General features: G+C 71.3%; 56 protein-coding genes, 1 pseudogene and 1 riboswitch (2 of these 58 running past the window's edge). Of the genes and pseudogenes, 38 read left to right on the forward strand and 19 right to left on the reverse strand.

Annotation, left to right across the window (positions count from 1 at the left end):
• On the forward strand, positions 1-554 hold the 3' portion of the coding sequence (locus tag IPK81_17810) for a DUF1194 domain-containing protein (protein ID QQS11420.1). It extends 172 nt beyond the left edge of the window; the window shows 554 of its 726 coding nt (coding positions 173-726); its start codon lies off the left edge, out of view; the stop codon is at positions 552-554.
• Here the strand turns inward: IPK81_17810 and IPK81_17815 are convergent.
• Complete coding sequence (locus IPK81_17815) at positions 541-1,959, reverse strand: hypothetical protein (GenBank protein QQS11421.1); 1,419 nt, start codon at positions 1,957-1,959, stop codon at positions 541-543. The two genes, IPK81_17810 and IPK81_17815, sit on opposite strands and share 14 nt — an antisense overlap.
• A 134-nt stretch (positions 1,960-2,093) precedes the next feature.
• Between IPK81_17815 and IPK81_17820 the strand changes: the two genes are divergently transcribed.
• From IPK81_17820 to IPK81_17840, 5 genes are all read left to right on the forward strand, one after another.
• On the forward strand, positions 2,094-2,831 hold the full coding sequence (locus tag IPK81_17820) for an aldolase (protein ID QQS11422.1): 738 nt from the start codon (positions 2,094-2,096) through the stop codon (positions 2,829-2,831).
• Positions 2,832-2,915: 84 nt separating this feature from the next.
• Entirely contained in the window at positions 2,916-3,461 is a 546-nt protein-coding gene (locus IPK81_17825; protein QQS11423.1) for a hypothetical protein, read from the forward strand.
• A 71-nt stretch (positions 3,462-3,532) separates the two neighbouring features.
• A complete protein-coding gene (locus IPK81_17830) occupies positions 3,533-4,090 on the forward strand; it encodes a carboxymuconolactone decarboxylase family protein (GenBank protein QQS11424.1) in 558 nt (185 codons plus the stop codon).
• 73 nt (positions 4,091-4,163) lie between these two features.
• Entirely contained in the window at positions 4,164-5,405 is a 1,242-nt protein-coding gene (locus tag IPK81_17835) for a DUF3419 family protein (protein ID QQS11425.1), read from the forward strand.
• A 32-nt stretch (positions 5,406-5,437) separates the two neighbouring features.
• Positions 5,438-6,073 carry a class I SAM-dependent methyltransferase gene (locus tag IPK81_17840; GenBank protein QQS15163.1) on the forward strand — a complete coding sequence of 212 codons (636 nt, stop codon included), beginning with the start codon at positions 5,438-5,440 and terminating at the stop codon, positions 6,071-6,073.
• Positions 6,074-6,094: 21 nt separating this feature from the next.
• On the opposite strand, the gene IPK81_17845 is transcribed toward IPK81_17840, so the two are convergent.
• Both IPK81_17845 and IPK81_17850 read right to left on the reverse strand, forming a co-directional pair.
• Positions 6,095-6,871, reverse strand: coding sequence for a cyclase family protein (locus tag IPK81_17845; protein QQS11426.1), 777 nt, complete (start codon positions 6,869-6,871; stop codon positions 6,095-6,097).
• A gap of 86 nt (positions 6,872-6,957) precedes the next feature.
• Positions 6,958-7,821 (reverse strand): EamA family transporter, encoded by an 864-nt coding sequence (locus IPK81_17850; GenBank protein ID QQS15164.1) that lies wholly within the window; start codon positions 7,819-7,821, stop codon positions 6,958-6,960.
• Between the two features lie 244 nt (positions 7,822-8,065).
• Between IPK81_17850 and IPK81_17855 the strand changes: the two genes are divergently transcribed.
• From IPK81_17855 to mutT, 3 genes are all read left to right on the forward strand, one after another.
• Positions 8,066-9,034, forward strand: a complete 969-nt coding sequence (locus IPK81_17855; protein QQS11427.1) for a peptidylprolyl isomerase — start codon at positions 8,066-8,068, stop codon at positions 9,032-9,034.
• 182 nt (positions 9,035-9,216) lie between these two features.
• Entirely contained in the window at positions 9,217-10,455 is a 1,239-nt protein-coding gene (gene argJ, locus IPK81_17860) for a bifunctional glutamate N-acetyltransferase/amino-acid acetyltransferase ArgJ (protein QQS11428.1), read from the forward strand.
• A gap of 25 nt (positions 10,456-10,480) precedes the next feature.
• Positions 10,481-10,939, forward strand: a complete 459-nt coding sequence (gene mutT / locus IPK81_17865; protein QQS11429.1) for an 8-oxo-dGTP diphosphatase MutT — start codon at positions 10,481-10,483, stop codon at positions 10,937-10,939.
• Between the two features lie 10 nt (positions 10,940-10,949).
• Here mutT and IPK81_17870 read toward each other — a convergent pair whose 3' ends face one another.
• Together IPK81_17870 and IPK81_17875 are read right to left on the reverse strand one after the other, a co-directional pair.
• Positions 10,950-12,122, reverse strand: coding sequence for an alpha-hydroxy-acid oxidizing protein (locus IPK81_17870; GenBank protein QQS11430.1), 1,173 nt, complete (start codon positions 12,120-12,122; stop codon positions 10,950-10,952).
• Positions 12,123-12,155: 33 nt separating this feature from the next.
• On the reverse strand, positions 12,156-13,772 hold the full coding sequence (locus IPK81_17875) for a choline dehydrogenase (protein ID QQS11431.1): 1,617 nt from the start codon (positions 13,770-13,772) through the stop codon (positions 12,156-12,158).
• Between the two features lie 177 nt (positions 13,773-13,949).
• Positions 13,950-14,025, forward strand: a riboswitch (SAM riboswitch).
• An 83-nt stretch (positions 14,026-14,108) separates the two neighbouring features.
• On the opposite strand from IPK81_17875, the gene metZ reads away from it, so the two are divergent.
• The 3 genes from metZ (at position 14,109) to IPK81_17890 (ending at position 16,316) form a co-directional block, all read left to right on the forward strand.
• On the forward strand, positions 14,109-15,329 hold the full coding sequence (gene metZ / locus IPK81_17880) for an O-succinylhomoserine sulfhydrylase (protein ID QQS11432.1): 1,221 nt from the start codon (positions 14,109-14,111) through the stop codon (positions 15,327-15,329).
• An 82-nt stretch (positions 15,330-15,411) separates the two neighbouring features.
• On the forward strand, positions 15,412-15,672 hold the full coding sequence (locus tag IPK81_17885) for a hypothetical protein (protein QQS11433.1): 261 nt from the start codon (positions 15,412-15,414) through the stop codon (positions 15,670-15,672).
• A gap of 26 nt (positions 15,673-15,698) precedes the next feature.
• Positions 15,699-16,316: a TenA family protein gene (locus IPK81_17890; protein QQS15165.1), complete on the forward strand. Its 618-nt coding sequence runs from the start codon at positions 15,699-15,701 to the stop codon at positions 16,314-16,316.
• A 13-nt stretch (positions 16,317-16,329) separates the two neighbouring features.
• On the opposite strand, the gene IPK81_17895 is transcribed toward IPK81_17890, so the two are convergent.
• Both IPK81_17895 and IPK81_17900 read right to left on the reverse strand, forming a co-directional pair.
• Positions 16,330-17,304: a hypothetical protein gene (locus IPK81_17895; protein QQS11434.1), complete on the reverse strand. Its 975-nt coding sequence runs from the start codon at positions 17,302-17,304 to the stop codon at positions 16,330-16,332.
• 10 nt (positions 17,305-17,314) lie between these two features.
• The gene (locus IPK81_17900; GenBank protein ID QQS11435.1) at positions 17,315-18,388 is read right to left on the reverse strand and encodes a phosphotransferase family protein; all 1,074 of its coding nucleotides are present in this window, start codon (positions 18,386-18,388) and stop codon (positions 17,315-17,317) included.
• Positions 18,389-18,522: 134 nt separating this feature from the next.
• Between IPK81_17900 and IPK81_17905 the strand changes: the two genes are divergently transcribed.
• The 5 genes from IPK81_17905 (at position 18,523) to argE (IPK81_17925) (ending at position 22,649) form a co-directional block, all read left to right on the forward strand.
• Positions 18,523-19,002 carry a PaaI family thioesterase gene (locus IPK81_17905; protein QQS11436.1) on the forward strand — a complete coding sequence of 160 codons (480 nt, stop codon included), beginning with the start codon at positions 18,523-18,525 and terminating at the stop codon, positions 19,000-19,002.
• 136 nt (positions 19,003-19,138) lie between these two features.
• Positions 19,139-19,531 carry a Co2+/Mg2+ efflux protein ApaG gene (apaG, locus tag IPK81_17910; GenBank protein ID QQS11437.1) on the forward strand — a complete coding sequence of 131 codons (393 nt, stop codon included), beginning with the start codon at positions 19,139-19,141 and terminating at the stop codon, positions 19,529-19,531.
• 22 nt (positions 19,532-19,553) lie between these two features.
• Positions 19,554-20,195 (forward strand): GTP cyclohydrolase I FolE, encoded by a 642-nt coding sequence (folE, locus tag IPK81_17915; GenBank protein ID QQS11438.1) that lies wholly within the window; start codon positions 19,554-19,556, stop codon positions 20,193-20,195.
• Between the two features lie 123 nt (positions 20,196-20,318).
• Positions 20,319-21,458, forward strand: coding sequence for an acetylornithine deacetylase (argE, locus tag IPK81_17920; protein QQS15166.1), 1,140 nt, complete (start codon positions 20,319-20,321; stop codon positions 21,456-21,458).
• A 54-nt stretch (positions 21,459-21,512) separates the two neighbouring features.
• Entirely contained in the window at positions 21,513-22,649 is a 1,137-nt protein-coding gene (argE, locus tag IPK81_17925) for an acetylornithine deacetylase (protein ID QQS15167.1), read from the forward strand.
• A 24-nt stretch (positions 22,650-22,673) separates the two neighbouring features.
• Here argE (IPK81_17925) and IPK81_17930 read toward each other — a convergent pair whose 3' ends face one another.
• Complete coding sequence (locus IPK81_17930) at positions 22,674-23,117, reverse strand: cupin domain-containing protein (GenBank protein ID QQS11439.1); 444 nt, start codon at positions 23,115-23,117, stop codon at positions 22,674-22,676.
• A 112-nt stretch (positions 23,118-23,229) separates the two neighbouring features.
• On the opposite strand from IPK81_17930, the gene IPK81_17935 reads away from it, so the two are divergent.
• The gene (locus IPK81_17935; protein ID QQS11440.1) at positions 23,230-24,117 is read left to right on the forward strand and encodes a LysR family transcriptional regulator; all 888 of its coding nucleotides are present in this window, start codon (positions 23,230-23,232) and stop codon (positions 24,115-24,117) included.
• Here the strand turns inward: IPK81_17935 and IPK81_17940 are convergent.
• The 3 genes and pseudogenes from IPK81_17940 to IPK81_17950 all read right to left on the reverse strand — a co-directional run bounded on the left by IPK81_17940 (position 24,107) and on the right by IPK81_17950 (position 27,176).
• A pseudogene (locus tag IPK81_17940) lies at positions 24,107-25,062 on the reverse strand (Hsp33 family molecular chaperone HslO). The gene IPK81_17935 and the pseudogene IPK81_17940 overlap by 11 nt on opposite strands.
• 1 nt (position 25,063) lies before the next feature.
• The gene (gene argF / locus IPK81_17945; GenBank protein QQS11441.1) at positions 25,064-25,990 is read right to left on the reverse strand and encodes an ornithine carbamoyltransferase; all 927 of its coding nucleotides are present in this window, start codon (positions 25,988-25,990) and stop codon (positions 25,064-25,066) included.
• On the reverse strand, positions 25,983-27,176 hold the full coding sequence (locus tag IPK81_17950) for an aspartate aminotransferase family protein (GenBank protein QQS11442.1): 1,194 nt from the start codon (positions 27,174-27,176) through the stop codon (positions 25,983-25,985). Before IPK81_17950 ends, argF begins: the two co-directional genes overlap by 8 nt.
• A 206-nt stretch (positions 27,177-27,382) precedes the next feature.
• On the opposite strand from IPK81_17950, the gene IPK81_17955 reads away from it, so the two are divergent.
• The 5 genes from IPK81_17955 (at position 27,383) to IPK81_17975 (ending at position 32,921) form a co-directional block, all read left to right on the forward strand.
• A complete protein-coding gene (locus IPK81_17955; protein QQS11443.1) occupies positions 27,383-28,456 on the forward strand; it encodes a mitochondrial fission ELM1 family protein in 1,074 nt (357 codons plus the stop codon).
• 155 nt (positions 28,457-28,611) lie between these two features.
• Positions 28,612-30,360, forward strand: coding sequence for a fatty acyl-AMP ligase (locus tag IPK81_17960; GenBank protein QQS11444.1), 1,749 nt, complete (start codon positions 28,612-28,614; stop codon positions 30,358-30,360).
• A complete protein-coding gene (locus IPK81_17965) occupies positions 30,357-31,292 on the forward strand; it encodes an NAD(P)-dependent oxidoreductase (GenBank protein ID QQS11445.1) in 936 nt (311 codons plus the stop codon). Before IPK81_17960 ends, IPK81_17965 begins: the two co-directional genes overlap by 4 nt.
• Before the next feature lie 139 nt (positions 31,293-31,431).
• Positions 31,432-31,695 (forward strand): acyl carrier protein, encoded by a 264-nt coding sequence (locus IPK81_17970; protein ID QQS11446.1) that lies wholly within the window; start codon positions 31,432-31,434, stop codon positions 31,693-31,695.
• Positions 31,696-31,697: 2 nt separating this feature from the next.
• Positions 31,698-32,921, forward strand: a complete 1,224-nt coding sequence (locus IPK81_17975; GenBank protein QQS11447.1) for an aminotransferase class I/II-fold pyridoxal phosphate-dependent enzyme — start codon at positions 31,698-31,700, stop codon at positions 32,919-32,921.
• Between the two features lie 84 nt (positions 32,922-33,005).
• Here the strand turns inward: IPK81_17975 and IPK81_17980 are convergent, their stop codons facing one another.
• The 5 genes from IPK81_17980 to IPK81_18000 form a co-directional block, all read right to left on the reverse strand.
• A complete protein-coding gene (locus IPK81_17980) occupies positions 33,006-33,566 on the reverse strand; it encodes an NAD(P)H-dependent oxidoreductase (protein QQS11448.1) in 561 nt (186 codons plus the stop codon).
• Between the two features lie 151 nt (positions 33,567-33,717).
• Positions 33,718-34,614: a 4-hydroxy-tetrahydrodipicolinate synthase gene (locus IPK81_17985; protein ID QQS11449.1), complete on the reverse strand. Its 897-nt coding sequence runs from the start codon at positions 34,612-34,614 to the stop codon at positions 33,718-33,720.
• A gap of 209 nt (positions 34,615-34,823) precedes the next feature.
• A complete protein-coding gene (locus IPK81_17990; protein QQS11450.1) occupies positions 34,824-35,006 on the reverse strand; it encodes a hypothetical protein in 183 nt (60 codons plus the stop codon).
• Positions 35,003-35,827 carry a hypothetical protein gene (locus IPK81_17995; protein ID QQS11451.1) on the reverse strand — a complete coding sequence of 275 codons (825 nt, stop codon included), beginning with the start codon at positions 35,825-35,827 and terminating at the stop codon, positions 35,003-35,005. The genes IPK81_17990 and IPK81_17995 overlap by 4 nt, the downstream gene beginning before the upstream one ends.
• Positions 35,824-37,002 (reverse strand): CDP-alcohol phosphatidyltransferase family protein, encoded by a 1,179-nt coding sequence (locus tag IPK81_18000; protein ID QQS11452.1) that lies wholly within the window; start codon positions 37,000-37,002, stop codon positions 35,824-35,826. The genes IPK81_17995 and IPK81_18000 overlap by 4 nt, the downstream gene beginning before the upstream one ends.
• A gap of 130 nt (positions 37,003-37,132) precedes the next feature.
• On the opposite strand from IPK81_18000, the gene IPK81_18005 reads away from it, so the two are divergent.
• The 11 genes from IPK81_18005 (at position 37,133) to IPK81_18055 (ending at position 47,256) form a co-directional block, all read left to right on the forward strand.
• Complete coding sequence (locus tag IPK81_18005) at positions 37,133-38,077, forward strand: metallophosphoesterase (GenBank protein QQS11453.1); 945 nt, start codon at positions 37,133-37,135, stop codon at positions 38,075-38,077.
• A gap of 85 nt (positions 38,078-38,162) precedes the next feature.
• Positions 38,163-38,588 (forward strand): HIT family protein, encoded by a 426-nt coding sequence (locus IPK81_18010; GenBank protein ID QQS15168.1) that lies wholly within the window; start codon positions 38,163-38,165, stop codon positions 38,586-38,588.
• Between the two features lie 7 nt (positions 38,589-38,595).
• The gene (gene lptF / locus IPK81_18015; protein QQS11454.1) at positions 38,596-39,903 is read left to right on the forward strand and encodes an LPS export ABC transporter permease LptF; all 1,308 of its coding nucleotides are present in this window, start codon (positions 38,596-38,598) and stop codon (positions 39,901-39,903) included.
• Between the two features lie 11 nt (positions 39,904-39,914).
• Positions 39,915-40,997: an LPS export ABC transporter permease LptG gene (gene lptG / locus IPK81_18020; GenBank protein ID QQS11455.1), complete on the forward strand. Its 1,083-nt coding sequence runs from the start codon at positions 39,915-39,917 to the stop codon at positions 40,995-40,997.
• Positions 40,998-41,080: 83 nt separating this feature from the next.
• Positions 41,081-42,394 (forward strand): CDP-alcohol phosphatidyltransferase family protein, encoded by a 1,314-nt coding sequence (locus tag IPK81_18025; protein ID QQS11456.1) that lies wholly within the window; start codon positions 41,081-41,083, stop codon positions 42,392-42,394.
• Positions 42,395-42,435: 41 nt separating this feature from the next.
• On the forward strand, positions 42,436-42,867 hold the full coding sequence (locus tag IPK81_18030; protein QQS11457.1) for a hypothetical protein: 432 nt from the start codon (positions 42,436-42,438) through the stop codon (positions 42,865-42,867).
• A gap of 204 nt (positions 42,868-43,071) precedes the next feature.
• The gene (locus IPK81_18035; GenBank protein ID QQS15169.1) at positions 43,072-43,899 is read left to right on the forward strand and encodes a sterol desaturase family protein; all 828 of its coding nucleotides are present in this window, start codon (positions 43,072-43,074) and stop codon (positions 43,897-43,899) included.
• 5 nt (positions 43,900-43,904) lie between these two features.
• Positions 43,905-45,050, forward strand: a complete 1,146-nt coding sequence (locus IPK81_18040) for a dATP pyrophosphohydrolase (protein QQS11458.1) — start codon at positions 43,905-43,907, stop codon at positions 45,048-45,050.
• A 73-nt stretch (positions 45,051-45,123) separates the two neighbouring features.
• Complete coding sequence (locus tag IPK81_18045) at positions 45,124-45,912, forward strand: nucleotidyltransferase family protein (GenBank protein QQS11459.1); 789 nt, start codon at positions 45,124-45,126, stop codon at positions 45,910-45,912.
• Between the two features lie 59 nt (positions 45,913-45,971).
• Complete coding sequence (locus IPK81_18050; protein ID QQS11460.1) at positions 45,972-46,754, forward strand: aldolase; 783 nt, start codon at positions 45,972-45,974, stop codon at positions 46,752-46,754.
• A 13-nt stretch (positions 46,755-46,767) separates the two neighbouring features.
• The gene (locus tag IPK81_18055) at positions 46,768-47,256 is read left to right on the forward strand and encodes a GNAT family N-acetyltransferase (GenBank protein ID QQS11461.1); all 489 of its coding nucleotides are present in this window, start codon (positions 46,768-46,770) and stop codon (positions 47,254-47,256) included.
• Positions 47,257-47,277: 21 nt separating this feature from the next.
• Here IPK81_18055 and IPK81_18060 read toward each other — a convergent pair whose 3' ends face one another.
• A complete protein-coding gene (locus IPK81_18060) occupies positions 47,278-48,021 on the reverse strand; it encodes a phosphocholine cytidylyltransferase family protein (protein QQS11462.1) in 744 nt (247 codons plus the stop codon).
• A gap of 193 nt (positions 48,022-48,214) precedes the next feature.
• Here IPK81_18060 and IPK81_18065 point away from each other — a divergent pair, with 193 nt between their 5' ends.
• From IPK81_18065 to IPK81_18075, 3 genes are all read left to right on the forward strand, one after another.
• Entirely contained in the window at positions 48,215-49,492 is a 1,278-nt protein-coding gene (locus tag IPK81_18065) for an MFS transporter (GenBank protein ID QQS11463.1), read from the forward strand.
• Positions 49,493-49,938: 446 nt separating this feature from the next.
• Entirely contained in the window at positions 49,939-51,069 is a 1,131-nt protein-coding gene (locus IPK81_18070; GenBank protein ID QQS11464.1) for a type III PLP-dependent enzyme, read from the forward strand.
• Positions 51,070-51,172: 103 nt separating this feature from the next.
• Positions 51,173-52,636 (forward strand): homospermidine synthase, encoded by a 1,464-nt coding sequence (locus tag IPK81_18075; protein QQS11465.1) that lies wholly within the window; start codon positions 51,173-51,175, stop codon positions 52,634-52,636.
• 15 nt (positions 52,637-52,651) lie between these two features.
• Here the strand turns inward: IPK81_18075 and IPK81_18080 are convergent, their stop codons facing one another.
• On the reverse strand, positions 52,652-53,329 hold the full coding sequence (locus IPK81_18080) for a nitroreductase (GenBank protein ID QQS11466.1): 678 nt from the start codon (positions 53,327-53,329) through the stop codon (positions 52,652-52,654).
• 108 nt (positions 53,330-53,437) lie between these two features.
• Complete coding sequence (locus IPK81_18085; protein ID QQS11467.1) at positions 53,438-54,193, reverse strand: sulfite exporter TauE/SafE family protein; 756 nt, start codon at positions 54,191-54,193, stop codon at positions 53,438-53,440.
• A 190-nt stretch (positions 54,194-54,383) separates the two neighbouring features.
• Here IPK81_18085 and IPK81_18090 point away from each other — a divergent pair, with 190 nt between their 5' ends.
• Positions 54,384-54,802: the 5' portion of a sigma-70 family RNA polymerase sigma factor gene (locus IPK81_18090; protein QQS11468.1), read on the forward strand. It continues 85 nt past the right edge of the window; only the first 419 of its 504 coding nucleotides appear in the window; the start codon lies at positions 54,384-54,386; its stop codon lies beyond the right edge, outside the window.

The raw sequence follows: 54,802 nt of genomic DNA on the forward strand, positions 1-54,802 counted from the left end.
TCACCGATCCCCGCATCGTCGACGCCATCTCGTCCGGGCCGCTGCGGCGGATCGGCGTCTGCTACGTCGAATGGGCCGGCGCCCAGATGCAACGCACGCCGCTCGACTGGACGCTGGCGGATGGGCCCAAGGCCTGCGCCGAAATCGCGGCCCGCATCGCCGCGCTTCCCTACGACGCCCATCGGTGGACCGGCGTCGGCGCCGCGATGCTCTACGCCGCGGCCCGTCTCGAGGCGTCGCCGTTCCGGTCGAAGCGCATGGTGATCGACGTCTCCGGCGACGGCCGCAACAACAACGGTCCGGCCGCCGATCTCGTCCGCGACCAGCTCGTGGCGCGCGGTATCACGATCAACGGCCTGCCGATCATGGGCGACGCGCCGAATTTCGGCAGCCCGCCGGACCGCGACCTCGACCGCTGGTACGAGGAGAACGTGATCGGCGGACCGGGCGCCTTCGTGATCGCGGCCCAGGGCTTCGGCGACTTCGCGCGCGCCGTGCGCCAGAAGCTGACCCGGGAGATCTCCGCGCTTCCCGCCGGCCTCAGCCACGCATGATGGCGGCCAGCCGCTCGAGCGGCCGGCGGTCGCGCAGGAGGGCCAGCGGCATGGCGAAATGGCCGGGCCCGAGGTCGAACATGTTTCCAGCCGGCAGGCGCCAGCGCGCGGTGAGCTCCTTGCCGGTGGCGTAGGGCAGCAGCGCGTCGCCAGTGCCGAGCACGGAGACGATCCGCTCCGGCGCGATCGACGGCGCCGTGCCGGGGTTGGCCAGCGGCGCCACGCGCGCCAGCGCCGCGGCGTCCCATCCCGCCGCCGCCAGCCGGCGGTCGAGGCCGAGCGCGCGCACCAGGCTGCCGCGCGACACGACCTCCTCCATCCGCGCGGAATGGCTCACCAGAAGGATCGCGTCCGGCCGCGCCGCCGCCGGCCAGCCGCCGCAATAGGTGGCGATCTGCTGCGCGACGAACGACGTCATCGAGATGCCGCCGACCGCGACCGGCCCGCCATACGCCGCGCGGCACCACGCGACCACCGCCGCCGTCTCGCGCGTCTGCGCGGCGATCAGGTCGAGCGCGCCGAGCGGCGCGGTGGCGAAGAACGGCTCGCCGCCGTAACGGTCGGGCGCGGCGCGCAGGCCGTGGTAGGGCGACACCATCTCGACCACGCGGAAGCCGGCCGACGAGAGCACGGCGCTGCCGTCGATCGCGCGCACCATCAGGTCGCTTTCGACGCACAGCCCGCTGCCCGATACGATGGTCGGGACACCGGCCATGTCGAGCGGCTCGACGATGCGGGCGTAGGCGGTTTCCGAGCCCGGGGTCCGTTCGAGTTCGCGCGCCGGCGAGCGGAAGCGCAGCCACGTTTCCCGCAATCCGTCGCGCTCGAACGACGCCGACCGCGCGATCGACGGCGCCACGTCGCCGGCCGCGAACAGGTCGGCTGGCCGGTCGAGATACGCGCCATAGATCGCGTCGACCGCGTCGGGCGACGGCAGGTCCCAGCGCGCCAGCGGCACGCGCAAAGCCTGCCGGACCGACCATAACGGACCGCGGGTCGCCAGATGGGCGGTCGCCGCCACGCGCCGCCGGAGATCGAGCGCGGCCAATGCCGCGGATGAGGGCGGGGAATCGCCGAACGCCGCGTCCTCCCACGCCATGCGCGCCGCCGCCGCCCGGGTGCGTGCGCGCTCGTGGCGCGCCAGGACACCCGTGATGAGTCGGCTCGGGGTGCGCGTGAACCGCAATTCGGCGCCGGACGCATCGATGAACCGGTCGGCGTCGCCTTCGGCGGCGTTGGCCGCGGCCCAGAGCCGGGATAACGGAAAGTACCAGCGGCGCAACGCCGCCAGACCGACCGGATCGATCCACGGGCGCGCGATGACCGCGCCGACGGGCGATCGCGCCGCACGGGTCAGCCAGCCGCTGGCGTTTCTTGCGCCGAGGGAACTCAGGATGGCCGTCATCTGCCCTCGCACGTTCCGGCGGCATCACTGATCGTCAACATGCGGCAGTTGGTGGCCATATCCTCATTTTCAAGAGGATATCGCCGCCGCATCTTCGATTATACTGGATCCTGACGCCCCCGCCGGAGACCCAGATGCCGACCCTCGATCCCGTCGCCCAAGCCCGCACCGATCTCGCCGCCGCGCTCCGCTGGGCGGCGCGCCATGGGCTGAACGAGGGCGTCTGCAACCATTTCAGCATGGTCGTGCCCGGCCGCGAGGACGCGTTCCTGATCAACCCGCAGGGGCTGCACTGGTCCGAGATCACGCCCGCCGACATCGTGATGACCGACGTGTCGGGACAGATCATCGAGGGCCGCCACCCGGTCGAACCGACAGCGTTCTACATCCACGGACGCGTCCATCTCGGCAACCCGAAGGCCAAGGTCGTGCTGCACACGCACATGCCCTACGCGACGGCGCTCACGACCCTGTCGGCTGGCCGCCTGGAGATGTGCACGCAGAACGCGTTCCGCTACTTCGGCCGGATCGCCTACGACGAATCCTACAACGGCCTCGTCCTCGACAACGACGAGGGCGACCGCATCTGCCGAGCGATGGGCGACAAGCCGGTGATGTTCCTGCGCAACCACGGCATCATCGTCGCCGGCGAGACCGTCGCGATGGCGTACGACGAGCTCTACTACCTCGAGCGCGCCGCCATGGTGCAGGTGCTGGCGATGCAGACCGGCCGTCCGCTGGAGATCGTGCCGACCCAGGTCGTCGAGCGCACCGTCCGCCAGATGGCGGGCGAGAGCCAGCAGGCGTTCCTGCATTTCGAGGCCCTCAAGCGCATGCTCGACCGCGACGAGGCGGGCTGGCGCGAGGGCTGAGCGCGCGCCGGCGCTTGATCCGCCGCAAGGCGGGCCGCGCCGGGAGCGGGCATCCACGACGACGCCGCCAAAGGGGACGACCGCATGCGCCAGCTCGCCGCCGCCATCACCGGACTTTGCCTATGCCTCGTGCCGCCCGCCGCCATGGCGCAGACGGCGCAGTCCTTCGAGATCCAGGCCAAGCGGCCGTTGCCGAAGGGCAAGTACGCCGTCGCGCTTGAGGTCGATAGCGAACTCGGACGCGAGCTACGCCGCGCCGTCATGGACCGCCTCGCCGCGCGCGGCAACGAGGTCGGGTTCAGCGGCGGCCATGTCATGCGTCTGAGGGTCGATCTGAGCCGCGGTTTCGTGTCCGGCCCCGGCGCCCCACCTCCGGGCGGCGGTGGCGGTCTGCCGCCGATACCGGACCGGCCGGCGGGTGATCTGCGCACCCGGCCCGACTCGGCCACGGAGACGCTGAGGCTGACGCTGACGATGGCCGAGGCGGGCACCGGCGAAGTGCTGTGGGTGGCCTACGCCTCCTGCGCGTTCGGCGGCGGCCGCGCGCTGGACGCGGGCCGGAGCATGATCGGCGCGATCTTCGCCAGTCCCGACCGCTCGCGCCGCGGCGAGGCCGATTGTCCGCTATGACGCCGGCGTAGGTCGACAGACGCCGCCGCGGCGCGCGATAAATCCGCCTCCATGTGGAGGAGACAAACGGAATGACCGCCCCGACCCGCCTCGCGCCGCTCGACATCGCCAAGCTGACGCCCGACCAGCGCAAGGTCGCCGACGCCATCATCGGCGGCCCGCGCGGCGGCCTGCGCGGGCCGTTCGAGCCGTGGCTGCGTAGTCCCGATCTCGCCGACCGGGCGCAGAAGCTCGGCGAGTACTGCCGCTTCAACAACTCGCTGCCCAAGGATCTGAGCGAGCTGGGCATCCTGCTGGTCGGCCGGCACTTCAAGGCGCAGTTCGAGTTCTACGCGCACGCGCGGCTGGCCAGGGAGGCCGGTCTCGCCGAGGACGTCGTCGAGGCCGTGCGCACCTGGCGCACGCCGCCGTTCAAGCGCGATGTCGAGAGCGTCGTCTACGATTTCGTGCTCGAGTACCTCAACACCAACCGCGTGTCGGAGCCGAACTTCAAGCGCGCCATCGCCGCGTTCGGCGAGCGCGGCGTGGTCGATCTGGTCGGCGTCTGCGGCTACTACATGCTGGTGTCGATGACGCTCAACGTCTTCCAGATCAACGTGCCGCCGGGCGAGCCGGAGCCGCTGGCTTGACGGCGGCGCCCTTTCGTCATCGGACCGAAACGGTGCGCTGCTAGCCTCTCCGCGCGAGCCGCGGAGGATGTGGATGGTGGCGGGTGTGTCGGCGGCGGGACCGGATCGGCTGCGCGAGGCGATCCGGCGCAACGCGACGTGGTCGGTCGACGGCGCGCTTGAGCGGTTGTTCGCGTGGATGTTCAGCGGCCTCGTCTACCCGCAGATCTGGGAGGATCCCGAGATCGATCTCGAGGCGCTCGAGATCAAACCGGGCCATCACGTCGTCGCCATCGCCTCCGGCGGCTGCAACCTGATGTCGTATCTGACGGCCGATCCCGCGAGGATCACCGCGGTCGATCTAAACCGCGCCCACGTCGCGCTCGCGCGGCTCAAGCTGGCGGCCGCGCGCCATCTGCCGGATTGGCCGTCGTTCTTCCGCTTCTTCGGCGCCGCCGACCGCGCGTCGAACGTCGGCGCTTACGCGGCGCTCCTGGCGCCGCACCTGGACGCCGACACGCGAGCGTACTGGGAGGGGCGTGGAGCGCTGGGACTGGGGCGCCGGCGCATCTCGTCCTTCGCGAGGGGCTTCTACCGCCACGGCCTGCTGGGCCGCTTCATCGCGGTCGGGCACGCGGTCGCGCGCGTCTACGGCGTCGATCCGCGTGACGCGCTGCGGGCGCGGTCGATGGCGGAGCAACGGCGGTACTTCGACACCGCGCTGGCGCCGCTGTTCGACAAGCGGCTGATCCGGTGGGCGACCGGTAGACGTATCTCGCTCTACGGCCTCGGCATCCCCCCAGCCCAGTACGCGGCACTCGCATCCGCTGGCGGCGGGGACGTCGCCGCCGTGCTGCGGGGTCGGCTCGAACGGCTCGCGTGCGGCTTCAGTCTCGATTCGAACTATTTCGCATGGCAGGCGTTCGGGCGTCGCTACGCCGCCGACGGCGACGGGCCGTTGCCCCCCTACTTGCGCCGCGAGAACTTCGACGCGGTCCGCGCCCGCGCCGACCGCGTCGACGTTTCGAACGAATCGTTGACGGAGCATCTCGCTCGTCGTCCGGCGGCGTCGTTCGACCGCTACGTGCTGCTCGACGCGCAGGATTGGATGACCGACGGCCAGCTCGACGCGCTCTGGCGCGAGATCACGCGGACCGCGCGGTCCGGCGCGCGGGTGGTGTTCCGCACGGCCGCCGAGCCGACGCTGCTGCCGGGGCGCCTCGATCCCGCGATCCTGGCGCGGTGGCGCTACCACGCCGAGCGGTCGCGCGACCTCGGCGGGCGGGACCGCTCGGCGATATACGGCGGTGTTCATCTGTACGAACGCGCGGCGTGAGCGGACGGGTGACGATCGCGGCCGACGCCTTGATGGACCGGCTGTACCGGCGTCAGAGGCACGTCTACGACGCGACGCGGAAGTACTACCTTCTCGGCCGCGACCGGACGATCGCCGGACTGCGGCCGCGCGACGGCGACATGATGCTCGAGCTCGCCTGCGGCACTGGACGCAATCTGATAGCCGCCGCGCGGCGCTATCCGCGGGCGCGGCTTTTCGGACTAGATCTGTCGCGCGAGATGCTGGCGACGGCGGCCGCGCGGATCGCGGACCGCGGCCTCGCCACCCGCGTGCGCGTAGCCCAAGCCGACGCCACGGCGTTCGATCCGCGCCGATTGTTCGGCCAGCCAAAGTTCGACCGAATCCTCATCTCCTACAGCCTGTCGATGATTCCGGTTTGGGACGACGCGCTGGCCGCGGCCGCCGACCACCTCGCGCCCGGCGGCGAGCTCCATATCGTCGACTTCGGTCGCCAGGATCGATTGCCTGCCTGGTTCCGGGCGGCGTTGTGGCGCTGGTTGGCGCTGTTCCACGTCGCACCGCGCGACGATCTCGACGCCGCGCTGGCGGCGGTGGCGATGGCGACCGGCGGCACCATCCATTGCGAGCGGCCATATCGCGGCTACGCCCAGCGCCTGGTCCTGCGGCTGCCGCGGCCGGCGGGCTGAAGGCGCGGCGGCGGCCGCCCGTCACGAATCGATGATCGCCACGGCGCGCGTCCAGCCGGCCGACGCGCCGCGGATCTTGTGCGGGAAGCACGAGACCATGAACCCGTCCGGCGGCAGCGCCTCGAGATTGTGCAGCTTCTCGATGTGGCAGTAGCCGATGTGGCGGCCGGCCTTGTGGCCCTCCCAGATGATCGAGGGGTCCTTGGTCTCGGCGTAGCGCTGGGCCGTGAAGTAGAAGGGCGCGTCCCAGCTCCACGCGTCCGTGCCTGTCAGGCGCACGCCCTTCTCCAGCAGGTACATCGTGGCGTCGTAGCCCATGCCGCAGCCGGCGTTGACGTAGTCGTTCCGTCCGTAGCGCCCGCCGGCGGCGGTGTTGACGACGACGATCTCCAGCGGCTTGAGCTCGTGGCCGATGCGGGCGAGCTCGCCCTCGACGTCCGCCGCCGTCAGCACGTAGCCGTCGGGCTTGGCGCGGAAGTCGAGTTTCACGCCGGGCTGGAAGCACCACTCCAGCGGCACCTCGTCGATCGTGATGGCGCGCTCGCCCTTGTTCATCGTCGGATGGAAGTGGTAGGGCGCGTCGAGATGGGTGCCGTTGTGCGTGCTGAGCCGCACCGTCTCGACCGCCCAGCCGGCGCCGTCGGGCATGTCCTCCGGCTTCAGACCCGGGAAGAAGCGCGCGATCTGGCCGACCGACTCCTCGTGCTTCGTGTATTCGATCTTCGGGCCGAACGGCACGGGATCGGAGACCACGTCGTTCTCGAGGTAGATCGACAGGTCGATGAAGCGGCGCGGCATGGGCGTCTCCGGCGGGATGCGTCGGCCAGAGCGTGGCAAATCCGCGCCGGCCACGCGAGCGCTTTCCGGCGCGCGAGTGGAGCCGCCTATCCCGCCGGCGCGATCGCCACGATGGCGCAGGCCGCCAGCGCCAGACCGGCGAGCTGGACGGTCCGCAGGCGTTCGCGCAGCACGGCGACGGCCAGCAGCACCGTGCTCGCCGGATACAGCGACGTGAGGGTCGCCACGACGGCGAGGTCGCCGTGGCGGCTGGCGACGAGATACAGCGCGTTGGCGGTGGCATCGAGCAGCCCGGAACCGACCGCCGCCGCCCACAGAGCCGCGTCCGGCGCCGGCGCCCGCCGCCATCGCCCGATCGTCGCGACGGCCGCCACCGCGAACAGCGTCGAGGAGACCGCGCGCCCGGCGACCAGCGGCCACAGCCCCGAGCCGGGGGCGGTGTGCTTGAGCAGAACGTAGAAGACGCCGATTCCGAGTCCGGCGCCGATCGCCAGCGCGAACGCTTTGCGCGCCGCGCCGCCATCGGCGTCCGTCGCCGCGCGGTCGGGTTCGTGGCTGACCAGCGCGACGGCGGCCGCGGCGAGTGCGATGCCGATGGTCGCGACGATCCCGGGATGGCCGGACGTCGCGAACGAGTACAGCACCGGCACCGACAAGGCGCACAGCGCCGTCACCGGCGCCACCACGCTCATCCGGCCGGTCGCGAGCGCCTGGTAGAGGAGGGTGATGCCGACGGCGGTCGACAGGCCGCTGGCGGCGCCCCAGAGAAGGTCGGTCCGCGCGACGGATTCGTACGGTAGCGCCGGCGCCAGGACCGCCAGCGCCAGCAATCCGGCGATCTGGCCGGCGCCAACGACGAACAACGCCGAGGCCCGACGCGTCGCCAGCCCGCCGACGAAATCGCCCGCCCCGTAGACGGCGGCGGCCAGAAGGGCGAGGACGGTGCCGATCACACGCCCGCTCCGGCGGATGGCGCGGCGCGGCGGTGGCAGGGGGCGGGGTCGGACGGCGGCATGGCTTCCGCTAGACCGAAGCGGCCCGCCCGCCAAGCGGCGCGCGTCGTCGGAAGATCGCCGTCGGGACACCGGTTGTGGGCGCTCCCTCACTTGCTCCCGCGTCGCGGCTGTGCTTAGTGCCGCTGCCAAGGTGGCCGTCGCAGCGGCCGGCCGCGAATTCCCCTCCAGGAGCACTTCGATGATCCGTTCCCCGCGCGGTTTCCGCGTCGCCGTTTGGCTCGGGCTGGCCGCCGCGCTCGCCGCCGGACCCGTCCTGGCGCAGACTCCGCCGGCCGGAAAGCCGCCGGCCGCGACTCCCCCGGCGGCCACGCCGCCCGCCGCGACGCCGCCGGCCGACGCGGTCGTGGCGGTCGTCAATGGCCAGCCGATCAAGCTGTCCGACGTCCAGGCCGCCCAGGCCCAGCTGCCGCCGCAGTACCGGCAGCTTCCGCTCCAGGCCGTGTTCCCGGCGCTTCTCGACCAGATGGTCGACGCGAAGCTCCAGGTCGCCGAGGCGCGCAAGGCCAAGGTGCAGGACTCGGACGTCTACAAGAAGCGCCTCGCGACCCTCGAGGACCGCCTTCTGCAGGACCAGTGGCTGACCCAGGAGATGGAGAAGCGGGTCACGCCGCAGGCGCTGAAGGACCGCTACGCCAAGAAGGTCAAGGAGCTGCCGCCGGAGGAGGAGGTCAAGGCCCGCCACATCCTCATCGCCGACGAGGCGGCCGCCAAGGCGATCGTCGAGGAGCTCAAGAAGGGCGGCGACTTCGAGAAGATCGCCAAGGAGAAGTCGATCGACAAGGCGTCCGGCGCCCAGGGCGGCGATCTCGGCTGGTTCAAGAAGGGCGACATGGTCAAGGAGTTCGCCGAGGCGGCATTCCTGCTCAAGAAGGGCGAGACCGTGCCGGCGCCGGTGAAGAGCCAGTTCGGCTTCCACATCATCCGTCTGGAGGACCGCCGCGCGGCGCAGCCGCCGACCGAGGCGGAGATGGAGGAGGAGCTGCGCAACGAGCTGACGCGCGAGACCTACGCCCAGATGATGGAGGGCGTGCGCAAGGCCGCGAAGATCGAGAAGTTCAACATGGACGGCTCGAAGATCGTCGAGACCCCGACGCCGCCCCCGGGGGCGCCGGCCGGCGCGCCGTCGGGCGCCCCCGCCAAGAAGTGACGTGCCGCCGCCCGGGCCGTTCCGGGCGTCGGTTCCGGTCCGCTCCGGCGGGCAGGACGAAAGGCGCGACTCGCGGCGCGCCTGTGGTATAGGTTCCCAGCGGTTCCCGGCGCGTCCTCCACCGACGCGCCGTTCGCCGTTTTTCCGGACGCGCGATCCGCGACAACCCGCCCCGAGGCGACATGAGCGCTGCTCCTTCCGTTTCCCCCCTCGCGCCGAAATCGACGCCCACCCTTCCGCGGATCGCCGGCGTCAAGCTCGGCGCGCTGGAGGCCGGCATCCGGTACAAGGGCCGCAAGGACGTCATGCTGGCGATGCTGCCGGCCGGCGCGATCATCGCGGGGGTCCTCACCAAGTCGAAGACCGCGTCGGCGCCGGTCGAGTGGTGCCGCAAGAACCTGTCGCGCGGCAAGGTGCGCGCGATCCTGGTCAACGCCGGCAACGCCAACGCCTTCACCGGCAAGGCCGGCGACAAATCGGTCGAGGAGGCGACGCGCGCCATCGCCCAGGCGATCGGCTGCCCGCGCAACGAGGTGTTCATGGCCTCGACCGGCGTGATCGGCCAGCCGCTCGACCCGGCGCCGTTCGTCGCGCACGCCGGCGCCCTCATCAAGGCGGCGCGCGAGGACGGCTGGGCCGAGGCGGCGGGCTCGATCATGACCACCGACACCTTCCCGAAGGTGGCGACGCGCACCTGCCGGATCGGCGACGGCACCGTGACGATCAACGGCTTCGCCAAGGGCTCGGGCATGATCGCGCCCGACATGGCGACGATGCTCGGCTTCGCCTTCACGGACGCCAAGATTCCGCCGCAGGTGCTGCAGAAGCTGCTGTCCGACGCGACCGAGAAATCGTTCAACTGCGTCACCGTCGACGGCGACACCTCGACCAGCGACACCTTCCTGCTGGCCTCGACGGCGGCGGCCCGCCATCCGCGCATCGAGGAGGCGGACGATCCGGCGCTGGTCGATTTCCGCCGCGCGCTCGACGAGCTGATGATCGAGCTGGCGCAGCTCGTGGCGCGCGACGGCGAGGGCGCGTCGAAGTTCGTGACCATCAACGTCACCGGCGCCACCAGCAACGGCGCCGCCCGCAAGATCGGCCTGTCGGTGGCGAACTCCCCGTTGGTCAAGACCGCGATCGCCGGCGAGGACGCCAACTGGGGCCGCATCGTCATGGCGGTGGGCAAGTCGGGCGAGAAGGCCGACCGCGACAAGCTTCGCATCTCCATCGGCGGCGTCAGGATCACGGACGGCGGCCAGGCCGTGCCGAACTACGACGAGGGTCCGGTCGAGAAGCACATCAAGGGCCGAGAGGTCGTGATCGACATCGATCTCGGGCTGGGCCGCGGCAAGTGCACGGTGTGGACCTGCGATCTGACGCACGGCTACATCGACATCAACGGTAGCTACCGTAGCTGACGGCGCGGCGGCGCGCCGACACGCGATGACCGGCGCGGACGATCCGTTCGAGGCCTGTCCCGGCGACGACGCGGCGCCGGGCCCGCGCCGGGTCGTGCTGGTCGCCGCCGTGGCGTTGATCGACGCCGACGGCCGGATCCTGATCGCGCGGCGACCGCCCGGAAAGGCGATGGCCGGGCTGTGGGAGTTCCCCGGCGGCAAGGTCGATCCCGGCGAGACGCCGGAGCGGGCGCTGGTGCGCGAACTGGGCGAGGAGCTGGGCATCGAGACGCGCGGCAGCTGTCTGGCGCCGATCGCCTTCGCCTCGCACGCCTACCCCGATTTCCACCTGCTGATGCCGCTCTACGCCTGCCGCAAGTGGCGCGGCACGCCGGCGCCGCGCGAGGGCCAGACGCTCAAGTGGGTGCGCGTCGCGGAGCTGCGCGACCACCCCATGCCGCCGGCCGACATCCCGCTCATCGCCCAGCTGCGCGACCTGCTGTAGCCGCCGGCGGTCAGGGCCGACGGTTGCGCCGCAGGTCGTCGCGGTCCTCCCACATCAGGAAGTCCGGGCCGAGGCTGGCGATGTCCGGCGCGCCCATCTGCGCCATCGCGATGTCGACCTCGCGGCGCATGATGCCCAGCGCGCGGGCGGCGCCGGCCGTGCCGCCGGCGGCGGCGCCGTACAGCGTCGGACGGCCGAGGAACACGAACTTGGCGCCGAGGCAGAGCGCCGCCAGCGCGTCGGCGCCGCGGCGCACCCCGCTGTCGAGCATCAGCGTCGTCTTGTCGCCGACCGCGTCGCGGATCGCGGGAAGGACCTCGACCGGCGCCGGCGCGCGGTCGAGCTGCCGCGCGCCGTGGTTCGACACCATGATGCCGTCGACGCCCGACAGCGCCGCGCGCCGCGCGTCGTCGGGATGCATGATCCCCTTGAGCACGAAATTGCGCGGCCACAGGCGGCGGAAATTCTCGATGTCCTTCCAGGTCAGAACCGCCGGCGTCTGCTTCGACGCGAAGTCGGCGACCTCGTCGGCGCTGGCGCCCTTGGGCGCGTAGGGTTGCCAGTTGGAGAACATCGGCGTGCCGTGGCGAAGGAACTCGAGCATCCACGCGGGATGGCGCAGAGCCTCCAGTTTGGTGCCGAGCGACAATTTGAGCGGCCGGCCGAAGCCGTTGCGCGCGTTGCGCTCGCGGTTGGACGACACCGGGACGTCGACCGTCACCACCAGCGTCGACAGCCCGGCCGCGTCGGCGCGGCGGATCATGTCCTCGGAGATCGATTTGTCCTTGGCGGTGTAGAGCTGGTACCAGCCGTGCTCCGGGGCCAGCTTGCCGAGGTCCTCGATCGATGCGGTGCTGCTGCCCGACATGATGAACGGCACGTTGGCGTCGCGCGCCGCCTCGGCCAGCATCAGGTCGGCGCCGCGGCGGAACAGGCCGGCCAGACCGGTCGGCGCGATGCCGTAGGGACCCGAGTAGGCGCGGCCGAACAGCGTCGTGGTCTGGTCGCGGGTCGAGACGTCGACCAGGTATTTCGGCACCAGGCGCAGCGCCTCGAAGGCCGCGACGTTGGTGTCGAGGCCGATCTCGTCCTCGACGCCGCCCTCGATGAAGTCGTAGCAGATCTTGGGCAGGCGCCGCCGCGCCAGCTTGCGCAGGTCCTCGAAGTTCACCACGCCGTCCATGGCCGCCGCCTCCCCTATGTCGTTCCGCCGCCCCTACGCGGCGGCCTTGACGCCGGCCTTGGCGTCCTCGCGGATCATGTCGGCGGCCTTCTCGCCGATCATGATCACCGGCGCGTTGGTGTTGCCGGAGACCAGCGTCGGCATGATCGAGGCGTCGGCGACGCGCAGGCCGGCGATGCCGCGCACCCGCAGGCGGTCGTCGACCACCGCCATCGGATCGGAGCCCATCTTGCAGGTGCCGATCGGGTGGAACACCGTCTGGCCGTTGATGCGCGCGAAATCCAGCCATTGCGCGTCCGTCTGGACCTCCGGACCGGGCCGCAGCTCGTGGGCGCGGTACTTCTCCATGGCCGGGTTCTCGATCACGCGCCGCGCGATCTTCATGCCGTCGACCAGGCACCGCCGGTCGACCTCCTCGGCGAGGAAGTTCGGCCGGATCGCCGGCGCCGCCAGCGGGTCGCCGGACTTGATGTGGATCGTGCCCTTCGATTCGGGACGCAGCTGGCAGATCGCCACCGTCATGCCGGGCTGCGTGTCGAGCTTGCGGTCGGCGGCGTTGGCGTAGCTGGCGTGCGCGAAGTGGTACTGGATGTCGGGCCCGGCGACCTCGGGGCGCGTCTTGACGAAGCCGTGCACGATGCCGGCGGTCAGCGTGAGGATGCCGCGGCCGCGCATGTAGTACTTCGCCAGCTCCTTGAGGAAGGCGATGCCGCGGGTCTGCTCGTTGAGCGTGATCGGCAGCTTCACGCGCCACGCCATGCGCGTGGCGTAGTGGTCGCGGTAGTTCTCGCCGACGCCGGCGAGCTCGTGGGCGATGGGGATGCCGAACGACTTGAGCAGCTCCGGCCGGCCGATGCCCGACAGCTCCAGGAGCTGCGGCGACTGGATCGCGCCGGCGGTCAGCACGACCTCGCCGTCGCAGCGCGCCTCCACCGTGCGGCCGTTCTGGACGTAGGCGACGCCGACGCAGCGCCTGCCGTCGAGCAGCAGCTTGGTGGCCTGCGCGTTCGTCTCGACGCGCAGGTTCGGCCGGCTCCGCGCCGGATCGAGGAAGGCGCGCGCCGTCGACCAGCGCTTCCCGTCCTTCTGCGTGACCTGGTAGTAGCCGAAACCCTCCTGGTTCCCGTCGTTGTAGTCGGCGCACCGCGGATAGCCCTCGGCGACGCCGGCGTCGATGAAGGCGTCCAGGATCTCGTGGCGCTCGTACATGTCGGCGACGTTCAGTTCGCCGCCCTTGCCGCGCGACTCGTCGCCGCCGCGCTCGAAATTCTCCGACCGTTTGAAGTAGGGCAGCACCGATTCGTAGGACCAGCCGCGGTTGCCGAGCTGCGACCAGGTGTCGTAGTCGAGCGGCTGGCCGCGCACGTAGAGCATGCCGTTGATCGAGCTGGAGCCGCCGAGCGTGCGGCCGCGTGGAATCGGGATGGTACGGCCCTTGACGTTGTCCTCGGGCTCGGTCGCGAAGTTCCAGTTGTAGGTCTTGTCGTTGAGCAGCTTCGAGAAGCCGGCCGGGATCGAGATCCAGAACCCGTCGTCCTTGCGGCCGGCCTCGAGCAGCAGCACGCGGCACTTCGGATCGGCGCTCAGACGGTTGGCGACGACGCAGCCCGCCGATCCCGCGCCGACGATGATGTAGTCGTACTCCGCCATGCCCTGCCTCCCGAATCCGGCGTCGCGTCTTCGCGCCTTGCCCCACCCGTACCGCATCCCGCCGGCGTCGCGAAAGTCCCGCCGCGGCATGGCTCGGTTACCGGCGGCGCGATGCCGTCCCCCGCGGCGGCTGGACCGCCGTTATTCCCTTGATCTCGGCGGCGCATGCGTCTATTGGGCTCTCTCCGAGGGATTTGAGCCGACCGGCTTGCGGCCTCGTTAAAAACCGCTAAAAGGTCGGGCGCTTCCGAAAAAAGCCCCGCCCGCGCCGGTCGGGGCTTTGTTGTCGCGGTCGTCCATCGACGGGGCGTGCCGCGCGGCTCGACGGAGGCGAAGATGGACGGCGGATTCAAGGGACGGCGGATCGAGGCGCGGCAGGACGCCGACGTGGGCGCGTGGCGGCCGCAGACGCGGGCGGTGCGCGGCGGATTGCGGCGCTCCGATTTCGACGAGACGTCCGAAGCGCTGTTCCTGACCTCGGGCTACGTCTATGGCAGCGCCGAGGAGGCCGAGGCGGCGTTCTCAGGCGGCCACGACCGCTTCCAGTACTCCCGTTTCGGCAACCCGACCGTGTCGACCTTCGAGGACCGGCTGGCGGCGCTGGAGGGCGCCGAGGCGTGTCGCGCCACGTCGACCGGCATGAGCGCTGTCTACTTCGCCCTGCTGGCGCTGCTGCGCGCCGGCGACCGCCTCGTGGCGGCGCGCCAGCTCTTCGGATCCTGCCACTACATCGTCGCCGAGCTGCTGCCGCGGTTCGGCGTCGAGACCGAGCTGGTCGACGGCCGCGATCTCGACGCCTGGAGGCTGGCGCTGTCGCGGCCGGCCAAGGCCGTTCTGTTCGAGACCCCGTCCAATCCGATGCTCGACATCGTCGACATCCGCGCCGTGACCGAGCTGGCGCACGCCGCCGGCGCCCGGGTCGTGCTCGACAACGCGTTCGCGACGCCGGTGCTGCAGCGGCCGATGGAATGGGGCGTCGACATCGTCGTGCACTCCGCCACCAAATACATCGACGGCCAGGGCCGCGCGCTGGGCGGCGCCATCCTCGGCCCGAAATCCTACATCGTCGACGAGCTGCAGCCGATCACGCGCAACACCGGGCCGTCGATGTCGCCGTTCAACGCCTGGATCATGCTCAAGGGCCTCGAGACGCTGTCGCTGCGGATCGAACGGCACTGCGCCAGCGCCGCGCGCGTCGCCGACGAGCTCGCCGGGCATCCCGCCGTGGCCCGCGTGCTCTACCCCGGCCGCAAGGACCACCCGCAGCACGCGCTGGCGACGGCGCAGATGTCGGCGCCGGGCGGCATCGTCGCCTTCGAGCTCAAGGCCGGCAAATGGGCCGCTTTCGAGACGCTGAACCGCCTGCGGCTTATCGACATCTCCAACAATCTCGGCGACTCCAAGAGCCTGGTCACGCACCCTGCGACGACGACGCACAAGCGTATCGGCGAGGCCGAGCGCGCCAAGCTCGGCATCACCGACGGCCTCGTGCGGCTGTCGGTGGGGCTGGAGGACGTTCAGGACATCGTCGACGACCTGGTGCGCGCGCTGGGGTAGCGGCGCCGCGACTTGTGATTGGCTCCGCGGCGCGGCCTGTGTTGCGCTGCGGGCAGCCATCGTGTCCGGAGTGCGCCACGCCATGTTCCGCTTCCTCGTCCCCCTCGGCCTGTTGATGGCCATGTCGCCGGCCGCGCGCGCTCAGGAGCAGGCGCCCGGCGCCGACCGTTACCGCTGCGAGCGCCTCTACGCGTTGCTCGAGCGCTACGCGCGTTCCGGCGAGGGCCAGTCGACGGTGACGCTCGACGCGCGAACGGCGCTCCAGCAGTGCCGCGCCGGCGACACCGCGCGCGGTATCCCCGTGATCGAGAAGGCGTTGCGCGCCCAGGGCTTCAAACCGTGACGGCGGCTCCACCGGATCGCGCGCGGCTGGCGCGCGTCTTGTGGGAGTCGAACGGCGGCATCGCCGCGCGCGTGCTGGCCCATCCGTTCGTGCGCGGGCTGGGCGACGGCTCGCTGCCGATTCCGGCGTTCCAGCGCTACGTGGCGCAGGACGCCTATTTCCTCGAGGCCTTCGCGCGCGCCTACGCGTTCTGTCTGGCGCATTCCCGCGAGCGTGCCGATCTCGACGCCTTCGCGACGCTGATCGGCGGTGTCGTCGACGAGCTGCGGCTGCACGGCGCCTACGCCGCGCGCTGGAGCGTCGATCTCGCCGATGTCACGCCGGCGCCGGCGACGCTCGCCTACACGTCCTTCCTGATCGGCCACGCCCGCGGCGGCGCGCTCGACGTGACGATCGCCGCGATGACGCCGTGCATGCGCCTCTACGCCTTCCTCGGCGGGGCGCTGGCGCGCGGCGACGTGGCGCCGCTCTACGCCGAGTGGGTGCGGACGTACGCCGATCCCGGCTTCGAGGCGCTGGCGGCCACGCTGGAGGCGCTGCTCGACCGCCACGCGGCCGACACGCCCGCGGTACGCGCCGCCTACCGCCGCGCGATGGAGCTGGAGTTCGATTTCTTCGACGCCGCGTCTCGGCAACGCGCCTGAGCGCGTCGCGGCGTCAGCCGGCCGCGAGCGCCGCGACCTGCGCGCGCACAATCGCCTCGATGTCGGGCGCCGGAATGCGGGCCAGCTCGGCCAGCCCGCGGCCGCGCGCCACGCGCTCGACGATGGCGAGCCCCAGCAGGTACCCGCTGCGGGCCGGGATGTCGCCGCGGTAGCCGTAGGACAGGTACCGGGCGCGCGTCTGACCGTCGGTGGCGTGCAGGACCGGCGGTAGCTCCGCCGCCACGCGGCGCAGCAGGTCCGGGGGCGCCTCGGCGAGGCCGCGGTCGCCGAGCAGCGCCTGGAGGCGCGAGGCGGCGGGATTGAGCGCCGCGCTCGCGTGCACCGCGAGGCCCTCCTTCCAGATGCCGAGCCACAGCGTGTCGCCGCCCTGCAGGATGAGGCTCGGATTGACCTGATGATGGTAGAGGTGGAAGCGCTCGTGGTCGAACAGCGCGCCGAGATCCGCGCCCGGCCCGTGGAACCGCGCGACCCCGTCGAGGCCGATGAACAGCGACGGCCGGCCGCGCCACAGCCGCACGGCGGCGTCGAAGTTCAGGAACGAGACGAGGATCGCGACCGGCGTGTCGGTGGCGGCGTCCGGAAGGTGCCGCGCGAAGCGCTCGATCTGGGCGCGCCAGGCGCCGGGCACCGATGCCGACAGGCGCCGCGCCTCGTCGGCCAGGCCGTCGAACACCGGCAGCCACCGCCCGAGATTGATGCGGCCGATGCCGGTGCCGCGGTACACCTCGAGATGCGGCTGGAAGTAGTCGGCGATCAGCGCGCCGGCCCGCGCTTCGACGCTCGCGCCTTTGCCGGAATCGTAGACGCGCCAGAAAGCGGGCATCAGATCGGTCACGCCGCCGGGCTGCGCGGCGGCGCGGCGCGCGCCGACGGCGGACACCATCGGCAGGGCGCCGGCGACCGCGAGAAGACCGCGGCGGCCGAGCGAAGATGTCCGATCGATCGCGGCGCTCCGGGACGCGGTCATCCGCTGGCGCTCACGCCCCGGCCAGCATCCGTTCCACCGCCTGCCAGCCGAGCACCGCGCGGATGCGCACCCGCTCGGCTTGGTCCTCGTTGCGCGAGCCGGTGTCGTAGACGCCGTCGAGCGCGCGCTTGTACACGCCCTGGCCGATCGCGGCGACGCGGAAAAGGTTGTAGGCCATGTAGAAATCCCAGTGCGGCAGGGAGTCGACGTTCATGCGCCGGCAATAGGCGCGGACGAACTCCGCCTCGGTCGGAATGCCGGTGCCGGCGAGGTCGAGGCCGAGGAGGCCGCGGCCCTTCGGATCCGGCGGCGTCCGCCAGCTCAGGCACTGGTAGGCGAAGTCGGCCAGCGGATCGCCGAGCGTCGCCAGTTCCCAGTCCAGCAGCGCCAGCAGCCGCGGCTCGCGCGCGTCGAAGATCGCGTTGTCCATGCGGTAGTCGCCGTGCACGATCGCCGTGCGCGCGTCCTTCGGCACGTTGCCGGGAAGCCACTCGATCAACCGGTCCATCTCCGGGATGTCGTGGGTCTGCGAGGCGCGGTACTGCTTGCTCCAGCGGTCGACCTGGCGGGCGACGTAGTTGCCGGGGCGGGCGAAATCCTCCAGCCCGACGGCGCGCGGATCGACGTCGTGCAGCGCCGCCTGCGCGCGGTTGAGCTCGTCCCAGATCGACGCGCGCTCGGCCGGCGCCATGCCGGGCAACGACTGGTTCCACAGCACGCGGCCGTCGACGAAGCGCATCACGTAGAACGCGCTGCCGATCACGTCGTCGTCGCGGCACAGCGCCAGGGCCTCCGGCACCGGCACGCCGGTGCCCTTGAGCGCGGAGATGACTCGGTACTCGCGGTCGACCTGGTGGGCCGACGGCAGGAGCTTGCCGTAGGGTTTGCGCCGCAGGGCGTAGCGCGCGCCGCCGGCGCCGACGAGGTAGGTCGGGTTGGACGTGCCACCGTTCATCCGCTCGACCCGGTCGATCGGGCCGTGGAAGCCGTCGACGTGCTCGCGCAGGAAGCGCTCGAGGCCGGAGAGGTCGCGCCCGTCGGCCGTCAGACCGGAGGCGGAGCCGAGATTGGCTGTGTCGCTCATGGCGCGAGCCTAGCCGCTGGCGCCGCGCCGCGCGAGGCGCCCGCGCGGGCGTTCCGCGTGGCGGCGGTTGGCCGTCGGCCGCCGGGCGTGGGACACTGCCGGCAATCCATCCACCTTCGGTCGGAGAGCTCGGAATGTCGTCGGAGACGAAGCGCGAATACGGCGTGATCGACCCCGCCCAGGCGCGGACCATGAGCGGCGTCGATTTCCTGCGCGGCTGGATCGAGGGCCGCTTTCCGGCACCGCCGATCGGCAAGTTCATGAACGGCGGCCTCGTCGAGGCGGAGTCCGGCCGCGTCGTGTTCGAGGGCACGCCCGGCGCCGACCACTACAATCCGCTCGGCGGCGTGCATGGCGGCTACGCCGCGACGCTTCTGGATTCTTGCATGGGCTGCGCCGTGCATTCGGCGCTGGCGGCGGGGCAGGGCTACACCACGCTCGAGCTCAAGGTGAACTACGTGCGTCCGATGTCCGACCGCACCGGTCTCGTGCGCGCCGAGGGCCGGCTGATCCATCTCGGCGGACGCGTCGCCACCGCCGAGGGACGCGTCAACGACGCCGCCGGCAAGCTGATCGCGCACGGCTCGACCACCTGCCTGGTGTTTCCGATCTGACCCCGGTATCCACCGCGAGCCTTGAACGGCGGACCGCCGCCCCCACCTATTGCGTTTGCGCCGGGCCGGCGTCCCACCGCTCGTCTGGTCGCGGGCGGGACGCGACGCTAAACTCGACCTATCAGCCGAGAGCGACATGTACACCGAGGAAACCCGATCCATCCGCGTGACCGTGCGGCCAACCTACCTCGCCGACCAGTCCGATCCGGACGCCGGTCGCTGGGTGTGGGCCTACCAGGTGCGCATCGAGAACGTCGGCGAGGACACCGTCCAGCTCGTCAGCCGCCACTGGAAGATCACCAACGCGCGCGGCAAGCTCGAGGAGGTGCGCGGGCCCGGCGTGATCGGCAAGACGCCGGTGATCCAGCCGAACGAGTCGTTCGAATACACCAGCGGCTGTCCGCTCGACACGCCGTCCGGTTTCATGACCGGCACGTACCAGATGGTCTCGGATGGCGGCGACCGTTTCGACATCCGGATCCCGACCTTCTCCCTCGACCTGCCCGAGCCCCGCCGGTCGGTGAACTGAGCCGGCGCGAAAGGACTGCGTGATGAACAAGGTGATCAAGCGGCCGGGCTTCTCGGCCATCGCCACTGTCGGCTCCCACGCCAAGCCGACCCGCGCCGAGGCCGAGGACGCGGTGCGCACGCTGCTGCGCTGGGCCGGCGACGATCCGGCGCGCGAGGGCCTGGTCGGCACGCCGGACCGTGTCGTGCGCGCCTACGAGGAGTTCTTCGCCGGCTACGCCGAGGATCCGCGCGAGATCCTGGCGCGTACTTTCGAGGAGACCGACGGTTACGACGAGATGGTCGTGCTGCGCGACATCCGGCTGGAGTCGCACTGCGAGCACCACATGGTGCCGATCATCGGCAAGGCGCATGTCGGCTACCTTCCGAACAAGCGCGTGGTCGGCATCAGCAAGCTTGCGCGGATCGTCGAGATCTACGCCAAGCGGCTGCAGATCCAGGAGAAGATGACGGCGCAGATCGCCAACTGCATCCAGGAGGTGCTGGAGCCGCGCGGCGTCGCCGTCGTGATCGAGGCGGCGCACGAGTGCATGACCACCCGCGGCATCCGCAAGCCGGGTGTCACCATGGTCACCAGCCGCATGCTCGGCTCGTTCCGCGAGGACCCGTCGACGCGCCGTGAGTTCCTCGCCATGATCGGCAAGGGCGCGGGCGGCTACGCCTGACGCCGCCTCCGCGCCGCGCCTCCGGGCGCGGCGCCGTCGATCGAAGAGCCTTCGCGGGGCCGTCGCGCGTACCGCCAGTGTTGGAGTCCCGGGATGAGCGGTGAAATCGTCGATTCGGTCGAGATGCTGCGGCGTCTCGTGGCCTTCGACACGACCTCGCGCGAGTCGAACCTCGCGCTGATCGACTACGTGCGCGGCTATCTGAAGGGCCACGGCGTCGACTCGACGCTGGTGCCGAACGCCGAGGGCACCAAGGCCAACCTCTACGCCACGGTCGGGCCGATGGTCGAGGGCGGCGTCGTGCTGTCGGGCCACACCGACGTCGTGCCGGTCGACGGCCAGCCATGGGACACCGATCCGTGGACGCTGACGGCCAAGGGCGACAAGCTGCACGCCCGCGGCACCTGCGACATGAAGGCCTTCTCCGCCGTCGGCCTGGCGATGGTGCCGCATTTCCTCAAGGCGGGGCTGAAGGTGCCCGTCCATTTCGCGTTGAGCTACGACGAGGAGGTCGGTTGCCTCGGCGCCCACTCGCTGGCGGAGCGCTTCGCGGCCGACATCCCGCGGCCGCGCGTCGTCGTGATCGGCGAGCCGACGATGATGACGGTGGTCCACGCCCACAAGGGCACGCGCGTCTACACGACGACCTTCACCGGCTTCGAGGCGCATTCCTCGATGACCCATCTCGGCGTGTCGGCGATCCATTTCGCCGGCGAGTTCATCGCCTTCCTCAACCGGCTCCAGGACGAGATGGAGGCGGCCGCGCCGAAGGACAGCGAGTTCACGCCGCCGATGTGTACGGTCAATGTCGGCCTGATTCACGGCGGCACCGCCGGCAACATCCTGGCGCGCGAATGCGTGGTGCAGTGGAACTACCGGCCGCTGCCGACCGACGACGCGACCGAGGTCGAGCGCAAGGCGCTGGCCTACCTCGACGGCGAGCTGCTGCCGGCGATGCGCCGGCGCCATCCGGCCGCCGGCATCGTCACGGAATTCCGTTCGGCGACGCCGGCCTTCTCGCCCGACGGCAACGACGAGGCCAAGGCGCTGGCGCGCGCGTGGAGCGGCTCCAACGTCGTCGGCAGCGTGCCCTACGGCACCGAGGCGGGCATCTTCCGCCAGACGCTGGGCGTGCCCACCGTCGTGTGCGGTCCCGGCGACATCGCGCAGGCGCACCAGCCCAACGAGTTCCTGCTGCGCTCGCAGATCGACGCCTGCGAGTCCTTCATGCGGCGCATGGTCGAGTGGGCGCGGACGCGGTAGCGCCGCGCACGGGGGAGCGGGAGCATGGGCGGATATCCGTTGAACTCGGCCGACATGCTGGCGCGGCTGGTCGGCTTCGACACGACCTCGGCCAAGTCCAACCGCGCCCTGATCGACTGGGTGCGTGGCTACTTCGCCGGACATGGAGTCGAGTCCACTCTGGTGCCGAACGCCGAGGGCACCAAGGCGAGCCTCTACGCCAGCATCGGCCCGAAGGTCGAGGGCGGCGTCGTGCTGTCGGGCCACACCGACGTGGTGCCGGTCGACGGCCAGCCATGGGACACCGATCCCTGGACGTTGACCGACAAGGGCGGCCGCCTCTACGGCCGCGGAAGCTGCGACATGAAGGGCTTCGTGGCCTGCGCGCTCGCCGCCGTGCCGAGGCTGCGGGCCGCCAGGCTGAAGGCGCCGGTGCATTTCGCCTTCAGCTACGACGAGGAGGTCGGCTGCCTCGGCGCGCATTCGCTGGCCGAGCGCCTGATGGGCGACGTGCCCCGGCCGCGCGCCGTCGTCATCGGCGAGCCGACGATGATGGGCACGGTGAAGGGCCACAAGGGCCAGAACAGCTACGGCGTCGTCATCACCGGCTTCGAGGCGCATTCCTCGATGACCCATCTCGGCGTCTCGGCCATCCACTTCGCCGGCGAGCTGATCCATTTCATCAACGGGCTGCAGGAGGAGTTCGCGCGCCGCGCCGATCCCGCCAACGGCTACATGCCGCCCTACGGCACCTTCAACGTCGGCACGCTCGACGGCGGCACCGCCGGCAACATCCTGGCGCGCGAGTGCGCGCTGGTGTGGGAGTACCGCCAGGTCCCCGGCGAGGACGGGGACGAGGCGCGCCGGCGCCTGCAGGCGCATATCGACGAGGTCCTGCTGCCGGCGATGCGCCGCAAGCACCCCGCCGCGGACATCGCGATGACGCCGCGCTTCGTGGTGCCGGCGTTCAAGGGCGAGGAGAACGGCGAGGCCGAGACGCTGGCGCGCGCGTGGAGCGGCTCGAACGCCTCGACCATGGTGGCCTACGCCACCGAGGCCGGCATCTTCCAGGGCACCGGCGTGTCGACCATCGTCTGCGGTCCCGGCGACATCGCCCAGGCGCACCAGCCCAACGAGTTCGTGCTGCGCTCGCAGTTGGATTCCTGCGACGCCTTCCTCGCCCGCATGATCGCGTGGGCGGAGCGGGGCTGATCGTCCCCGCGCCGCCCCGGCGCGTCACGCCATCCGCACGCCGTACTGGCCGCAGATGTCGCCGATCTCCGGCGGCGTCAGGCCGCCCGGCGCGGCACGGCCGGCGCGGTCGAGGTGGCGGAACATCTCCGCGGCTTGCAGGCCGGGCCGCGCGATCACCAGCACGCGCACCGGCGAAGAGGTGTCGTTGCGGAAACCATGGACCGATCCGCGGGGCAGGTGCGCGCAGCTCCCGGCGCCGGCCACGACGCTTCCCGCCGGCCCGAGCAGCGTGAGGGCGCCGTCGACGACCATCAGCGTCTCGTCGTCGTCGTCGTGCGCGTGCGGCGGCACGAAGTAGCCGGGCGGCACCGAATGATCGGCGACGAACACGCCGTCGCCTCCGGGGTCGGTCTTCACGATCATCGCCGCGCCGAGCACGTCCAGCCGCTCGCCGTCGGCCGGTCCGGCCAGTCTCATCTTCGTCATCGTCCGTCTCCTGGTTCCGCGCCCGCCGCGCCGGAACATCGATAGGCGCGGTCGCGCCGCGCGGCGAGACGGTGGCTCTGGACACATCGTTCGCCATGGCGAACAATACGGCATGGACAGTTTCGCGGGTTTCGAGGCGTTCGCGCGGGTCGTAGAGACGGGCAGTTTCACCGCCGCGGCGGCGTCGCTGGGGTCGGCCAAATCCTCGGTCAGCGAGGCCGTGCGGGCGCTCGAGGAGCGGCTGGGCGCGCGCCTGCTCGACCGCACGACGCGGCGCGTGCGCGTGACCGAAGCCGGCGCCGCCCTCTACGCGCGCTGCCGCCGCCTGCTCGACGACGCCGCCGCCGCGCGCGCCGAGGCCCGCGCCAGCGCCACCGCGCTCGCCGGCCGGCTGCGCGTATCGGCGCCGCAGGGTTTCGCCCAGCGTTTCCTGGTGCCGGCGCTGCCCGCCTTCATGGCGCGGCATCCCGCCGTGACGTTCGACATCTCCGAGAGCGTCGAGCCGGTGGATCTGCTCGCCGCCGGCCTCGATCTCGCGTTCCGGGTCAGCGAGTCGCCGGCGCCGAACCTGATCGTGCGCCGCCTCGGCACGGCGCGCGTCGTCGTGGTCGCGGCGCCGGGCTACCTGGCGGCGCGCGGCGCGCCGGAGCGGCCCGCCGACGTCGCGCGCCACCGCTGCGTCGGGTTCTCGCCGCTGGCCTGGCGCGACACGTGGCGGCTCGGTGCCGAGGTCGTGGCGGTGGCGCCGCGCTTGTTGACCAACAGCGGCGAATCGCTGCGGGCCGCCGCCTTGGCGGGGCTCGGCCTGGTGGCCCTGCCGGAGTGGATGGCGGCCGACGCGCTGGCGGCGGGCAGCCTGACGCAGGTGCTGACGGACCATCCCGCGCCGGCGACCGGCATCTTCGCCGTCTATCCCGGCAGCCGGCTGATCTCGCCGGTCGTGCGCGCCTACGTCGACCACACCGTGCGCGAGATGCGTGCGCGCGGCCTCAGGCCGTGAGCGCGGCGATCGCCGCGTCGTCGTAGTCGTAGCGCGCCGAGCAGAACTCGCAGGTCACGACGACCTTGCCGCTGTCGTCGCGCAGGGTCGGCAACTCGTCGCGCGGGATCGCGCGCAGCACGCGGTCGATGCGCGCGCGCGAGCAGCGGCACTCGTCGCGCAGCCGCGGCGCTCGAAGGCGCGCGCGCCGTCCTCGTGGAACAGCCGCCAGATGAGCCGCTCCGACGGCAGCGCCGGATCGAGCGCCTCGGCGGCGCGGGCGCTGCCCAGCAGGATCAACGCCCGCCGCCAGCGCTCCTCGCGCTCCTCGGCGTCGAGCTCCTCGACCAGCTGGCGCGACGGCAGCGCCTGCAACAGCAACGCGCCGGCGCGCCAGCGCCCGTCGACGCGGCCGGAGGCCAGCAGGATGCCGGCGCCGAACTGCTCGGACTGCCGGAAATAGTGGTGCGCGCAATCCGCCAGCGTGGCGCCCTCGAGCGCCACGACGCCCTGATAGCGCTCGGTGTCGGCGCCCTGGTCGACGGTGAAGGCCATGTGGCCGGCGCCGATCAGGCGCGTGACCGGGTTGTCGGGAAGGCCCGAGACGGGGTCGAGCCGCACGCCGGCGCAGGCCGCTTCGAGCCTGGCGGCGTCGTATTCAGCGTAGCCGCGCAACGCGCCGGCCGAGGTCAGGTCGACCACGAGCAGGCGGACGGCGCCGTCGCCGCGCAGCTGCAAGGTGAAGATGCCGTCGTACTTCAGCGACGAGGCCAGCGCCGCGCCCAGCGCCAGCGCCTCGGCCAGCAGGCCGGCGACGGCGTGCGGATAGGCGTGGCGGGCGATGATGGCGTCGGCGACCGCGCCCAGCCGGATGGCGCGGCCGCGCGCGCCCAGCGCGTCGAGCTGGAACGGCAGCACGGCGTCGTCGCCGTCCGCGGACGGCGGCGACTCCGGCCCGGCGTTCATGTCAGACGCTTCCCAGGCACCAGGCGAGGATGCCCTTCTGCGCGTGCAGGCGGTTCTCGGCCTCGTCCCACACGACCGATTGCGGCCCGTCGATCACCGAGGCGGTGACCTCCTCGCCGCGGTGCGCCGGCAGGCAGTGCATGAAGATCGCGTCACCCTTGGCGAGCTTCATCATGCGGTCGTCGACCTGGTAGCCGCGAAGCATGTTGTGGCGCCGCGCGAAGCCGGCGGCGTCCTCGTCGCCCATCGACACCCAGGTGTCGGTCACCACGCAGTCGGCGCCGGTGACGGCGGCGACGGGATCGTGGCTGATGGTCACGCGCGCGCCGCGCCGCTTGGCCCATTCGACCACGTCGGCCGGCGGGCTCAGCTCGGGCGGGCAGGCGATGCGCAGCTCGAAGTCGAACTGCGCCGCCGCATGGATCCAGCTCGTCGCCATGTTGTTGCCGTCGCCCGACCAGGCGACGACCTTGCCCTTGATCGAGCCGCGATGCTCCTCGAAGGTCATCACGTCGGCCATGAGCTGGCAGGGATGCGTCTTGTCGGTGAGGCCGTTGATCACCGGCACGGTGGCGAAGCGCGCCATCTCGTGGAGCTTCTCCTCCGAGGTGGTGCGCATCATGATGACGTCGACATAGCGCGACAGCACCTGGGCGGTGTCGGCGATGGTCTCGCCGCGCCCGAGCTGCGTGTCGGTCGTGCCCAGCATGATGGTGTGGCCGCCGAGGTCGCGCATGCCGACCTCGAACGACACGCGCGTGCGGGTCGACGGCTTCTCGAAGATCATCGCCAAGGTCTTGCCGGCCAGCGGCCGGTCGTGGCCGGCGCCGGCGCGGTCGCGCTTGTAGGACAGGCCCTGGTCGAGGATCCGGCGCAGCAGCGCCGGATCGAGCTGGTCGAGGTCTAGGAAGTGCCTGGGGTCAGCCATGGCCGGCCCCGGCCTTCGCCGCCAACGCCGCGCAGGCGTCGTCGATCATGGCGATGCCGTGGTCGATGTCGGCGGCCGGCGCGATCAGCGACGGATAGGTGCGCACGACGTTGTCGCCCGCGCCCACCGTCAGCATGCCGCGCTCGAACAGCGCGTTGACGAGATCGCCGCTGGGCGTCACGCAGCGCAGGCCGCTGATGAATCCCATGCCGCGCACCTCGGCCAGCACCTTGGGATGCTTCGCCACGAGGCCCTCGAGCTTGCCTCGGAAATACGCGGCGCGCTTCTGGACCCCCTCGAAGAATCCCGGCTCGAGCATGACGTCGAGCACGGCGTTGCCGCAGGCCGTGGCCAGCGGGTTGCCGCCGTAGGTCGAGCCGTGGGTGCCGAACACCATGCCGGCGGCGGCCTTCTCGGTCGCCATGAAGGCCCCGAGCGGGAAGCCGTTGGCGATGCCCTTGGCGACGGCCATCACGTCCGGCTCCACGTCGAACCACTCGTAGGCCCACATCTTCCCGGTGCGGCCGAAGCCGCACTGGATCTCGTCGAAGAACAGCAGCAGGCCGAACTCGTCGCAGATCCGGCGCAGCTCGCGCAGGAAATCGCCGGTTCCCGTACGCACCCCGCCTTCGCCCTGCACGGGCTCGACCAGGATCGCCGCCGTCTCGTCGTCGATCGCGTCGCGCACGACGTTGGTGTTGTTCAACGGCACGTGCACGAAGCCCGGCGCCGCCGGGCCGAAGCCCTGCAGGTACTTCTCGTTGCCGGTGGCCGCCAGCGCCGCCCCGGTGCGGCCGTGGAACGCCTGCTGGAAGCAGACGATCTTGTAGCGGCCGGGATTGCCATTCACGTACTGGTACTTGCGGCACAGTTTGATGCCGCCCTCGATCGCCTCGGCGCCGGAGTTCGAGAAGAACATCGTGTCCGCGAACGAGTTCTCGACCAGCCGCTGGGCTAGCCGCTCGCCATGCGCGATCCGGTACAGGTTGGAGGTGTGCCAGAGCGCCGCCGCCTGCTCCTGAAGCGTCTTCACGAGGTGCGGATGGCAGTGGCCGAGATTGTTCACGGCGATGCCCGACGTCCAATCGAGGAATCGTCGGCCGTCCGTCGCGTAGAGGTAGGAGCCCTCCCCGCGCGCGAACGCGACATCCTTCCGATCGTAGGTCGGCATCACGGCCGTAATCACGTCTCGATCCTCCACTGGCTGGCTTCTGGCGCGGTGCGCGCCAAAAAAACGCGCGGCGCGCCGGACCTCGGAACCGCCCGAGAGCCGGAAAACGCCGCACGGCGCACTATCCGGATGGGTCCATGCTCTGTCAACGACGCAAGGCGGCGCCCGCAGGCCGCGTGGCGCCGGTGGAGCCGGGCGCCACGGTCGGCTAGAAGCCGGGGATGAACGACGCTTCGGACCGGCCGCGATCCGTCTGGCTGCTGCTCGGCGACAAGGGTGGTGACAGCGCCCAGCTGCGCACCCTAGTCCGCGCGCTCGGCTGGCCGGCGCTCGAAAAGCCGTTGCGTTTCAACGCGATGTACCGGCTGCCCAACCGCTTGCTCGGCCCGTCGCTGGCCAGTCTGCGCGCCGCCGACCGCGCGTCGCTGACGCCGCCATGGCCCGAGCTGGTGATGTGCGCCGGGCGGCGGGCGACGCCGGTGGCGCGCTGGATCAAGGAGCGCAGCGGTGGCCGGACGCGGCTTGTCAGCCTCGGGCGGCCGTGGGGACCGCTGGACGCGTTCGATCTGGTCGTCGCCATGCCCCAATATGGCGTGCCGCCGCGCGGCAACGTCCTCCAGGCCGGGCTGCCGTTCAACCGGCTCGACCCGGCGGCCATAGCCCTTGCCGCCAACGCATGGCGCGGACGCGCCGCGGCGCTTCCGGCGCCGTATCTGACGTTGCTGATCGGCGGTCGCGCGCGGCCGTTGCGCTTCGACGCCGCGGTCGGCAGCGATATCGGCCGCGGCGTGGATGCCCTGGCCCGCGAACTCGGCGCCAGCGTCCTGGCGGTCACCAGCCGACGGACCCCCGCCGACGCGGCCGAGGCGCTGCTGGCCGAGATCCGCGCGCCACTGCTGGCCCATCGATGGCACGCCGGCGACACGTCCAACGCCTACGCCGGTCTCATTGGCCTGGCCGACAGGCTGGTGGTCACCGGCGACAGCGCGTCGATGCTGGCCGAGGCCTGCCGCAGCGGCAAACCGGTGACCGTCGCGCCGGTGCCGCTCGACGGGTCGTGGCGCGAGCGCTTGCCGCGGCGCGCGCTGTCTGCGCCGCCGGCCGCTCTGGTCGGCGCCTTGCACGCCGGCGGCTGGATCGTGCTGCCGCGGAATATCGCCGCCGTCTGGCGGCCCTTGGCCGATGCCGGCCACATCCACGTGCTGGGCACGCCAATGGCGTCCACGACGACGCCACCGGACGACCTGTCAGCGGCGGTCGCCCGCGTCCGCGCGCTGTTCCCATCCGACGGCTGAGCGGGCCGCGCGCCGGCGGGCGGACCGGGGGGCGCTTGTGACCGCCGGCGGCTTTTGCTAAACGACCGGCCCGTTTTGGGCCGCGCCGGAGGCGCCTCCCGCCGCGCCAACTGACCGCGCCCGGACCGCCGGCCGCCCCCTCGCGACATCGAGACATGGAACCAACGCCCACGCGCAACACCAGCCTGCCGTTCCGGCGGGGCGGTTTCGGCTGCCTCGTCGAGGCGCTGGACTACGCGGCCCGGGGCGATACCGGCGTCAGCTTCTTCGACGCGCGCGGCCGGCTGACGGCGCCGCTGCCGTGGCGCGAGGTGCGTGCCCGCGCGCAGGTCTTCGCGCGGCGGCTGATCGGCGCCGATTTCGCACGTGGCGAGCGGTTTCTGATCATCGCCGACACCTGGCCGGGGTTTCCGGTGGCGTTCTTCGGCGCGCAATACGCCGGATTGCTGCCCGTTCCGGTGTCGTTGCCGGCCGGGCTCGGCGCCAAGGACGCCTATATCGACCAGCTCCGGCGCCAACTCGCCGCGTCGGGCGCGGCAGCGGCGCTGGCGCCGGACGAACTCGCCGGCTACCTCGCGGTCGCCGCAGCGGACGGGCCGGCGCGGCTGCACGGACCGATGTCGGCGTTCGAGGCGCTGCCCGAGGCCGCGGCCGGCCTCCGGCCGCTCGGACCGGGTGAGCGGTGCTACCTCCAGTTCTCGTCCGGCAGCACGCGGTTCCCGCTCGGCGTCGACATCCGCCAGGACCAGTTGATGGCCAACATCGACGCCATGCTCGGGCCCGGCGGTCTCGACACGCGCGCCGACGACCACGCCGTGGGCTGGCTGCCGTGGTACCACGACATGGGGTTGATCGGGTTCCTGCTGTCGGCGCTGTGCGGCCAGAACGGCGTCGACGTGATGGCGCCGCGCGATTTCGCGCGCCGGCCGCTGACGTGGGTGTCGTTGATGTCGCAGCGCGGCGCCACGGTCACCTATAGCCCGAGCTTCGGCTACGACCTCGCGGCGCGGCGCCTTCAGGCGCGGTCGCTCGACGGCCTCGACCTGTCGCGCCTGCGCGTCGCGGGCATCGGCGGCGACATGATCCAGGCGCCGGTGCTGCGCCGCTTCGCCGAGGCGTTCGCGCCCGTCGGCTTCGATCCGAACGCGTTCCTGCCCAGCTACGGCATGGCAGAGATGTGCCTCGGCCTGTCTTTCGCGCCAGTCGGCGCCGGCTTTTCGGTCGATCACGTCGCGCGCGCGCGGCTGGCATCGCACGTCGCCGAGCCCGCCGCCGGTCCCGAGGCGCGAGAATTCGTGGTCTGCGGCCGCCCGTTGCCGGGCCACATCGTCGAGATCCGCGATCCGCACGGCGCCGTCGTCGGCGCCGGCGGTGTCGGCCGCATCTTCGTGCGCGGCCCCAGCGTCATGCCCGGCTACTTCGGCGCGCCCGAGGCCAGCGCCGAGGCGCTGCGCGACGGCTGGCTCGACACCGGCGATCTCGGCTACTGGCGCGACGGGCAGCTCGTCGTCACCGGCCGCGCCAAGGACCTGATCATCGTCAACGGCCGCAACATCTGGCCGCAGGACATCGAGTGGGCCGTCGAGGCGCTGCCGAAACTGCGCCGCGGCGACGCCTGCGCCTTCTCGATCGACGGCGACGACGGCGCCGAGAAGGTCGTCGTGCTGGTGCAGTCGCGGCCGGTGGATCCCGAGGAACGCGCCGCGCTCGAGGGCGCCGTAGCCCAGGTCGTCAAGGAGACGACCGGCGTCGACGGCGTGATCGACCTCGTGTCGCCCTCGGTGGGCCTGCCCTTGACCTCCTCCGGCAAGCTCAGCCGCTCGCGCGCCAAGGCCGATTGGCTGGCCGGCGCCTACGGCCGCGACGCGCGCGAGACGCCAACGGCGGCGCCCGCCACCCCATGACCCGGACGGTCGCGGTCACCGGCGCGACCGGCTTCATCGGCCAGCATCTCGTGGCGGCGCTCGCGGCGCGCGGCTGGCGGCTGCGCCTACTGGTGCGGGCGTTGCCGCCGGCCTTGCCCCGCGGCGCGCCCGTCGAACTCGTCGTCGGAGACATCGGCGACCACCCGTCGATGGCCCGCCTGGCCGACGGCGTCGACGCGGTGGTCCATCTCGCCGGGGCCATCAAGGCGCTCGACCGCGCCGCCTTCGAACGCGCCAACCGAGATCCGGTGGCGGGCCTGCTGGCGGCCGCCGCGCCCGGCCGGCCGCATCTCGTCCTGCTGTCGTCGCTGGCGGCGCGCGAGCCCGGCCTATCCGACTACGCCGCCAGCAAGCGCGCCGGCGAGGACGCGCTCGCTTCCGCCGGCTACGCCGGCCGCTGGACCGCCATCCGGGCACCGGCGGTCTACGGTCCCGGCGACCGGGAGACGCTGGCGTTCTTCCGGATGGTCCAGCGCGGGTTCGCGCCTGTGCCGGCCGGGAGCGAAGGGCGACTGTCGCTGATCCACGTGGCCGATCTTTGCGCCGCCATCGTCGCCACGCTTGACCACCCGCCGGCCGACGGCGTGTACGAAATCGACGACGGCGCGCCGGCCGGTCACACGCTGCGCGAGCTCGCCGCCGCGGCCGGCGCCGCCCTTCGGCAGCGGCCGGTCGTGGTTCCGGTCCCGCGGCCGCTCATGGCGGGCGTCGCCGCGGTGCAGCAGATCGTCGCACGGACGCGCAGGCACCCCGCCATCCTCGGCCCCGGCAAGGTGCGTGAGATTTTCCATTCCGACTGGGTGGCGACCGACCACCGGTTGGCGGCGGCATTGGCTTTCCGGCCGCGTTACGATCTCGCGACGGGATTCGCCGACACGGTCGACTGGTACGTGCGGAAGAAGTGGCTGTAGGACATCCGTAACACGCCGTAACAAATTGTTAATGGCTTGATTCGGCTCGATTTCGTCCAATGCGGTCACTCCTCCTCGGGGCTCGACCGCCATGCCCGCCGCGCACAAATTCAAAGTCTACGACTCAACGGAACCCGCCATGAACGATGCCGGCGCCCCGGCGCGCGAGCAAGCCATCGCCGAGATCGTCAAGCGTCTGGAGCCGTTCCGCATCGACGCGCGGCCGATCACCGGCGCGACCGTGATCACGAAGGACCTCAACATCGACTCGTTGGCCGTGATGGACATGGTCATGGAGCTCGAGGACCGGTTCGACGTCTCCATCCCCCTCAACGACGTCGCCGAGATCCACACGGTGGACGAACTGGCCGACGCGATAACGAAGAAGATCTCGGAGCGCTGACCATGGGAATCTTCGACCGCCACAAGCAGCTCCTCGACACCTACCGCGGCGTCCGCGCCAGCGGTCTGGACCCGCTGACGGTGACCATGGAGCGGGTGCTGTCGCCGACCGAGGCGCTGATCGAGGGCCGCCGCACCCTGCTGGTCGGCACCAACAACTATTTCGGCCTGACCTTCGACCCGGCCTGCGTCGAGGCCGCCGTCGCGGCGACCCGCGCCGAGGGCACCGGCACCACCGGCTCGCGCATCGCCAACGGCAGCTACAGCCAGCACGCCGCGCTGGAGGCCGAGCTGGCCGATTTCTACGGCATGAAGCACTGCATGGTCGCCACCACCGGCTACCAGGTGAACCTCGGCGTGATCTCGACCCTGGTGGGCGAGGGCGACTACCTCGTGATCGACGCCGACAGCCACGCCTCGATCTACGACGCCTGCAAGCAGACCCAGGCCACGATCATCCGCTTCAAGCACAACGACCCGTCCAGCCTCGAGGCGCGCCTGCGCCGGCTGGAGAAGGAGCCGGGCAACAAGCTGGTCGTCGTCGAGGGCATCTACTCGATGCTGGGCGACACCGCCCCGCTCAAGGCGTTCGTCGAGGTCACCAAGCGCTATGGCGGCTACATCCTGGTCGACGAGGCCCATTCGCTGGGCGCGCTTGGCGAAGGCGGCCGCGGACTCGTCGAGGAGGCGGGCGTCCTCGACCAGGTCGATTTCATCGTCGGCACCTTCTCCAAGACGCTGGGCGCCATCGGCGGCTTCTGCGTCTCCAGCCACGACGGTTTCGAGGTGCTGCGGGTCGCGACCCGGGCCTACATGTTCACGGCCTCGCTGCCGCCCTCGATCATCGCCTCGGTGCGCGCCGCGCTGAAGATCGTGCGCGAGCGTCCCGAGCTGCGCACGCGGCTGTGGGACAACGTCGCCACGCTGTACGACGGCCTGTCGGCCGCCGGCTTCACACTGGGCCCGCAGCACGGTCCCGTCGTCGCGGTCCAGCTTCCGGACATCGAGACCACGGTCGCGGTGTGGCGCGCGCTGCTCGACGCCGGCGTGTACGTGAACGTCGCGGTGCCGCCGGCGACGCCCGGCGGCCTGTGCCTGCTGCGCTGCTCGCTGTCGGCCGCCCACACCCGCGCCCAGCTCGAGAACATGGTCGAGGCGCTGACCGAGATCGCCCACCGCTTCGGGCTGCTGCCGGTCGAGGCCCGCCGCCGCGTCGCCGCCGGCTGACCGGATACCGCCTTCCATCCGACGACGCGGGCCAACAGGCCCGCGTTTTCGTTCGGGAGCGGGCGGAGTGTGTCGGGTCGGAGACTACGCCGGGACGTTCGCGGCGACCCAGGCGGCGAAGCGCGCCATGAAGCCCGCGAGGAACTTCCGCGTGCCGTCGTTGGCGAGATGGCCATCGGCGTCGAACAGCTTGTCTGCGCCGCTCAGATACACCTCCGGCTGCGCCATGGTCGCGACGTTCAGGAACACCAGCGACTGGCGCAGATGGTGGTTGGCGCCGAAGCCGCCGCTGGCGCCGGGCGAGGCGCTGACAACGGCGCCGGGCTTGCCGTTCCAGGCGCTCTTGCCGTAGGGCCGTGACGCCACGTCGATGGCGTTCTTCAACGCCGCCGGCACCGAGCGGTTGTGCTCCGGCGTGACGAACAGCACGGCGTCGGCGGCCGCGATCCTCTCGCGGAACGCGACCCACGCCGCCGGCGGCGCGCCGTCGAGGTCCTGATTGTACATCGGCAGGTCCGCGATCTCGACGATGCCCAGCTTCAACGTCGCCGGCGCCAGCCCGGCCAGCGCGTTGGCGACCTTGCGGTTGAGCGACTTGGCGCTGAGGCTGCCGAGGATCACGGCGACGTCGCGTGTCTTGTCCATGTGCAGGGATCCCGGGCCGGAGGATCGATGCCGGCGATGGTAGCGGACGCGACCGGCCGCGCAACACGGTGGAATCGCCCGGCGGACGCGACGTCCGGGGATCGTGGCGTCCGCCGTGCCGGTCGTCGCGCCGTGGCGATGTGCTGGCCCCTCACGCCGCTTTGGCGACGTCGGCGATCGCCCAGTCCAGCCGCGTCGCCAGCCGTGTTGTCACCTCGGCCATCGGCAGGCGGACCTCGGGGCTGTCGATCAGGCCGGTGCGCCACAGCCAGTGCTTGATCGGCGCCGGGCTGGGCTCGGCGAACAGCAGGCGCGGGATCTCGACCAGATCGCGCCAGCGCCGCAGGGCCGAGGCGTGGTCGCCGCTGCGCGACAGGGACAGGATCTCGGCGAAGCGGGCGGTCTCGACATGCGCCGAGGCGACGATGCCGCCGTCGGCGCCCTGGTCCAGCGCCGACAGGAACAGCGCGTCCTCGCCCGTGAGCACGGCGAAGCCCGGTGGCCGCGCGCGGATGAGGTCGAACGACTGCGCCGCGTCGGCGCAGCAATCCTTGACGCCGGCGATGTTGGGCAGCGCCGCCAGCTTCAGCATCGTCTCGTTGCCGAGATTGACGCCGGTCCGGTAGGGGATGTTGTAGACGACGATCGGCCGGTCGGTCGCCAGCGCCAGCGCCGCGAAATGGCGGTAGAGGCCCTCCTGCGACGGCCGCGTGTAGTAGGGGCAGGCGACGAGGTAGCCGTCGACCGGCCACGACGCGGCGTGGTCCATCGCCTTCTCGACCTTGCGCGTGTCGCTGCCCGAGAGCCCGAGATAGATCGGCCGGGATCGGCCCAGCTCCTCCGCCACCACCGCCACGAGTCGCTCGACCTCGTGGTCGTCCAGGGTCAGGCCTTCGCCGGTGGTGGCGGCGAGGATGAAGCCGTCGACCGGCTGGTCGCGGTAGTGCCGCGCCAGGCGACGCAACGAGACCTCGTCGAGCGCGCCGTCGCGGAACGGCGTGACGAGCGGCAGCCACAAGCCGCCGAGACGTGGGATTTGCTGGACCATGGAACGCTTCTCCTCGCTGCGGTGGAGCCGGAGGAGAGGGTGCGCAGGCGAAATAAAACCCCGTCCGTTCCCGGCGGGGTTCTCGATCTATCGCTTCGGCGCGGTGTCAGCGCGAACGCGAGTCCTCGACCCCCGGTAAGGGAGGTTTTTTGGAGGCGATGGCGCGCGCGATGTGCACGAGCCGAGTTTCCGACTCCCCGCCGTCGAAGTCAACGGAAAGCGCCCTTGCGCCAGTAGCGCAACGCCAGCACCGGCGAAGCGAGCAGGGGATGGCGGCGCTGCCAGTCGCTCATGTCGACGCGCACGCCGGAGTGGCGCGCGATCTTCCACGCCACGTAGTCGGCGCCGCCCTCGAAGGTGAACACCGCCTTCGCCAGCCTCAGCACGTTCAACGTCTTTCCCCACCACCGGCGCAGCCGCCAGCGCCGCCGCGCGGCGCGGCGCGGCGGCGCGCGTCCGGCGCCGGGGCGAAGCGCTGGAACGCGTCCGGCGTCGCCGGCAGCCCGGCGGCGGCGAGCGCCGCCGGCGTGATCGCGGCGTACCGCGCGGCGTCGGCGTCGTGCACCTGGCGCGGACGCTCGGCCGATTCCGGCCGCAGCTCCGCGCCGTAGCTTTCGCGCAGCGTCCGCGTCCACAGGTCGGCCGCCGTGAACGGCTCGTCGAACACCGGCGCGGTCGACGCCACGGCGCTGACGACCGCCTGAGCGAGGATGTCGATCAGCGCGTCGCGCATGCCGGCGCCGCCGGCGAACGTCACGACCGTGGGCTGGCAGAAACGGCCCCAGAAGTAGTTCTGCAGCGTGCCGGCGGCGACGCCGCGTCGGAGCTGCGCCAGGGTCAGCACGGCGTACTTGCAGCGCACGCGCCCGCCGTCGTGTGGCGCCTCGAGGTAGAAGACGTTGGGCGCCAGCAGGCGGTTGCCGAGCGCGCCGAGGACGCCGCCGTTCGCCAGCCGCAGGTCGTCGACCACGGCGTAGAAATCCATCAGCCGCTCGTCGCGGCCGCCGGGTCCGATCTCGCGCGGATCGCCGGGATTGGGCGGCCGCAGGCACGAGCCGTAGAACAGGGTGGCGACGATGCAATCCTTGTGGCGCGCGACGATCGCGTCGCTCATGGCGCGCGCGGATTCCGCCACCGTGCGGTTGGCCTCGTCCTCGATCGACGCGCGCAGGGTCGCGCGCGCGGCCGGGTCGGCCGAGGCCGCCGCGCTCACGCCGCGCCCGCCGTCTGGTACGACGCGACCGGCCGGCCCATCGCGCGCGCGACGAAGGCCTGCGCGATGCGCACGGCGTGGAACGACAGGCACAGCACCGTCCACGCGGCGACGGCCGCGAGGCCGAGATCGGGCCGGCCGGCCAGCGTGAACGCGAGGAACAGCACCAGGTTGGGATTGCGCCGCGCCGTGATCAGCCGCGAGAACGCGTCGATCGGCCGCCACGTGAACATCTCGAACCGGAAGCCCCAGAGGAACAGGCCTTCCTCGAGGCGCCCGACGACGTAGCCCGCGAGCACGATCCACATCGCCGTCTGCATGTGCGGCGTCGCGGCGAACTCCGGCGTGGTGGTCACCCCCCAGTACCACGCGAACCACCAGAATGGCGGATGCACCAGGTCGGTGCCGTGGTCGAAGACGTTGCCCCATTTCGACGAGGTGAGGGTGACCCGCGCGAGCTTTCCGTCGACCGTGTCGAGGAAGCACATCGCCCACGCGAAGGCGAGGCCGGCGAGGAACCAGCCGTACCAGAACAGGACCGTGGCGGCGACGACGCACAGGAAGCTGATGAAGGTCACAGCGTTCGGGCTGATGCCGAGCGCCGCGCACCAGCGCACCACGACCAGCGCGGGGGATGGAAAGAGGTACTTGGTGACGAAATCGGTCAGGCCCTTGCAGGAGGCCATGAACATGTGGCGCTCGATGGCGGCGACCGGCATGTCGCGGGTCGACAGCACGTAGGGTGGCACGACGTTGCGCAGGTTCTTGCGGTAGGCGCCGGCAAGCTCGGCCGGCCGCACGACCTTCAGCCCGAGCTCGGCGGCGGCGCGGGAATCGAGCCCGTCGGCCGCCAGAAGCGCGGCGGCGCCGGGGGCATGGCGCGCGTCGACGACGACGGCCACCGGAAGCTCGCGCCCGTCGGTCACCAGCGCCAGATCCCGGCCGGCCGCCAGCGGGCCCATGAGGGCGTCGTCGAACACGTGGTCGGCGCGCACCAGGACGATCCGGCCCGCGGCCGGGAGATTTTCGGTACCTGCCGCCACATCGACCACGCCGGCGCGTCCGAAACCGCGCTGGAAACGATCCAGCGCGGTGCGCGAGAACGGGCGCGCATCGCCGCGTCCGACGAGGCGGACGACCGGCGGTGGAGCGGGGGCGGGCGGCGCGTCGGTCACGTCGATATCGCGAACGTGGGCGCCGCCGCTTTCACAAGCGAAGCCATTGGTTGACGTTTAGGCAAGAAACCCTTGACCCGCAAGGCGTCCCGGCGCCCTATGCGCCGCGCCGTCCCCTGCGGTATGGACCATGTTCACCTTCGCCCAGCTGTCCGATCCGCACCTTCCGTTGCCGCCGCCGCGCTGGTCCGAGCTGTTGTCGAAACGTGCCACGGGTTGGCTGTCGTGGACCCGCAAGCGGCGTTTCATCCACAGGCCGGAAGCGCTGGGCGCGGTCGTCACGGATCTGCGCGCGCGGGCGCCCGATTTGACGGTCGTCACCGGCGATATCGCCAACATCTCGACGCCGGCCGAGTACGACCAGGCCGCGCGCTGGCTGTCCGGGCTCGGCGCGCCACGCGACGTGATGGCGATCCCCGGCAACCACGACCTCTACGTCAAGCCACGCGCCCATGGCCGGCCCGACGGCTGGGCGCCGTTTCTCGCCGGCGATCCGGCGGCCTCGGCCGGACCGGCCGATCCAGTGTTCGGGGTCGGGTTTCCAACGGTGCGCCGCCGTGGCGGGGTGGCGTTCGTCGGCCTGAGCACAGCCGTGCCGAAGCCGGCGTTCATCGCCACCGGCACGCTGGGCGCCGCGCAGATCGAACAGTTCGAGGTGGTGATGCGCGAACTCGCCGCCGAGGGCGCGTGCCGCGTCGTTTTGATTCACCATCCGCCGCAGATCGGCGGGGCGTCGTGGCGAAAGGAGCTGACCGACGCCGGCGCGTTCCGGCTGGCGGTCGGACGGGTCGGCGCTGAACTGGTGCTGCACGGTCACAATCACCGCGCATCGCTGGCGCGGATCGACACCCCCGCGGGGCCGGTCGCCGTGCTTGGGGCGCCCTCGGCCTCGGCGGCGCCGGGATCGCGCTACGGCGCCGGAGGCTACCACTTGGTTGGGGTCGAGCGGGTCGCCCGCGGTTGGCGTTTCGACGTCGATCTGCGGGTCATCGCCGACGATCTCGCGGGCTGCGTGTCGGGGCGCCGGTTCGATCTGGTCGCCCCGGCCGCGACCCCCGCGGCGATGGCGGCCTGACGCGGCCCGCCCGATCGGCTAGACTCGGCGTTCCGCCCACGTTCCCGCGCCGGAGCGCCTTCGCATGTCCGCCCCCAACGCCACGATGGCGAAATTCGGCTACCCCGCGACCGTCGTCGCCGAGACCGCGCACTGGTCGGTCCAGGTCCGGGGCGCCCAGGCCACGCTCGGCGCGCTGGTCGTGGTGTGCAAGGAGCCGGCGCTCGCTTTCTCGGCCATCTCGGCGGGCGCCCACGCCGATCTCGGACCGGTGGTCGGCCGCGTCGAACGCTGCCTCAGGAAAGCCTTCGACTACGACAAGATCAACTGGTTGATGCTGATGATGGTAGACCCCGAGGTGCATTTCCACGTGCTGCCGCGCTACGCCGCCGGCCGCGCGTTCGGCGGCCTCGACTTCACCGATCCGGGTTGGCCGGCGGCGCCGGCGCTGGCGCACGCCAATCCGCTGGGCCCGACCACGCTGTCCGACCTCGTCGCGCACCTCCAACGCGTCTGGTCGGAGATCGCCTGAGCCGGCCGTGACATCCTCCGCCACCACCCCTCCGCTGAACGGCGGCTGGCTCAGCCGCATCGACCGCTACGTGCTCGAGCGCACGCTGGTGCCGCTTGGCGCGTCGATCGCGATCGCGCTGGTGGCGCTGCTGATGGACCGGATGGTCCGTCTGATGGAACTGATGGTCAGCCAGGGCGGGCCGATCCTGCTGGTGCTGAAGCTGCTGGCCAACTTGATCCCGCACTACCTCGGACTGGCGCTGCCGCTGGCGCTGTTCCTCGGCGTCACCCTGACGGCGGCCCGTCTCAGCGGCGACAGCGAGCTCGACGCCCTGCAATCGGCCGGCGTCGGGCTGACCCGGCTGCTGCGGCCGATCCTATGGCTGACCGCGCTGCTGACGCTCGTGATGATCGTGCTGATCGGGTGGCTCCAGCCGCTGACCCGCTACCAGTTCCGGGCGCTGATGTGGGCCGCGACCAATTCCGCCTGGGACCTCGCGATGGAGAAGGGCTCCTTCTTCAACGGGCTGGGCAATTTCACCGTGCTGATCGAGGACATCGCGCCGGACGGCCGCACGCTCAAGGGAGTGTTCGTCCACCAGCGCAAGCCGGACGGCGGGGCCATCACCATGACCGCCGAGACCGGCGAGGCGGCGCGCCTGCCCGACGACGGCCAGATCCTGCTCAAGCTGCGCAACGGCCGGCGCGTGGAATCGCACCGCGACTCCGAGAAGCTCACGGTGCTGTCGTTCGACCGCTTCGACCTGCCGATGGAGGTCGCCGCCGGCGACTCCTACGCGCCGCCGATCGGCGAGCGCGTGCTGACGATGACCGAGCTGGTCTGCCAGCTCCATCTCAACGGCGCGCTGTTCTCGAAGCGCCGCGCCGACGTGGCGACCGGCGGGGCGCCGTGGGACTGGGTGTGCCCGACGGGCGCCAAGCGCCACGATTACCGCGGCCGGCGCCTGCAGTCCGAGATGCACTCCCGCCTGGTGCGCATGCTGTCGCTGCTCTGCCTGCCGTTCATGGCGATGTCGCTGGGCCTGGCGTCGCGGCGCAGCCAGCGCGCCGTCGGCCTGGTCGCCGGCGTGGTCATGCTGGCGTTCTACAACTACCTCCTCCAGTTCGGGGAGAAGGGCGCCGACTACGGCAAGATCCCGCCCTGGCTCGGCCTGTGGACGCCGTTCGTCCTCAATTTCGCGTTCAGCGTCTGGCTGTTCTGGATCGTCAAGGAGCGGCCGCGCGACAATCCCGTCGAGGCGGCCTTCGCGGCGACCGAGCGGCTGCGCGAGAGCGCCGCCGGCGGCTTGCGCCGCGTCTTCGGCCGCGGCTAGGGGAGGCCGGCATGCTGGGCGTCTCCGGTCGCTATCTCACCGTCCTGTTCCTGCGGCGGCTGGCGCTGATCGTCCTCGGCTTCGGCGCGATGCTGCTGCTGTTCGACGCGCTCAACAACGCAGACACGATCGAGAAGCGCTACGGCGACGGCTTCGCGGTGGTGCCGCGCTACATGCTGTTCAAGACGCCGGAGGTGATCGTCCTGATCACCCCGTTCGCGACGCTGCTGGCGGCGCTGCTGACGCTGCTGGCGCTGGCGCGGCAGAACGAGGTCACCGCGTTCAAGGCCGCCGGCATGTCGTTCTACCGCATGCTGCTGCTGCTGTTGCCGGCGACCGCCCTGGTCGCGCTGACCCACTTCGCGATCGCCGACCAGCTCAGCCCGTGGGCCAAGAAGCGCCTGGCGCGCTACGAGATCGACCGCTCGGAGGACGACGCAAGCGCCCGCAACGCCGAGAAAGGCGTGTGGCTGCGCGACCCCGTGTACATCGTCAACGTCGTCGCCGTGCAGCGCGAGGGACGCACGCTCTCCGGCGTGACGCTGATGCGGCGCGACGCGCAGTCGAACATCGTCGAGCGCATCGTCGCCAAATCGGCGCGGTTCCAGCGCGGCCAATGGCGGCTCGAGAACGTGGTGACGCACACGATCGACCCGCGCGGCCCCTCGTCGACGCGGCAGCCGGAATGGATCTGGAAGACGACTCTGCGGCCCGGCGATTTCTTCAACCTGGCGGCGCTCTCCGGGCAGTTCACGGCGCGCGAGCTGGCCACGCTGCGGACCGGAGACACGGTCGGCACGCGTCCGTCCTTCGTCTACGACACATGGCTGCACCGCCGCTTCGCGCTGCCCGCCGTGATCTTCATCATGGTGCTGCTGGCCGCGCCGGTGGCGCAGGCGCATGTCCGCATGGCCAGCCTCGGCTCGCGGCTGGCCGCCGGCGTGGCGCTGGGATTCCTCTTCTTCATCGTCGACGGCGTGGCGCAGGCGCTGGGCGAGTCCGGAGCCGTGCTGCCGATCGTGTCGGCGTGGGCGCCCGCCCTGATCTTCGCCAGCGTCGGCGGCAGCGTGCTGCTGCGCGTCGAAGGGTTGTAGCGGCGATGGCGGCCGTCACCGATTCCCTTCCTCTCCGCCCGGCGACGGGCGGAGGGCCCGTGCGCCACGTCTAGGAACCGCCGATGCGCGTGTGGATCGACGCCGCCGCCGGGCGGGACGCGCCGACGCTGTTCGGCATGTCGCCGCTCGAGCGCCATGTCCGCGCCGCCCTGAAGGCCGGCGTCGCGGCGGGCGACATCCTGATCGATTCGGGCGACGCGCCACCGCCGTCGTTGCCCGAAGGCGTCGGCTTGCCGCCGGTCCGGATCGGTCCGTCGCCCGGCGACGTCGCCGCCCGCCTCGCGGCCTATCTGGCCGCCGGTGGCGGTCCGGTGTTCGCCGTGTCGGGCGACCGCGTGGTGGATCCGCGCCTGTTCGCGCAGGCCGCGAAGCTCGACGGTGTCGTGGCGCTGGGCGACGCCGCCGAGGTGCCGCGCGCGCTACCGGAACTTTGGTCGACGCTCTACGGGGCTTGGGATCCGCGCGGCGAGGCCGGCGATCTCTGTTTGCTGGTGACGCCCGGGACCACGCTGCCGCCCGCCACCTCCGTCGCCGCTTTGGCCGGCGCGCTCGTCGCCGCCGGCGCCGCGCGCGCGCCGGCGGCCGGCGAGTTCGACGCCCATCTGGCGGTGCAGCGCCGCGATGTGCCGTTCTGGGTGCGCCGCGTCGACACGCCGGCGCGCCGCGACGCGGTCGAGCGCTTCATGTTCGACGCCAGCTACAAGGGCTCGACCGACGTCTTCACGCGCTACGTCTATCCATTCCTGGTCTGGCCGATGACCCGGCTGGCGACGCGCTGGCGGGTGCATCCCAACACCATCACCTGGGTGAGCATCGCCGCCACCTTCGCCGCCGTGCCGTGCTTCGCCGCCGGCTGGTGGGTGGCCGGCTTCTTCCTCGCCTACGTGATGAGCGTGCTCGACTCGGTCGACGGCAAGGTGGCCCGGGTCACCTTCACCGCCTCGCCGCTGGGCAATGTCCTCGACCACGGGCTCGACATCGTGCATCCGCCGTTCTGGTACGCCGCTTGGGCGCTGGGCCTGTCCGGCCTGCCGTGGGCGCTGGCGTGGGAGCAGGGGGCGATCCAGCGCGATCCGTTGTTCCTGTGGACCTGCGCGCTGATCGTCCTCTACGTCGCCGACCGCCACGTGCTGGCCGTGTACAAGGCCGTCCACGGCCGGGGTCTGCACGCCCACGCCGCCATCGACCGCATCGCGCGCGGCCTGATCTCGCGGCGCAACGTCAATCTGCCGCTGTTCCTCGTCGGCCTCGCCGCCGGCTACGGCCGCGAGACCTTCGCGCTGATCGTCGTCTGGCAGGGGCTCACCGTGGTGTGGCACGTTTTGCGCACGATCTGGATTCTCGCCCGCCGCGAGCGGCCGCAAGGAACGGTCTGAGGACGTCGATCCGGGCCGAGGGCCCGCGCCGGGAGGTCGCGATGCGTCGTCTCAAGCTGCTCGCCGTCGCCGCGTGCGTGGCCTCCACCGCCGGTGGAGCGGTCGCGCAGGCGCCGCGGTTCTGCGTGGCCGCCGCGGCGCACGCGGGCTGGGGCATCGGCGTCGTGGAAACGGTGGAGGTGCGTGCCGGCGCGCGTCCAGCGACCTACATCCGGTGCGAGTGGGCGAGCGGCGCGCTGAAGGCGCCGGCCGGGACGGAGATGCTGTTCCAGATCGTGTGCCCTGCCGGCGAGCGGCTCGCGGCGCCCGGTTTCAGCGTCGGCGCGATGTCGCAGGGCGCCGTCACGCCGGTGGCGTCGCTGGGCGTGCCGCGGGCGGACGAGGCCGACGAGGCGCAGAGCGCGTTCCTCGTCGGCACCGCCGCCGTCGGCCGTCCCATGCAGATCTTCACCACCGCGTACTGCCGCCTGTGACGGCCGGCCGCTCACGAAGTGCGACGGAAGGTTACGGACTTCGGCGGCGGCGCGCCTTGATGCGGCCGGCCGGCGCTCCTAGATTGCCGGCAACGAAGATGAACCCCTCCGGCGCCGCGCCGACGCGCGCGCCGATCGTTCCGGAGCGTCACGGTCGTGCTGCGCATCGGCTTCTGGGCGGGCGACCGCTACAATCTCTCGCGCATGACCATGCGCGACCTCGTGCGCGCCTATTTCACGCACTACGCCGTGGCGGCCTATTTCACCCTGGCGGCGGCGGCGCTGTATCTGACCGTGCGCTGGATGCCGGCGTGGGACGCCGAATGGATCGGACGCGTCGCGGCTGCGGGCATCGCCGCGGTCGTCGTCTATCCCGCCGTCTGGTACGGGCTGCACAGGTGGGTGCTGCACGGGAACTACCTCTACAAGAACGCGCTGACCGCGCCGGTGTGGAAGCGCATCCACTTCGACCACCACCAGGACCCGCATAACCTCGGCGTGCTGTTCGGGGCGCTGTACACGACCCTGCCGACCATCCTCGCGGTCACGGCGCCTCTGGGTTGGCTGATCGCGGGGCCGGCCGGATCGGCCGCCTGCGTCGCCGGCGCGCTGCTGACGACGTGCTTCTACGAGTTCTGCCACAGCACCCAGCACCTCAACTACAAGCCGGCGCTGAAATGGATGCAGGACATGAAGCGCCTGCATCTGCTGCACCATTTCCACAACGAGAACGGCAACCACGGCATCACCAACTTCGTGGTCGACCGCGCGCTGGGCACGTTCTACGACACCGCCCGCGACAAGCCCAAAAGCGCCACCGTGTTCAACCTCGGCTACGACGAGCGCATGGCGACGCGCTATCCATGGGTCGCGGCGCTGTCCGAGGGCGGCATCCGCGTCGGCGCCGACGGCCGTCGCTGGAAGCCGCACACGCCGCACGCCGGCGCCGAGGCGATCGGCGCCGATCTCGGCTACGGCGATGGCGGCGCGCCGCCCCCGGCCGCGCAGCGCGACGCCGACAAGGCGGCCTGACCGCGATGGCGGAGGCGCTCGCCGTCTCGGTCGTCGAGTCGCGCGCGGACTGGCGCGACTTCATCGCGTTGCCGAAGCGGCTCTACAAGGGCCACGCCGGCTACGTCGCGCATCTCGACATCGAGCGCCGCGACACGTTCAGCCCGTCGAAGAACCCCTATTTCAGCCACGCCAGGGCGCGGTTCTGGCTGGCGCGCCGCGACGGCCGGGTGGTCGGCCGGATATCGGCGCAGATCGACCAGGCCTATCTCGACCGCTACGCCGATTCGACCGGCCATTTCGGCTGCCTCGACGCCGAGGACGACCCCGAGGTCTACGCCGCGCTGCTCGACGCCGCCGAGACGTGGCTGCGCGGCGAGGGGATGGTCCGCGCGACCGGCCCGTTCAGCCTGTCGATCAACGAGGAGGTCGGGTTGATGATCGAGGGCTTCGACCGCCGCTCGATGCTGCTGGTGCCCTACCATCCGCGCTACGCGCAGGCGCGGGTCGAGTCGCTCGGCTACGCCAAGATCAAGGACGTGCTGTCCTACGACTACGACGTCGTCAACGCGCCGCGGACCCTGGGCCGCAAGCTGATCGAGCGCGGCGGCATCGCGGAGCGCGTCAAGGTGCGCACCGTCGACATGAAGCGCTTCGACGCCGAGGTGCGCACGCTGCTCGACATCTTCAACGACGCCTGGGCCGACAACTGGGGCTACGTGCCGTTCACCGAGGCCGAGATCGCCTCGGCCGTGAAGACGCTGAAGCCGGTGGTGATCCCCAAGCTGGCGGTGTTCGTCGACGTCGACGGCGAGACCGTGGCCTTCATCGTGGCGCTGGCCAACCTCAACGAGGCGATCCGCGACCTCGACGGCCGGCTGCTGCCGTTCGGCTGGGCCAAGCTGGCGTGGCGGCTGTTCGTCGACAAGCCGCGCACGGCGCGCGTTCCGTTGATGGGCGTGCGCAAGAAGTTCCGGAACCATCCCCTGCTGGGGGCCGGCCTGGCGATGATCGCGATCGACGAGCTGCGCGAGAACGGCAAGGGGCTGGGCAAGACCTTCGCCGAGCTGGGCTGGATCCTCGAGGACAACAAGGCGACGAACAACATCATCAAGAGCGTGGGCGGCAAGGTGCATAAGATCCACCGCATCTACGAGAAGGCGCTGGCGTGACACGGGTCGTTCCGCCGTCTCCCGCTTGCCGGTGCCGGCCTCGAGCAGGGGAGCACCGGCCCCCGGAACCCGCGTGACCGGCGCCTACACCGCCCTCGTGCTGGCCGGCAGCCGCGGCGCTGTCGATCCGGTGGCGCGGGCGGCCGGCGTGGCGCACAAGGCGCTGGCCGTGGTCGCCGGCCGGCCGATGCTGCTGCGCGTGCTCGACGCGCTGGCGGCTTCGCCGTCGGTGGCGCGGGTGGCGTTGGCGGTGGATGGCCGTGCCATCGTCGACGCGCTGCCCGAGCTGGCCGCCGCCGTGGAGCGCGGCGCGGTGACGTTGCTGCCGGTCGCGGAGTCGCCGGCGCTCACGGTCGCCGGCGCGCTGAGCGGCCTGGGCGCCCCGTTCCCGCTGCTGGTGACGACCAGCGACCACGCGCTGCTGACGCCGGCGATGGTCGAGGCGTTCCTCGCCGGCGTGCCGGCCGGTTGCGATGTCGCGGTCGGGCTGGCGACCCGCAGCGCGCTCCAGCGCGCCCATCCGGAGTCGATCCGCACCTACTTCCGGCTGGGCGGCGAGGGGTATTCCGGCTGCAACCTGTTCGCCTTCGCGCGGCCCGAGGCGGAGAGGGCGGTCGCGTTCTGGGTCCAGATGGAGCGCCACCGCAAGCGGCCGTGGCGCATCGCCGCGCGTATCGGACCGGGCCCCTTGCTGCGCTACGCGCTGGGCCGCCTCGACCTCGACGGCGCGTTCGCGGCGCTGTCGCGGATCGCGGGCGTGCGCGGCCGCGCCGTGGTGATGCCCATGCCGGAGGCCGCCATCGACGTCGACAAGCCCTCCGATCTCGCCCAGGTCGAGCGCATCCTCGCCGCCCGCGGATAGGTGTTGCCGGCGCGCGCGGTTCCCGCCGAGACTGCGCCGGCATCGAGGGGGAGGAAGACATGGTGGAACTGGTCAATCCCGCGCGTGCGCGGCTGGAGCGGGGCGAGGTGTCGCTGGGCGTCGGTTTGCGGCAGGCCCGCACGGTCGATATCGCGCCGGCGATGAAGACCGCCGGTTTCGACTGGCTGTTCATCGACCTCGAGCACAATTCGATGGGCATCGACATGGCGGTGCAGATCGCCGTCACCGCCAACGGCGTCGGCATCGCGCCGATCGTGCGGGTGCCCTACGGCCAGTTCGACATGGCCACCCGCGCGCTCGACGGCGGCGCCATGGGCATCGTCGTCCCCCATGTCGACACCGCCGAGGAGGCGCGCGTCGTCGCCGACCGCCTGCGCTATCCGCCGGTCGGGCACCGCTCCGTCGCCGGCGCCATGCCGCAGCTCGAGTTCCGCGCCGTGCCGCCGGCCGAGGCCACCAAGGCTGTGAACGACGCGCTGCTGGTCGTCGTGATGCTGGAGACGCCGACGGCGATCGCCAACGCCGACGCCATCGCCGCCGTTCCCGGCGTCGACGTGCTGCTGATCGGCACCAACGACCTGACCACCGAGATGGGCCTGCCCGGCCAGATCGACCATCCCGAGGTCGCCAAGGCCTACGAGACCACCATCGCGGCGTGCCGCAAGCACGGCAAATGGGCCGGCATGGGCGGCGTCTACAACCCGCCGGTCATGCAGAAATACATCGCCATGGGCGCGCGCTTCCTGCTGTCGGGCAGCGACATGGCGTTCCTGATGGACGCCGCCAGGACGCGCACGGCCTTCCTGCGCGGCCTGAAGTAGCGGGACGACGGCGATGGCTCCGGCGCCGTTCGGCGGGCGGATCCTGCCGCTGGCGGAGCGGCCGGACCTCCTCGATCTCGTGGCGCGCTGGACGTTCGGCGAATGGGGTCATCTCAACGCCGGCCAGACGCTCGCGGGCCGCGTCGCGCGCGTCCGCGCCGGCATGAACGTCGACGCGGTCCCCTCGATCGTCGTGGCGCTCGAGGCGGACGGGCGCGTGGTGGGCACCGCGACGCTGATGGACGACGACCTCGAGGGCGACCCGCGCAATCCCTGGCTCGCCAGCGTCTACGTGCCGCCGGAGGAGCGCGGCCGCGGCGTCGCCTCGGCGCTGGTGCGCGCCATCGAGGGGCTGGCGGCGCGGCTGGGGCACCGCCGGCTGTACCTCTTCACCGCCTCGGCGCCGGCGCTCTACGCCGGGCTGGGCTGGCGGACCCTGGAGAGCCGGGATTACCGCGGCGAGCGCATCACGGTCATGGACCGCGACCTGCGCGCGGATTGAGCGTCGGGCACGGTGGACGGCTCACGCCGTCCGCCGGTCCGGCCACTCCGCGACCATCGCGCGGGCGCGGTCGAGGTCGGGCAGAGAGTCGACCTCGCCCCAGCGCAGCCCGTGGATCAGCCGCGTGCGCACGACGCCGGTGCGGGCCAGCCGGTCGATCGCCTGCAGGTACCAGACCTTGGCGCCGTCGGGCGTGCGCATCATCGCCTCGACCGTGTCGGTGAAAAGCTTCGGGCCGCGTCCCCGGAACAGCAGCATGCCGATCGACTCGCCGTTGACGGTGTCCAGCGGCAGCTTCTTGCCGACCGCCTTCAGCGCGCCGTCCTCCTCGACGATCTTCATATCGTCCTCGTCGTAGGCCGGCTTGCGGTCGATGGTGATGGTGATCGGCGCGTCGGGGCTGGCCAGCACGCGGCGCGCGATCTCGGTCTCGAACAGGGTGTCGCCGTTGACGATCAGGAAGTCGTCCCGCATCTCATCGCGCGCCATCCAGCACGAACCCAGATTGTCGGCCACCTTGTAGAACGGGTTGAACAGCGGCCGCACGCGGAAGCCCGGCGCGTCGTGGCGCGCCAGATGCGCCTCCATCATCTCGGCCTGGAAGCCGATCACGACGGCGACCTCGGGCACGCCGCAGCGCTTGAGCGCCTCGAGCTGCCAGTCGATCAGCGTCTGGTGCCCGACCTCGAGCAGGCATTTCGGTCGGTCGGCGGTGAGCGGCGCGAGGCGCGAGCCCTGTCCGGCGCTCAACAGGATTGCTTTCATTCGGCGCGGTCCTTTCGCGCGCCGCTATAGCACGGGCTCCGCGCGCGCCATCGCGGCAATTTCGCGGCGCGCGCCGTCGGCCGGGGCGCGCGTCGGTCATGCGCCGGCGTTCCATGACAGCGGCCGGGGCGGCCGGTAAGGTCGCGCCGACCACGCCACCGCCGCACCTCCGAAAGCCGCCGCCGCCGGCCCGATGTCCGATCCCGCGCCGCCCGAACCCAAGACCGACCCCGGCGGCCCGCCGCCGTTCTGGGGCCCCTTGCGTCTGCCGGCGTTCCGCCGCCTGTGGATCGCCAACGTCGTGTCCAACGTCGGCGGCTGGATGCAGACGGCGGGCGCCGGCTGGATCATGACCGAGCTGGCGCCGGCCGACGACAAGGCGCTGTTCGTGGCCGCGCTGGCGGCGGCGACGACCGTGCCGGTGTTCTTCTTCGGGTTCCCCGCCGGCGTGCTGGCCGACCGCTTCGACCGGCGCGTCTACATCCTGTGCTGCCAGGGGTGGATGATGGCCGCCGCCGCGGCGCTGGCCGTGCTGGCGTGGACCGGCCACCTCAACCACTGGAACCTGCTGGCGCTGATCTTCTGCGTCGGCATCGGCAACGCCGTCAACGCGCCGGCGTGGCACGCCGTGGTGCCGGAGATCGTCGGGTCCAAACACCTGCCGCAGGCCATCGCGCTCAACAGCGCCGGCTTCAACCTGGCGCGCACCGTCGGGCCGGTGATCGGCCAGCTGCTGCACGGGCTGTTCGGCGCGGTGGCGCTGTTCGCCGTCAACACCTGCACGTTCTCGTCGGTGATCTACGCCATCGCGCGCTGGCGGCGCCCGTCGGAGGCGCGCGCCGCGCAGCGCCGCGAATCCTTCGTCCAGGGCTTCCTGTCGGGCATCGCCTTCGTGCGCGGCGCGCCGGCGCTCCACGCGGTGTGGGCGCGCGGCGCCTGCTTCTTCATGCCGGCGATCGCCTTCTCCACGATGCTGCCGCTGCTCGGCCGCGACTACCTCCATCTCGACGCCACGGCCTACGGTGTCCTGTTCTCGAGCTTCGGCGTCGGCGCCGTCGCCGGCACGATGATGCTGCCGCGCGTCAACGCTCTGTTCGGGCCCGACCGCGCCAATATCGGCGCCATGCTGCTGAGCGCCGCGGCGATGGTGGCCGCCGCGCAGAGCCTCCATCCGGTCGTGGTCGGCGTCGCGCTGGCGGTCGCGGGCGGCTGCTGGATGGTGGTGATCGCCAACAACAACGTGGCGGTGCAGTCGCTGCTGCCGTCGTGGGTGCGGGCACGGGCGATGGCGGTGCACCAGCTCGTCTTCTTCGGCAGCATGACGGTGGGCCAGGTGGCGTGGGGCGTGGTCGCCGACCGCGTCGGCGTGCCGTGGGCGATCACCGCCGGCGCGGCGCTTCTGGTCGCGACGACCATCCTCGCCGCCGCCATCCGGTCGCCGGCGCCTGGCGCCTCGACGGGGCGCGGCTGACGCCGGGGCGCCGGAGTGTTGCGCGTCTGCAACGCTCCCGGAAAAAATTCGACGGTTTTCCCGTGAATCCCCGTAATGGCGTAGTTTGCGCTTGCGAATGACACAATTGGGCGTAATTAAGCGAGCAGACGCCCACGCACGTGCCTATGGCCCTTGTGGTTATGCAACGACGGAAAGCGTCCTTCTTGGATATGCCGGCCCAGAACCGGCTCCGAAAGGGACCTTGGTCATGCATACGTTCCGTGCGGGGCGCGAGCCTCGTTTCCGTATCGTCGTTCCCGCCGCCCGCGTCCGCGCCGCGTACGTGACGCTGATCGGCCGCAAGAACCCGTTGTCGAGTACGTCCTCCTCCCGCTGAGCGCCCGAGGGGCGTGGCGGGAGTTCGTTGAGCCCGGCCGCACGCGCGGCCGGCGGACGTATTTCTATTCGACGAGGATTTTCCGGAAATGACCGACCGTATCCAGCGCTTTCTGCGCGAGAAGCAGCCCGAGACGCCCTGCCTGGTGATGGACCTCGACATCGTCGAGGACAACTACAAGCGCATGCGCGAGTTGCTGCCGCAGGCGAAGATTTTCTACGCCATGAAGGCGAATCCGGCGGCCGAGGTGCTCGGCCGGCTGGGCAAGCTCGGCTCGAACTTCGACACGGCGAGCCGCGGCGAGATCGAGCAGTGCCTCGCCGTCGGCGTCACCGCCGACCGCGTCTCCTTCGGCAACACGATCAAGAAGGAGCGCGACATCGCCTGGGCCCACCAGCAGGGCGTGCGCCTGTACGCGTTCGACAGCGACGCGGAGCTGATGAAGCTCGCCCGCTCGGCGCCCGGCGCGCGCGTGTTCTGCCGCGTGCTGGTCGACTGCGGCGGCGCCGAGTGGCCGCTGTCGCGCAAGTTCGGCTGCTCGCCGGAGATGGCGAAGGACCTGCTCCGCCGCGCCCACGACCTCGGGCTCGACGCCTACGGGATCTCGTTCCATGTCGGCTCGCAGCAGACCGACCTCGAGCAGTGGGACCGCGCCCTGGGCCAGGTGTCGCAGATGTTCTTCGCGCTGGCCGAGGTCGGCGTCGACCTCAAGATGGTGAATCTGGGCGGCGGATTCCCGGCGCGCTACCGCGCCGAGGTGAAGCCGGTCGACGCCTACTGCGAGGCGGTCCAGCGCGCGCTTGTGAAGCACTTCGGCAACCGCATGCCGGAGGTCATCATCGAGCCGGGCCGGTCGATGGTCGGCGACGCCGGCATCATCCAGTCCGAGGTGGTGCTGATCTCGCGCAAGTCGTCGACCGACCGCAAGCGCTGGGTCTACCTCGACATCGGCAAGTTCGGCGGTCTCGCCGAGACGATGGACGAGAGCATCAAGTACCGCATCCGCACGCCCTACGACGGCGGGCGGTCGGGGCCCGTCGTGCTCGCCGGTCCGACCTGCGACAGCGCCGACATCCTGTACGAGAAGACCGAGTACAAGATGCCGCTGGCGCTCAAGGTCGGCGACAAGGTCGACATCCTGGCGACCGGCGCCTACACGACGACGTACGCCTCGGTGGCGTTCAACGGCTTCGCGCCGCTGAAGACGCACTGCATCTGAACTTCCGCGCCCTTGGCGCGGGAGCCGGAACGACGGGGCCTTGAGAAGGGCCCCGTCGTCGTTTAGGGACGCGGCGTCGGCCGGCATCTCCAGGAGACGGGACATGGCTAAAAAGGTCGCGAAGACGGCGAGGCGGCGCGCGGGCGCGGCGGGCGGCCGCCGGCACTGCGCGTTCGGCGGCCGCATGGTGATGATCGGCTTCGGCTCGATCGGCCAGGGCGTGCTGCCGCTGATCCTGCGGCACATCGCGGTGAAGCCGTCGCAGATCACCGTGATCTCGGCCGAGGACCGGGGCGGCGAGGCCGAGCTGGCGCGCTACGGCGTCACCTTCATCCGCAAGCGGCTGACCCGCGCCAACTACCGTGCCGCGCTGGCCCCGCTGGTCGGCGCCGGCGACTTCATCGTCAACCTGTCGGTCGAGGTCGCCTCGACGGCGCTGGTCGAGTTCGCGCAGGCGAAGGGCGCGTTCTACCTCGACACCTGCATCGAGCCGTGGCCGGGCGGCTACACCGATCCGAACCTGTCGGTGTCGCTGCGCTCGAACTACGCGCTGCGCGAGACCGCGCTGGCGTTGAAGACGAAGTACGCCGGCGGCCCGACCGCCGTCGTCGCGCACGGCGCCAACCCGGGCCTCGTGTCGCACTTCACCAAGCGCGCGCTGCTCAACATCGCGCGCGACACCGGAAAGCCGGTGGCGGCGCCGACCACGCGCGAGGGCTGGGCGGCGCTGTCGCGCGCGCTCGGGATCAAGGTCATCCACGTCGCCGAGCGCGACACCCAGGTGTCGGCCCGCCCCAAGGAGGTCGGCGAGTTCGTCAACACCTGGTCGATCGACGGCTTCATCAGCGAGGGCGGCCAGCCGGCCGAACTCGGCTGGGGCACGCACGAGAAGCGGCTGCCGCCGGACGGCAAGCGGCACGATTTCGGCTGCGACGCGGCGATCTACCTGAACCGGCCGGGCCTGCTGACGCGGGTGCGGACGTGGACACCGCTGGAGGGGCCGTTCCACGGCTTCATCATCACGCACAACGAGTCGATCTCGATGGCCGACTACCTGACCGTGCGCGAGCGCGGCCGCGTGGTCTACCGGCCGACGGTGCACTACGCGTACCACCCGTGCGACCAGGCGATCATGTCGATGCACGAGATCGCGGGGAAGAACCTGGCGCAGCAGAAGCGCCAGCGGCTGATCGTCGAGGAGATCGAATCGGGGATCGACGAGCTCGGCGTGCTGCTGATGGGCCACGAGAAGGGCGCCTACTGGTACGGCTCGCGGCTGTCGATCGACGAGGCCCGCAGGCTGGCGCCGTACAACAACGCGACCTCGCTGCAGGTCTGCGCGCCGGTGCTGTCGGGCATCGTGTGGGCGCTGGAGAACCCGCGCCGGGGCGTGGTCGAGGCCGACGAGATGGATTTCGACCGCAACCTCGAGATCTGCATGCCGTATCTGGGCCCGGTGGTCGGGCGGTACGGCGACTGGACGCCGCTTCAGGGCCGGGGCGGTCTGTTCCCGGAGGACATCGACGCCTCCGACCCCTGGCAGTTCAAGAACTTCCGCGTCGTCTAGCCCGCGGCGTGGAGCCTAGTCGTCGAAGCCTACGAACACCGTGGCTTCGTCGACGGACTTGCGTTCGGAAACCACCGCATTGGCGGGGAAGGTTTCGTCCGGCCAGCCCAGCGCGATGCTTTTCATGATGACCTGGTCGTCGGCTATCCCGGCGTGCTCGCGCACCACGGGAGATTGCATGATGCCCTGGCTGTTGATCACGGCGCCCAACCCGCGGGACCATGCGGCGTTCACCAGGGCGGTCGCGACGGCGCCGCAATCGAAGGGCGTGTCGTCGCTGCCGTCCAGCACGCGGTCGTAGGTCACGATCACGCACACCGGCGCGTCGAATTGACGAAAACCGCGCAGCACCCAGTCCTGGCGCATCTCCTTGTCGTCGCGCGCGATCCCCATCGCCGAGAACAGTTGCTTGGCGACGCCGACCTGCCGGTCGCGGTGGTGGCCTGTGAAGCCCCGGCCCGTGCGGAACTCGCGCGACTGCGGTACGCCGGCCACCATCCTCTCGGTGTTACCGGCGCGGATCCGGTTCAGCGGCTCGCCGGTGACGACGTAGAAATTCCAAGGCTGGGTGTTCATCGACGACGGCGCGCGCATCGCCAAACCGATGATCTCCTCGATCAGCGCCCTCGGCACCGGATCGGGCTTGTAGCCGCGGATGCTCCGGCGGCCGAGGATGACGTCGTCGAACTGCATTTGACCAATGTTCCCTGGATGACTCCTGACGTGACGGTGGTTTACGCGTTTTCCCGGATTTCGCGCAAGGAAGGACGCGGACCTCCGCGTGAACCGCGCTCGGGAGGCTCACGGCAGCAGGGCGACCACCAGCGTGGCCGCCGCCACGGCGCCGATCAACGCGTAGGAAAGCGCCCGGAACGTCCGTTCCGGCAGGCGCTTGAAGGCGCGGCCGCCGAGATGCAGCCCGGCGGCGTAGACCGGCGCCAACGCCAGCGCGAACAGGAACACGACCGGCGTCAACAGACCGTTCCAGACGTAGACCGCCAGCGACACCGTGCCGGTGACGCCGAACAGCGCCATGATGTTGTCGCGGGCGCGCGCGGCGTCGGCCTGTCCGCCCAGCCAGAACACCGCCACCGGCGGTCCGGCGAACCCCATCGCGCCTCCGGCCAGTCCGGCGACGATGCCGACCGCCGCCGTCATCGTCAGGCCGGGCTTGCGGCGGTAGCGCCAACCGCTGGCCAGCAGCCCGATCGCCGACAGGATGAACAACGACATGCCGACGCGCAGGAAGTCGGGCCGGACCGTCGCCAGCAGGTATCCGCCGAACGGCAGCGCGAGGACGGCGGCGGCGGCCAAGGGGCCGACCTCGCGCCAGTCGCATCGCCGCATCGCCCCCAGCGTGTTGCGCATGTTCATGGTGAAGTCCGCCAGCCCGAGCGAGGGCACCGCCAGCGCCGGGGTGTAGAGCGCCGAGAACACAGGCGTCAGCACCAGCCCGGCGCCGAAACCGGCCATACCGCGCACGAAGCCGGCGATCAGCGCCGTCGCCAGCACGGCCGCCAGCTCCGGCCGCAGGATGACGTCGAGTTCGCTACGCATGCCTGGGGGCCGTCCAGCCGGAGTCGATGGGTTCGTTCGAGTTACTTAACAGAAGCAGGTCACCCCGCCGTCGGGGAATTTCGCGCCGCGGCGGAATAGACGGCCCCGCGTCTGTGTTTATCGGATTGGCGGCGTCCGTCGGGGGAATTCACCTTGCGGACCTGCCGGCGTGTCGGGTTGTATTGCGTCCGTGAACGCGGTCGCCGAACAGCTGCCCCAGCACGTTCCCGCCCTGCGCCGCTACGCGCGCGCGCTGACAGGGGACGCGCACAACGCCGACGACCTGGTCCAGGACTGCCTGGAACGGTCGCTGGAGCGCGCCCACCAGTGGCGCGAGGGCAATCTGCGGGCGTGGTTGTTCACGATCATGCACAACCTGCACGCCAACGACCGCCGTCGCGTGGCGAGCCGTCCCCGGCTGGCCGCGATCGACGACGTGCCGGAACCGTCGCGGGCGGCGTCGCAGTTCGAGGAGCTGTCGGCGCGGCAGACGTTCGCGACGCTCAAGCAGTTGCCCGAGGAGCAGCGCCAGGTGCTGCTGCTCGTGGCGCTGGAGGGCTTGCGGTACGCCGAGGTCGCGGAAGTCCTCGGCATTCCGCTCGGTACGGT

The sequence above is a fragment of the Rhodospirillales bacterium genome, from assembly GCA_016699855.1.
Lineage (GTDB): Bacteria > Pseudomonadota > Alphaproteobacteria > Reyranellales > Reyranellaceae.

What these genes read in the sequence shown, in the direction of transcription:
- IPK81_17815 (QQS11421.1), bottom strand. Translation starts at nt 1,959, where the DNA reads ATGACGGCCATCCTGAGTTCCCTCGGCGCAAGAAACGCCAGCGGCTGG.
- IPK81_17820 (QQS11422.1), top strand. Translation starts at nt 2,094, where the DNA reads ATGCCGACCCTCGATCCCGTCGCCCAAGCCCGCACCGATCTCGCCGCC.
- IPK81_17825 (QQS11423.1), top strand. Translation starts at nt 2,916, where the DNA reads ATGCGCCAGCTCGCCGCCGCCATCACCGGACTTTGCCTATGCCTCGTG.
- IPK81_17830 (QQS11424.1), top strand. Translation starts at nt 3,533, where the DNA reads ATGACCGCCCCGACCCGCCTCGCGCCGCTCGACATCGCCAAGCTGACG.
- IPK81_17835 (QQS11425.1), top strand. Translation starts at nt 4,164, where the DNA reads ATGGTGGCGGGTGTGTCGGCGGCGGGACCGGATCGGCTGCGCGAGGCG.
- IPK81_17840 (QQS15163.1), top strand. Translation starts at nt 5,438, where the DNA reads ATGGACCGGCTGTACCGGCGTCAGAGGCACGTCTACGACGCGACGCGG.
- IPK81_17845 (QQS11426.1), bottom strand. Translation starts at nt 6,871, where the DNA reads ATGCCGCGCCGCTTCATCGACCTGTCGATCTACCTCGAGAACGACGTG.
- IPK81_17855 (QQS11427.1), top strand. Translation starts at nt 8,066, where the DNA reads ATGATCCGTTCCCCGCGCGGTTTCCGCGTCGCCGTTTGGCTCGGGCTG.
- argJ (QQS11428.1), top strand. Translation starts at nt 9,217, where the DNA reads ATGAGCGCTGCTCCTTCCGTTTCCCCCCTCGCGCCGAAATCGACGCCC.
- mutT (QQS11429.1), top strand. Translation starts at nt 10,481, where the DNA reads ATGACCGGCGCGGACGATCCGTTCGAGGCCTGTCCCGGCGACGACGCG.
- IPK81_17870 (QQS11430.1), bottom strand. Translation starts at nt 12,122, where the DNA reads ATGGACGGCGTGGTGAACTTCGAGGACCTGCGCAAGCTGGCGCGGCGG.
- IPK81_17875 (QQS11431.1), bottom strand. Translation starts at nt 13,772, where the DNA reads ATGGCGGAGTACGACTACATCATCGTCGGCGCGGGATCGGCGGGCTGC.
- metZ (QQS11432.1), top strand. Translation starts at nt 14,109, where the DNA reads ATGGACGGCGGATTCAAGGGACGGCGGATCGAGGCGCGGCAGGACGCC.
- IPK81_17885 (QQS11433.1), top strand. Translation starts at nt 15,412, where the DNA reads ATGTTCCGCTTCCTCGTCCCCCTCGGCCTGTTGATGGCCATGTCGCCG.
- IPK81_17895 (QQS11434.1), bottom strand. Translation starts at nt 17,304, where the DNA reads ATGACCGCGTCCCGGAGCGCCGCGATCGATCGGACATCTTCGCTCGGC.
- IPK81_17900 (QQS11435.1), bottom strand. Translation starts at nt 18,388, where the DNA reads ATGAGCGACACAGCCAATCTCGGCTCCGCCTCCGGTCTGACGGCCGAC.
- IPK81_17905 (QQS11436.1), top strand. Translation starts at nt 18,523, where the DNA reads ATGTCGTCGGAGACGAAGCGCGAATACGGCGTGATCGACCCCGCCCAG.
- apaG (QQS11437.1), top strand. Translation starts at nt 19,139, where the DNA reads ATGTACACCGAGGAAACCCGATCCATCCGCGTGACCGTGCGGCCAACC.
- folE (QQS11438.1), top strand. Translation starts at nt 19,554, where the DNA reads ATGAACAAGGTGATCAAGCGGCCGGGCTTCTCGGCCATCGCCACTGTC.
- argE (QQS15166.1), top strand. Translation starts at nt 20,319, where the DNA reads ATGCTGCGGCGTCTCGTGGCCTTCGACACGACCTCGCGCGAGTCGAAC.
- argE (QQS15167.1), top strand. Translation starts at nt 21,513, where the DNA reads ATGCTGGCGCGGCTGGTCGGCTTCGACACGACCTCGGCCAAGTCCAAC.
- IPK81_17930 (QQS11439.1), bottom strand. Translation starts at nt 23,117, where the DNA reads ATGACGAAGATGAGACTGGCCGGACCGGCCGACGGCGAGCGGCTGGAC.
- IPK81_17935 (QQS11440.1), top strand. Translation starts at nt 23,230, where the DNA reads ATGGACAGTTTCGCGGGTTTCGAGGCGTTCGCGCGGGTCGTAGAGACG.
- argF (QQS11441.1), bottom strand. Translation starts at nt 25,990, where the DNA reads ATGGCTGACCCCAGGCACTTCCTAGACCTCGACCAGCTCGATCCGGCG.
- IPK81_17955 (QQS11443.1), top strand. Translation starts at nt 27,383, where the DNA reads ATGAACGACGCTTCGGACCGGCCGCGATCCGTCTGGCTGCTGCTCGGC.
- IPK81_17960 (QQS11444.1), top strand. Translation starts at nt 28,612, where the DNA reads ATGGAACCAACGCCCACGCGCAACACCAGCCTGCCGTTCCGGCGGGGC.
- IPK81_17965 (QQS11445.1), top strand. Translation starts at nt 30,357, where the DNA reads ATGACCCGGACGGTCGCGGTCACCGGCGCGACCGGCTTCATCGGCCAG.
- IPK81_17970 (QQS11446.1), top strand. Translation starts at nt 31,432, where the DNA reads ATGAACGATGCCGGCGCCCCGGCGCGCGAGCAAGCCATCGCCGAGATC.
- IPK81_17975 (QQS11447.1), top strand. Translation starts at nt 31,698, where the DNA reads ATGGGAATCTTCGACCGCCACAAGCAGCTCCTCGACACCTACCGCGGC.
- IPK81_17980 (QQS11448.1), bottom strand. Translation starts at nt 33,566, where the DNA reads ATGGACAAGACACGCGACGTCGCCGTGATCCTCGGCAGCCTCAGCGCC.
- IPK81_17985 (QQS11449.1), bottom strand. Translation starts at nt 34,614, where the DNA reads ATGGTCCAGCAAATCCCACGTCTCGGCGGCTTGTGGCTGCCGCTCGTC.
- IPK81_18005 (QQS11453.1), top strand. Translation starts at nt 37,133, where the DNA reads ATGTTCACCTTCGCCCAGCTGTCCGATCCGCACCTTCCGTTGCCGCCG.
- IPK81_18010 (QQS15168.1), top strand. Translation starts at nt 38,163, where the DNA reads ATGGCGAAATTCGGCTACCCCGCGACCGTCGTCGCCGAGACCGCGCAC.
- lptG (QQS11455.1), top strand. Translation starts at nt 39,915, where the DNA reads ATGCTGGGCGTCTCCGGTCGCTATCTCACCGTCCTGTTCCTGCGGCGG.
- IPK81_18025 (QQS11456.1), top strand. Translation starts at nt 41,081, where the DNA reads ATGCGCGTGTGGATCGACGCCGCCGCCGGGCGGGACGCGCCGACGCTG.
- IPK81_18030 (QQS11457.1), top strand. Translation starts at nt 42,436, where the DNA reads ATGCGTCGTCTCAAGCTGCTCGCCGTCGCCGCGTGCGTGGCCTCCACC.
- IPK81_18035 (QQS15169.1), top strand. Translation starts at nt 43,072, where the DNA reads ATGACCATGCGCGACCTCGTGCGCGCCTATTTCACGCACTACGCCGTG.
- IPK81_18040 (QQS11458.1), top strand. Translation starts at nt 43,905, where the DNA reads ATGGCGGAGGCGCTCGCCGTCTCGGTCGTCGAGTCGCGCGCGGACTGG.
- IPK81_18050 (QQS11460.1), top strand. Translation starts at nt 45,972, where the DNA reads ATGGTGGAACTGGTCAATCCCGCGCGTGCGCGGCTGGAGCGGGGCGAG.
- IPK81_18055 (QQS11461.1), top strand. Translation starts at nt 46,768, where the DNA reads ATGGCTCCGGCGCCGTTCGGCGGGCGGATCCTGCCGCTGGCGGAGCGG.
- IPK81_18060 (QQS11462.1), bottom strand. Translation starts at nt 48,021, where the DNA reads ATGAAAGCAATCCTGTTGAGCGCCGGACAGGGCTCGCGCCTCGCGCCG.
- IPK81_18065 (QQS11463.1), top strand. Translation starts at nt 48,215, where the DNA reads ATGTCCGATCCCGCGCCGCCCGAACCCAAGACCGACCCCGGCGGCCCG.
- IPK81_18070 (QQS11464.1), top strand. Translation starts at nt 49,939, where the DNA reads ATGACCGACCGTATCCAGCGCTTTCTGCGCGAGAAGCAGCCCGAGACG.
- IPK81_18075 (QQS11465.1), top strand. Translation starts at nt 51,173, where the DNA reads ATGGCTAAAAAGGTCGCGAAGACGGCGAGGCGGCGCGCGGGCGCGGCG.
- IPK81_18080 (QQS11466.1), bottom strand. Translation starts at nt 53,329, where the DNA reads ATGCAGTTCGACGACGTCATCCTCGGCCGCCGGAGCATCCGCGGCTAC.
- IPK81_18085 (QQS11467.1), bottom strand. Translation starts at nt 54,193, where the DNA reads ATGCGTAGCGAACTCGACGTCATCCTGCGGCCGGAGCTGGCGGCCGTG.